Consider the following 57,671-nt stretch of genomic DNA (forward strand, 5'->3'; position numbering starts at 1 on the left):
TACAACACGGTTTCTACCGTAATCAGGGTTTTGGAAGGAAAAGGTTTCGTTGATCATAAGGCCGTAGGCAATACACATATCTATTTCCCTATCGTCAAAGAAACTGATTATAAACGGTTTGCACTAGATAAGGTAATGAATAATTATTTTGAAAACTCGTATGAAAGTCTGGTTTCGTTCCTGGTGAAAGAAAAAAGTATGAGTACAGCAGAACTCAATGAAATTATTCAATTGGCCGAGAAACTTAAAAAAGACAAGTGATGAGCTGGTTATATTATTTACTCGAAGCAAATCTATACCTGATCCTGTTTTATGGATTTTATAGATTATTCCTCCACAGGGAAACTTTTTATGGGTTAAACAGGTATTACCTGATTTTCTCCTCGATCCTGGCTTACACGCTTCCCTTCTTTCAGTTGGGTTTTTTAATGAAGGAAATCGTTTTCCATGATACCGGATATATTCAAATGGAAGAACCTAAAGCCGTTTTCGCATTGGAAAATATCTTTGTAGCATTATATCTGGCGATTTCTGCTGCCTTGTTACTAAAAGTTTTGTGGGGACTAATATATATTATAAGGTTAATGCGAAATACCCGTAAAAAGAAAGAAAATGGTATCACCCTTATTGAAATCCAAAATTCAAAAATGGCATTTTCATTCTTCAATCTTCTTTTTATTGATCCGGAGATGAACCAAAAAGCTACCGTGTTAAAACACGAAATGGTCCATATCAAACAAAAACATAGTCTTGATATTCTTTTATTCGAACTCATACAGATTTCGAGCTGGTTCAATCCGGTTATTCATTTCATCAAGAGGGATATCAGGCTGTTACACGAATACCTTGCCGATGAGGCCACGACAAAAAAAGACATTGCCAAATATGATTATGCATTGTTCCTGATCCAGAGTTCGTATGGGAACCGGGAAATTTCCCTTAGCAATCATTTTTTTAATTCATCATTACTGAAAAATAGAATAAGTATGTTAAACCAAAAAAAATCGGCAAAATGGGCCAGGCTCAAATTGCTATTCATCTTACCCCTAAGCGGGTTTATGCTGTTTTTATCAACAACAGCGTTCACAAAGGACTACCATACGATCCGGTTTGGACAAAAACAGGAGCGCTTAACCATTGTCTTACAGGATACTACGAAGAAAAAATCGGATAAAAAAAGATTACCACCCCCACCTCCAAAAGAACCGGGCCAGGACCAGGGCAAAAAAGTTACGGAAATAAGGATAATTGAGCCGATTGCTGGAAAAGACGATAGAAAATTACCGCCGCCGCCAGCAGAACCAGGTTCATTCAAAGCAAAAAAGATTGATGAACCAAAAGTAAACAAAGTTAGATTTGCTCCACCTATCGTTAAAAAAGACAGTAGAAAATTAGCTCCGCCACCCCCGCCCGTTAAGGCAAGACCAACCAAAAGTGCAAATGACAGCGAAACCACTAAAGGCAATTCGGAAATCAATGATAATAATAGCGTACAGTCTGTTAAAAATACCTCAGCAGCAGGGCAAAAGGATATTAAATTGGCAGGTGTTGTCGGCTATCCAAGTAAAGGTAACAAAAACACAGTACCTGTTAAACAGGTAAAAGGAACAAAGATGGAAGAAATTATCATTGAAGGATACCCGAGCAAAAAACAATAACTATTGCGGCACATAAACCACCAATTTGGTTTCGAAGAAATCTTCATCAAAATAAGCTGAAAGCGGATATAATTCCGCTTTCAGTTTAATTAAATTATCTTTTCCCAAGGCTTCACTTCTATGCCGTTACTTCGGTTTTGAGTAGCTCCACCTGTGTAATAAACTATTGTTTTTAAAGCTTTTTTTTCGTCAGCTATTCTTTTAAAATACAATAGGCCTTTTTGGTAATCAGCATTCATTGTAGCACCAGCCTTAATTTCTATGGCTGTAACTGCTGAGGCTGTATCAAGCAGTACATCCAATTCATTCCCGGTTTTATCACGCCAGTAATATAGGTTATCCTGCAGGCCTTTGTTCAATCGCTGCTTAAGCAAATCTATAATTAACATATTTTCGAATAATGAACCAATACTGGGATGTAATATTAATTGTTCCGTATTTTGCAATCCCAGTAAACTACATGCTACACCGGTATCATAAAAGTAAAGTTTAGGTGCTTTAATAATTCGCTTATTATAATTATTGTAAAATGGTCTCAATAAGTAAATGATATAGCTGGACTGTAAAATAAACAGCCAGGCATGAACTGTTTTAGCATCAATGCCACAATCATTCCCCAGCGATTGCATATTTAAAATCTGTCCTGTACGACCAGCACACAAACGCAAAAACTTCGTAAATAAAGCTAGATCGGTAATGTTTTTGAGCTGACGTACGTCCCTTTCAATATAAGTGTTGATATAATTAGGATACCAATCAGTTGGATCTATCTTTTTATACAAAGGTTCTGGATAAGTTCCATTAAAAATGTGGTTTTCATAGCTTAATAACAGTTTAGCACTTTTTAATTCCTTCAAACTACAAGGCAATAAATGCATATAAGCCACTCTACCCGCTAACGTTTGTGATATACTTTCCTGCATCAAAAAGTTATTGCTACCACTCAGAATAAAAAAACCAGGTTTATTGTTTTCATCAACTATTTGTTGGATATAGGAAAACAAATGGGGGAGTTTCTGAATTTCATCCAAAATTGCACCATTCTTAAACTGTTTTAAAAAACCATTGGGATCAGCCGTAGCAAATTCGGCCACATCTGGGTTTTCTAATGATATATATGGCTTACGTGGAAAAGTCGCTTTACAAAGAGTGGTTTTCCCACTTTGCCTTGGCCCAACAACAGCAACTACCCTAAATTTAGAGGCCAATTCTTTTAACTTATTTTTAGCAACTCGCTGTATCATAAAATAAATATAAAAATAAATTGGACAAATCCGGAATTGAATTCCATATTAGGACAAAATAAATATATAATTAGATGATATACAATGAAATAAAAATATTTTTTTTAATTAAACTGAAACATAAACCACGTACTTTGTGTCAAAAAAATCTTCGTTGAAATAAGCTGAAAGTGGATATAATTCCGCTTTCAGTTTTGATTCCTTAATTTCATCTGCCAAATCGCCACCTTTTAAGTACAAAATACCATTTGGAATAGCATTTATTGAATCTTTTTTAAATTTCCCCTGTATCCATGGGTAAAATTCCCCTAAACGGGTAACCGCCCTCGACACGACAAAATTGAATTTTTCCTTAACCTGCTCAGCCCTTAAATGATCGGCACGCAAATTTTCTAAACCTAGTGCCGAAGCCACTTCTTTAACAACCTTAATCTTTTTTCCAATGGAATCAACCAGATAAAATTGCGTTTCAGGAAATAAAATGGCCAAAGGAATCCCCGGAAAACCGCCTCCTGTACCTACATCCAGCACTGATTCACCAGCTTTAAACTTACATATTTTAGCTATGCCCAGTGAGTGGAGCACATGGCGCTCGTACAGCTCTTCAATATCCTTTCTCGAGATGACATTGATCTGTGCATTCCAGAAGCTATATAACTCAAACAACTGCGAAAACTGCTTCAACTGCTTTTCAGTTAGATCAGGAAAATACTTTAAAATGATATCTGGCTTTACATCAGGCATATTGCAATAACTAAGGATTATGAACTATTTCCATTTTACATTCTTCTTCCCGAACATGGATAAAAATCCGTTTAGGGTTAAAAACAGAAACAAAAGTATATCTAAAATCGGGAACCACCAACGCAAATCGCCATAGTTTAACCGCTTAAGTAATTTTGGATAAATCAAACACCTGATCACAATGCTTAATCCCAGGATTACAAGTGCTGTGTATTGCGCTTCGCGGCTTAAAAACATACATACAGCAAAAAAGGCATAAAATAGCAGTTGGAAAATAATCTGAAGGCTCAAAATAAACTGATGTTTCGGTTTATAAAACTTTCCAGCCCCAAAATGACGTTTTTTTTGCCTCAGATAACCTGCCCATGTTTTATTTGGCTCACTCCATACATGGCTATCCGGATGTATACGAATCTCAGTATTATACTTATTGGCATGTGCATTAATAAATAAATCATCATCTCCGGAAGGGATATGCATATGCGCAGCAAAACCTTTATTTTTAAAAAACAGAGATTTTTTATAGGCCATATTGCGCCCAACGCCCATATAAGGCATGCCTTTAAGGGCAAAAGAAAGATAATTAACCGCAGTAAAAAAGGTTTCGAAACGGATCAGCGCATTTAACAGGCTGCGCCTTTTGATATAAGGTGAATATCCCAATACAATTTCCGTTTGCTCATCGGCAGGCTCCTGCATATCCATCAGCCAGTTGTGAGATGCAGGCATGCAATCGGCATCGGTAAATACCAGCCAATCATATTTGGCAGCTTTTATCCCCATGGTAACGGCAAATTTTTTGCCCGCAATAAACTTATCGTTATCTAAAATTTTAACTACTTTAAGGTTATGGTGTTTCTTTTCAAACGCTTCTAAAAACTCTTCCGTACCATCCCACGAACGATCATTAACCACCACCACTTCAAATTCAGGGTAATTTTGACTGAATAACGAAGGAAGATACCGCTCTAAATTAACAATTTCATTCCGGGCACAAACAATAACACTTATCGGTTTACGCGCCGAAAAAGGCACTTCTTCAATACTTGCCCTGGCCAGCTTCAAATGAACAAAAAGTACGTAATAAAGCTGAACCAAAAGGCAAAAAGCCAATAGCGAAAGCAGAATAATTTCAAGTGGTGTTAATATCACGATGATAAAATAAATAGGCGCAAATTTCTCATTTTTAATCTGTAAATCACTTTTATGTGGATAAAAAATTAAACAAAAATATGCCCTCAATTTTTGCTATTTTTGGCAGATTTTTGACGAGGAAAATATATTATGAAATTTAGTTTACAGGCTAATGATCCCCTATCTAAAGCCAGGGCCGGAACAGTAACCACCGCTCACGGCGAAATACAAACCCCGATTTTTATGCCTGTGGGCACTGCCGGAACGGTGAAAGCTGTACACCAGCGTGAGCTTAAAAATGATATTGACGCAAAAATCATTCTCGGAAATACTTATCACCTTTACTTAAGGCCAGGACTTGAAATTCTTGAAAAAGCAGGTGGCTTACATCAATTTATTGGCTGGGACCGCCCGATTTTAACTGATAGCGGTGGTTATCAGGTTTACTCTTTAAGCCAGGTGCGTAAAATAAAGGAGGAAGGTGTTACTTTCCGTTCTCATATTGATGGATCAAAGCACCTTTTTACACCCGAATATGCTATGGATATTCAGCGCACCATTGGTGCCGATATCATTATGGCCTTTGATGAATGTACCCCCTACCCATGCGATTACACTTATGCCGCTAAGTCGATCAAAATGACCCACCGCTGGCTGGAACGTTGTTGCACCCATTTTGATAATACCCAGCCTAAATATGGCTTCGATCAAACACTTTTCCCTATTGTTCAGGGATCTGTATATAAAGATCTAAGAATCAGATCTGCAGAATTTATTGCCAGTATGAACCGTGAGGGCAATGCCATAGGAGGCTTGTCGGTGGGTGAACCTGCCGAAGAAATGTACGCCATGACCGAAGTGGTATGCAATATATTACCAGCCGAAAAACCACGTTATTTAATGGGAGTTGGTACACCCATCAATATCTTAGAGAATATTGCGTTGGGTATTGATATGTTCGATTGTGTGATGCCAACCCGAAACGCAAGAAATGGTATGTTATTTACCAGAAACGGTATTATAAACATCAGAAATAAGAAATGGGAAAACGATTTTTCTCCATTGGATGCAGAAAGCGACCTGCATGCCGATCAGGTAACGACTAAAGCTTATTTAAGGCACCTGGTACATAGCAATGAAATGCTTGGCGCTCAAATCGCGACCTTGCATAACCTGCATTTCTATCTTTGGCTGGTAAAACAGGCCAGGGAAAAAATCATTGCTGGTGAATTTTACGAGTGGAAAAACAAAATGGTTAAAGTGTTAGGCAATAAACTATAAAATGAATCTGTTAAAAGGGAGAATAAAAATCATCGATCAGTATATTATCGGGAAATACCTGGGTACATTTATCTATACCCTTGCCATTTTTGTGATCATTATCGTTGTATTCGATCTCTCCGAAAAAATGGATGATTTTATGAAAAGCGGTTTGAGTTTCTGGGGGATCCTCTCCAAGTATTACGCCGGATCCATCCCTTTCTATGTGAATATGCTTTCGCCACTGATCAATTTTATTGCAGTGATATTCTTTACGGCTAAAATGGCCGATCAGACTGAAATTGTGCCAATTTTGAGTGGTGGCGTGAGTTTTAACCGGTTTTTATTTCCTTACCTGGTATCGGCCTCTATTATTTTTTCGGCCAATCTACTTTCCAACCTATATCTTCTTCCCTATACTAATACCTTAAAAAATAGCTTCGAGAATACCTACGTAAAACGTAACGATCCTTCCACAAAATCAAAGATCCACATGAAACTGGATGACAAAACCTATATCTATATTGATAATTTCGACAACAAAACAAATTCAGGATATCGGTTTTCTTTGGATAATTTTAGTGGAGATGTACTCACCAAAAAAATCGTTGCGGAAAATATCAAATGGGATTCGCTTAAGCGTAAATGGCAATTGAGCAATTACTCTATCCGTAAGATTGACGGCCTGAAAGAAACCATGATTTATGGTAACGGCAAGCTTAAGGATACCATTCTGGATATGCGCCCGGATGATTTTTCGGCCTATGATAATGTGGTGCAGAATTTAACCACTAAGGAACTTTCAGACAAGATCAGGAAAGAAAAAATCCGCGGAACAGGCGTCATGAACGACCTTCAGTTTGAAAAGTATAAACGCTACCTGCACCCTCTTTCGGCTTTCGTGTTAACACTGATTGGGGTGGCACTTTCTTCGCGTAAAGTTCGCGGAGGAGTCGGTGTATCCTTAGGTATCGGGATCTTCATCAGCTTCGCTTACATCGTGTTCAACCAGTTTACACAAATGTTTTCTACCAAAGGCGGATTACCTCCGTTTGCAGCCGTAATCATGCCTACATTATTCTTTGGCTTACTAGGTTTTTACCTGTTAAGAAAAGCACCAAAATAGCGATGGACCTTACAAAAAAGAATTTACTCATCCTCCATCTTACCGTATTTGTTTGGGGCTTTACGGGCGTGCTTGGCAGGTTAATTTCCATTGATGCAGTACCTATGGTTTGGTACCGGGTATTGATTGCGGCAGCCACACTTTTCGCATGGTTTTTAATCACCAAAAAAAACATTGCGATCAGTAAAAAACAGTTTATCCAATTCTTTTTAACGGGTGGCATTGTAGCCATACACTGGATATTTTTCTTCCATGCCATTAAAGTTTCTACGGTTTCGGTAACCTTGGTCTGCCTCTCTTCCTTTACTTTATTTACGGCCATTTTAGAACCGCTGATCAAAAAACAGCCGATACAACCGGGCGACATCTTAATCGGTTTACTAATCATTCTGGGTATATATATGATCTTTAAATTCGAAGGGCAGTATACCTTAGGCATTATTTTCGGTCTTTTGGCAGCAGTCGCGTCCAGTCTTTTTTCAACGATCAATTCTACGCTGGTACAAAAAAGCGAACCATCCATCATCAGTTTTTACGAGCTTGTTGGTGCATTTTTCTGGATTACCCTATACCGTTTATATGATGGTACACTCTTACATACCGCATTCAATTTAAGCGCTAAAAACTGGTTCTATCTTATTCTTTTAGGTACACTTTGCACATCTGTCGCCTATGTTGCGGGCGTTGCCGTAATGAGAACTTTATCCGCTTTCAGGGTCGCTTTAATTACCAATCTGGAACCGGTATATGGCATATTGCTAGCCTTTATTTTCTTTCAGAGCAAAGAGCAAATGACAGGTGGATTTTACATCGGCGCAACGATTATACTGGCTTCTATTTTTTTCTATCCCATCTATAAAAAGAGAAAGAACCAGCTCTAAATCAAACGGCCGGAATAAGATATTTTGGAAAAAAAAACAACCGTTTTTTCATTGAAATAAATTAAGCTGAATGGCCAACTGCATCCCCATATTTTGGCGGTTTTTATTTATCCAGATTCCTTCACCGCTAAAAGTAAAGTCAAAAAACCTTGAAAAAAAACAGCTCAAAACATAAGCTATAAAAGGATCAAAACAAATCACTGAGATACCAATTCAGTAGCAGCAAAACTTGTCAAAGCCCAGTCCGTAAAACATATGAAGATGCTTTAGTAAAACGATAACAGCTACATCAAAACAAGCGTAAATACAAAAAGAAACTACCGGTTAAAAACGCTACATCCCGACAGATGAAAGAGCTAAAATAACTATATTTTATAAACACTTCTACCATCTCTAAAAAAGAATACGCATGCAAAAAACAACTGATACGATCCGATTTTCCGGTCTGAACAAGGTAATAAAATTCCTGCCGTAAGTTATAATCAAAGCACAACCAAGGTGGATTTTCAGATCCCTAAAATTATACATTTTTAACCGATAAAACCTGGGAAAGATTCAACACCGCCAGGCGAGATAATGTAGAAAAATACGGTACAAATAAGCCATGAACTGAACCTTTAAATCAAGATTAAAACTATAATTTAAACTGATCAAAAAGGGTGTTCTAAATAAAAATTATCTGAATGGCTCTACATTAAAAAATCCTTTAAACAGAAGCTCAATATAAAGCTGATCAAACACCTGTTTCAATATGAAATTGATTAAAAAGAATCAACCCATATAGCGTAAAAAATGGGAATGAAATTTAGTTGATCCAAAGGTCAAAACAATGAATCGTTTGACAGAAAAATACATCTAAAAATAGTGTAAAAAAAACAGATAAAACCTATCCAAAAACAGCTTAAAAAATACTGAAAAAATAAAGAATTTATCCCGATAAAAAGCTCGTTTAAATGTTCAAATAAAAGTGTCATTCCCACCGTAAAACCAACGTCAAAAAAGGCACGAAATCCAAGGATTTTTTTATTTAAGTGATGCAGATGTGTCCCCTGAAATCGGCTAAAAATTTCGAAATGATGATATGCCTGCTTTCAGCATGGCTTTCAATTGCAGCAGAAACATTTACGATACGGCCCAAAAACAGAAGTCATTTTAGCCATTAATCGTCATCAAAAAACCAAAAAATCCGGGTTGTAAACCTAAATTATTGGATCGTTTTTCATGCCTGAAGATGAAAAATCCCTGAATCCAGGTGATAAAGTAAAAAAAGACACCGCGACCAAAAAACTGCGTTTAAATAACAATTAAGGCACTTTTATCTAAAAAACCTAAATTTCTGTAAAACATCTTAAAAATCCCTTTGCCCGTGAATATCGCCAGGAAATGGCATTATCAACTCAAAATATTATCAATTTTAGGATCAAAATCATCAAAAAAACATACAAATTGATAGCACTGATTCCGTTTTTAAGCTAAAATTTCATCACCAAAAACATTGATTTACTGTGAAAATACCGTTCTGGAAGATCCATGATGCCCCTTTTAATTTGTATGCTGACGAGTAAATCCAGTCAATTCAATTAAAGTGGGAATAAAAACATCCGGAAATTATTTAGAAACCCCCATCACAATTACAAGACATTATGTCACTATAAGAAAATTATCGCGGCTAAAACCAAGCATTACGCACAGCTAAATTTTAAACTTTAATCAGTGATGATCACTTAAAACTATTGATCAATCAGGTCAATTCTATGTATTCAAGAAAATCAACCTTGCTATAGGGTTTTGCTTTCACCCAACCAAATTCCACGTGGTTCGTTAATCGTTTTAAATCTTCCATTGAATCGATAAATTTTATACTTCGTGCGTTTAGCCTGCAGGAGGGTAATCACTTTCCTTCAGCCATACAGAAATTATAATTGGTAGAAAAAAATTTCAGGAAAATCGATAATAAGTGTAAATTAATTGAATAATGCAGAAGAAAATAAAAACAAGCTTTTGAACGATTATCAGTTTCAATTCTGCTTAATTTTTCGTCTTAAAACAAACAATTTATCCATTTATATAAAATTCATTATCACTTAATAATCAATGAATTAAATATATTTATATAAATTATAAATTTAAAATTTACAATATCATAAAATCGAAAAAAACTAAATATTTTAGCAATTAGTTTATATGAATTTCAAAAAATCAAATAAAAAATTAATTATCAGGTATTTAACGTTAATTACTTTAAGTTTTATTTCGCCATCAGTTTTTGGACAGATTTTCAGCACTGCACAAAACCCACTTAGTGTAAAATGGAACTACATTTCATCAGGGGGCTTTAAAATCATCTACCCTCAGGAGCTAGAGAAAGAAGCCCAAAGAATGGCCAATACCCTACCCTTTATTTACAGCAAAATCGGTTTGGGTCTGAACCAGAAAAAAACCTCAATTCCACTACTTTTACAGAACCGTGGAACGGTAGCTAACGGCTTTGTTCAGCTGGGACCAAAGAAGTCGGAATTCTATGCTACCCCTCCCCAGTTTTTTGATAGTCAGGACTGGTTGAACAACCTTGCCGTTCACGAACTCAGACACATCGCACAGTTTGACAAATTGACAGGATCACAGAAACACCCCTTTCCAGAGCTGGTTTACTTCGCATACTTTGGAGCAGGTATACCTATCTGGTTTTTTGAAGGTGATGCAGTGGTGAACGAAACGGCCCTGACTTATTCCGGACGTGGCCGGCAGCCCAATTGGATCATGCCTTACCGGGCTTCGCTTTTGGAAGGAAAAAAATTGACTTACAGCAAAGCCTATTTTGGATCGAATAAAGAGGTAACACCGGGTTACTATCAAACAGGCTATTTGATGGTGTCTGACATGAAGGAAAAATACGGTCGGTTCATTTCAGACAGTTTACTTGGCGACATCAGGAAAAGACCATGGAGACTGTATCCATTTTCTAAAAGCTTAAAAAAATATACCGGCAAAAATACGCGTCAATATTTTTTATCTACCCAAAACAAGCTGGTTGAAATATGGAAAAAACAAGGAGAAAAAACCTTTACAGAAAGCTATGAAAGCTTAAATAAAAAAACAAAAACAGCAACGCATTATTTCTTACCGGTAAGATTAAATAAAAACCAGATTTTGGCCCTCAAGGAAAGCAAAACTGATGCCCGATATTTTGTGATAGTAAATGAAGATAAATCAGAGCAAAAACTGTTTGGAATTGGTTATCAGGAACAGCCCTGGTTCAGCTTAAAAAATGATCTTTTGGTGTGGGATGAAATCCGTTACGACCCCAGGTACAAACAGCGGAGTTATAGTGTAATCTGTTCGTATCATTTAAAGACTAAAAAATTCAATAAACTAAGCAGCAAAAGCAGGCTCTTCTCTCCCAGCCTATCTGAAGATGCCAAGAAAATTATCGCAGCCAAAGTAGAACTTAATAATCAGTTTAATTTAGTAGAAATCGATGCCAGCTCCGGAAAGATTTTAAAGACTTATGCAAACCCGGAAAATGAAATCCTGCAAACCCCTTCTTTCGATCAGTCGGGAAATAAGGTTGCCTATATCAGCGTAAGTGAGAAAGGAAAAAGTTTATGGCTGATGGATGGAGAAAAAAAATCTGCGCTCATTTCCAACAGCAGACAACAACTCAGTCGGCCGGTTTTCATTCATGAAAAAATTGCTTTCAATGCACACTTTAATGGGATTGACAATATTTATGAAATAGATCCTGTTTCGAAAAAAATCACCGCACTTAGCGCGTCGAAATATGGAGCTTTCAACCCTACGGAAAGCAGCGATGGAAAAATCATTTTTAATGATTATAAGATTAATGGCTACGAAATTGCCGAAGCCAATATTACCGATAAGCCAGTAGGCGAAAATAATTTTGTCGATTTTTCTGCAGCAGCAGAAAAGCAGGAAAATACAGGTAATGTTTTTCAGAACATTCCGGATAGCATTTACCCAACAGAGCGATACCATACGGCTTTAAATCTTTTCAATGTACACAGTATTGTTCCGGTAATTGATAATGAATATGTTTTTGGTTTAGAACTGCAATCAAACAACCTGCTTAACACGATGGATTTTTATTCTGGTGCAAAATACCACAGGGATTTGAAGCGCTTTGAATACACCGCAGACATAAGCTATAAAGCACTTTACCCCGTATTGAGCATCTTATACCGGAACAGACCTAAACGCACGTTCTACCGCGCTAAAAATGCGATACAGCAAGGCGATTGGCGGGAGAACTATATCAAGCTTAATGCATCCATTCCGCTATCGTTCAACGCACGAAACGACAACTATGCTTTTGCCCTGAATACGGCAACCAGTTATACGCAAAGATACATGCCTGAAAACATGCCTAGCGGTTTTATACAGGAACTTAAATTTCCGATGGAATACAATTTCACTTTTAACCACAGTGTTCGCACTACCGAAAGAGACATTGCCCCAAGGTGGGCGCAGGTGTTCAGGGCAACTTACAATCACCAGCCCTTTGATAAAAATTTGAAAGGAGAAATTTTCGCGCTTGAAAGTTTCCTTTACTTTCCGGGCTTGGCAAAAAACCACTCCTTTCTGGCGAGCTTCAATTATCAAAAAGCAACAGGGGTAAATCAGTATGCGACAGAGATTGCAACTGTTTATGGGTACAACAATATTTTAGCTAAAAGCAAACTACAAAATAGCCTGCTTTTCAATTACCGTTTCCCCTTTGCCTTTCCCGATTGGGAGTTAGGTCCGCTGGCTTACGTGAGGAATTTCAGGGCAGGGTTATTTTGCCACTATGAGAACATTGGCAAAGGTACAACCTTTAACGATCCAAAAACATATGGTGTAGAATTGAACACCAGTGTAAACATTTTACGCTATCAGCCTGTTGTAGATTTAGGGGCAAGATTGGTTTTTGTTAACCAGATTTACAATCAAAATCCGATATTAGAGTTTTCATTCAATTATAGCTTTTAAACCATGAGCGCAAAAACAATTTCCATTATTATTTTGACCGCATTGCTAACCGCCTTTTTATTTTTAAACAGTGATGAAGTACCCTTTAACTTTATAGTTGCAAACGATGTTCAGGTATCTAAGCTGATCGTTATTGGTGTTTGTATTATTGTGGGTTTTATTATTGGCTTTGTGGTAGGCAGACCCAGAAAAACGGTTAGCAGTTATGATGATGAGATTGAGAGAAATCAACCTACGATAGAAAATAAAAATACCTTAAGCGACGAGGATAGAGATTACATTAGCTAAAGCCCAAAAATTCCATGGTCTGTGTCTCACAGCCATCAAGATTTATTTTTCGTGCGTACAACCGGCTTTAATGAGATTAGCTTAAAGTGTTTTGAAAAGCAAGTTCTGCAGCGCTATTGTTTGACAGTCGGGCTTTTCGCTAAATCTTTTAAAATGCAATTGTCATGCTGAGGTACGAAGCATCTGTGTCATCGCTTACAGACGCTTCGTACCTCAGCATCACAGTAAAACGGAAGCAGGTACTAATTTTAAAAGGATATCGCTGCAATCCCGTTTAGGTGGATTGGCAACTGCAGCTCTTTGAGGGAGTAATAGCAAAGTGTAAAAAATATTTCTTACTCAATTTAGTGCCGTCATGATCTCCCCATAAAGAAGCCCGCTTCCACCACCATAATGTTGGATAATCTTCACACCGGGCTTAATTTCTGTTAATTTTTCCCTTAATGCCTTTTCACATCCGGCATCAATTCCGTTTCCGAGCAGAACCAGGTCTATGTGCTGTTCTCTGCAAATGGAAATGGCCTCATCATCCGAGCACACGCAAATTCCTTTCCACTCCGATCTGGCATTTAACAGCCGCGCCATTACGGTAGTAATTTCAGTATCTCTTCCGATATAAAGTATGGTAGTTTGCATATTTTTAATCAATAAACCCCGCAGGTTTTTGAACCTGCGGGGTTTGGTTAAATTTATTTTTAGTTTAATTCCATCGGCACATCCATTAACAAAACCTCTGCATCAGCAGTGTTGGCTTTAAAACTGATGCTATCGGTATCCCAAACACCTAAACCATCTCTTTTGCCCAACACCTGCCCGTTTATGGTTACTTCTCCACTGATCACAAAAGCATAAATACCATTGCCTGCTTTTTTGATTTTATATTCGGTTTCAAAACCTGCATCAAATTTACCTAACGAGAACCAGGCATCCTGATGGATCCATACACCAGCATCATCTGTATTGGGGGACAAAATCTGTTGAAAATTATTGTGCCTTGCTTCAACATCCAGCGTTTGCTGGTCGTAACGTGGCGTAACGTTTTTCTTGTTGGGGAACAACCAGATTTGCAGTAAATTTAATTGCTCATCTGCATTGGCATTAAACTCGCTATGACTTACACCTGTTCCGGCACTCATCACCTGGATTTCCCCATTTTTGATCACGGCCGAATTACCCATACTATCCTTGTGTGCAATGGCACCCGCTAACGGGATGGTAATAATTTCCATATTATCGTGCGGGTGGGTACCAAAGCCCATACCACCGTCAATCAAGTCATCATTTAAAACCCTTAAAACCCCGAAATGCATTCTTTCCGGATTGTAGTAATTCGCAAAACTGAATGAATGGTGTGCATTTAACCAGCCATGATTGGCATGACCGCGGGTGTTTGCTTTGTGCAAAATAAACTGTGACATAAATTTCCTTTCTTATTGATGATACAAATGTACAGCAGTGATATTGAACCGGCATTGATGTAGGGTAAGAAAGCGTAGTCTGGAGTTTTTTTCAGCAGTTTGCAGTTAACAACCGCTACACGCCATGCCTGGCCAATACAGTATCACTATTAAGTTCTCTTAAAGCACCTAAAGCCACCCAATCGGCTTTCTTATTATTCTGAGTCAGGATATTATTCGCCGTTAGGATAGCCTGCTCATGCAGGAAAGCATTTCGTTTGCCAATCTGCCTAAGGGCCCAGTTCATGGCTTTTTTAACGAAATTCCGGTGATCATAAGCCTCCCTTTCAATGATGGGTAGAAAACCCAAAAAAGTCTCATCCGGTTCTTTTTTAAGGTGTACTGCAGCTTCAGCCATCAATACAAAACCAGTACGCTTCACAAATTCTGCATCGGCCTGTGTAAATTCAAAAACCTTGGGCTTAAAATAAGGCGTTTTAACGAAAAGATTGCCACAAGCCTGATCACATATATCCCAGGAGTTAAAATCTCTTGTCCACGCATTTATCTGCGCTTCTCCAACCTTTTTATAATCGCCAATAAAGATAGCTAACAGACGGGCCTCATGAAATCCGGTTTCCCAAAGCAATAAAGAAAGTTCCTGATTTTTACCGACTACTTTGGCCAGCTTGCGGATAGCTGGCACACGGATACCATAGGCTTTGGAAGTATCAATCCCAAAATGGGCCATCTTTTTTAAGTATTCAGGCTCACTGATCGATTCGAGTTCGGAAAGAATAAAAGTAATATCATTCATAACACACTATAAAACGCTCATTTAGAGGTCAGATACTGGAAAAATTTTTACTGAATTCTTTAAAATCTAAACCGTTAAGCCAGGGCCTGCTCAATATCGGCCAAAATATCGTTGATATGCTCTAAACCGATCGATAAACGGATAGATCCCTGTTCAATGCCCACTTCATTGCGTTGCTCTTCAGTGAGTTTGCTGTGCGTACTGGTTGCGGGATGTGTCGCAATAGAACGCGTATCAGCCAGGTTTGCCGAGATCGAAAACAGTTGCAAACCGTCCATAAATTTACGTGCAGCATCTATACCACCATCAACCACAATGGTTACAATGCCTCCACCCTGTTTCATTTGCTTTTTAGCGATGTCATATTGAGGATGCGACGATAAAAACGGATATTTAACCAATTTAATTTTTGGGTGCTTTTCTAAATATTCAGCAACTTTTAAAGCGTTTTCGCAATGCCGGTCCATCCGGATAGCCAAAGTTTCTAAACTTTTAGATAATATCCATGCGTTGAAAGGTGATAACGCCGGACCGCTGTGACGGGCAAAACCAATCACATCTGCAATTAGTTCTTTGGCACCTAAAATAATCCCTCCTAACACACGGCCTTGCCCATCGATATATTTGGTAGCTGAATGGATAGAAATGTGCGCGCCAAATTTAATGGGCTGTTGCAGATATGGTGTGGCAAAGCAATTATCAACCACCAGCAAAATCTGATGTTTTTTAGCCAGATTGCCCAAAAATTCAAGATCGATGATGTCGATACCAGGATTAGACGGAGTTTCAACGAAAATCATTTTGGTATTGGGCTTAATCAAAGCCTCCCAGTCTTGTGGTTTATCTAAATCTGCATAATCGAAAGTTACCCCCCAATTGGAAAAAACATTGGTCAGCAATTGATGGGTCGATCCAAAAACCGATCGGCTTGACACCAAATGATCGCCGTTTTTCAAAAATGCACCAAACGTGGTAAAAATGGCGGCCATACCCGTTGCAGTGGCAAAACCATCTTCTGCACCTTCCAGCAGGCACATTTTTTCAATAAACTCTGAAGTATTTGGATTAGAATAACGGCTATAAACGTTACCCTCCTTTTCATTGGCAAACAGCGCACGCATTTCTTCTGCGTCATCGAACTTATAACTCGATGTCAGGTAAATCGGCGATGAATGCTCTTTATGTAAACTGCGTTCGGTTTGTGTACGTATAGCTATGGTTTCAAAATTTTCAGATTTCATTTTTAGTATCAAGATTTGGGTATCAGGTATCAGGATGCGTACCGAGTATCAAGAACTTATCTTGCTACTCCATACTTGCTACCTGTTACTGTTTATGGTATAAGTAAAATTAATTGTTGCTGAACGGCCTAAAATGTTCGATACGGAACAGTACTTATCGAAAGTCATCGCTAACGCACGCTCCACTTTTTTGATGCTTAAATCGCCGAATAAATCGAAATGGATATCGATTACATCAAAAATCGGAGGCATTTCTTCGTCTTTACGTGTGGCATTTATAGCGATTTTAATATCATCAAGCGGCTCCTTCTGCTTGGTAAGCACGTTTACCATATCAATGCCACTACAGCCCCCTAATCCGATAAGTAACATTTCCATCGGCCTGAAACCTTTTCCCTCGCCACCAATGGCAGCTTTGGCATCCAGCTCTACCGTAAAACCGCTCTCGTTTTCTGCCTCAAAATTAAATTTCCCGCTCTTGCGGACTAGATTTATATTCATATTAATTATATCGAGTATTGAGTATCAGGCCTCCAGACCTTAAGCCTTCTACCTTCCAACCCGCTTCCTTAAATTTATTATTTATACCCTAACATGTGTTTTCTGAACGCTATGCCCCCAGCTTATATACCATAAAATACAGCGTTGTTTTGCTCCAGTTCAGGCAACTTAACCGGATGGTCGAAAATTGCAAAAACCGACGAACCGCTGCCACTCATCAAAGCGAATGTTGCGCCTGCATCGTATAAACTGGTTTTTATTTGACGAATTTGGGGATACTTTGCGAATACCGATGGCTCGAAATCGTTGATAACCTTATTTTTCCATGTTGTTGGACACAAATGTATCATTTCTTTTAAAGATTGCAAAGGTTTCTGTGGTTTTACGTGCGCATAAGCATCCGCTGTACTAACATGTACAGGTGGTTTTACCAAAACCTTAAACCAGGCTGACAAGTCTACTCCGCACTTTTCAAATTCATCACCCTTATTAAATGCATAAACAGGCTTGTTTTCAATAAAAAATGCGCAGTCGGCCCCTAACTGACGTGCATAACCTTCCATTTTACCAACTGACAGCCCCAAACTGAATTTATCATTTAATAGTTTGATCAGAAAAGCACAATCAGCTGATCCTCCACCCAAACCTGCACCAACCGGAATATTTTTCAGCAAATTGATCTGCTGTGCAGGAATATCAAAATCCTTTTTCACTAACTGATAAGCTTTGAAACACAGGTTATCGTTCGGATCGCCTGGAATATCAATACCATGAATTTTGCAGGAAGTTATCGCTGCATCGGTAATTTCAACTGCATCCCTGATATCGACCGGATAAAAAACTGTTTCGAGATTATGATAACCGTCTGCACGTTTTTCGGTAATGTTTAGGCCAAGGTTTATTTTCGCGTTGGGGAAAGATAGCATTTTAGTCCTGAGTCTTAAGTCGTAAGTCTTGAGTCCTAATTGCAAAAACAGCAATTGGCTCATTTTGCAAACATACAAAGTGTTTTTTACTCCATGGGCTTTGGCGGTATTTTTATATTCATGTTTTGGAGCGCAATGACAGAAACTATTACTTCCTTTCTTCCCGTGTTCCGCTTTTACGCTTCGCTTCGTCGTGCCTCCTCACTGCGGGGTATCGCTGCACCCGGGGCTAATGAGCTGATTACTGCAACTATGCCCGGTTCGCACAAACCCTTAATCATAAACTGGTTGAAACACAAAGCCCGGAGCGAAGTATGAGTGAGGACTTGAAGTACAAAGCAGGACGAAAGGCCCCCATTACCGATGCACTTTCATTTCAAAAACAATTATCGGCCAAATGTTAGTAAATGCATAGTGTTTATAAAATTGATTTACAACACCTGATAAATTTTAGATATTTGTAATTAATTATTTATTTTAAATTTAAAACCCTTTAAGGGGTTTGGAGTGTATGAAACAATATTTAGATTTAATGCAGCATGTGCTTGATCATGGCGCACAAAAGCACGATCGTACAGGCACCGGAACCATAAGCGTTTTTGGCTATCAGATGCGTTTTAACCTTCAGGAAGGCTTTCCGATGGTAACCACGAAGAAACTGCATTTAAAATCTATTATCCACGAACTGATCTGGTTTTTAAGTGGTGATACCAACATCAAATACCTCAAAGAGAACGGTGTCCGGATCTGGGATGAATGGGCGGATGAGAATGGCAACCTTGGGCCTGTTTATGGCTCACAATGGAGAAGCTGGCCAACACCAGACGGGCAGCATATCGATCAGATTACCAATATGATCAATACCATTAAAAACAATCCCGATTCGCGCAGGATTATCGTTTCTGCCTGGAATGTAGCCGAAATCGAAAATATGGCTTTACCTCCTTGTCACGCTTTTTTTCAATTTTATGTGGCCGATGGGAAATTAAGCTGCCAGTTATATCAGCGAAGTGCCGATATTTTTCTGGGTGTCCCTTTCAACATTGCTTCATACGCCTTGCTTACCATGATGGTGGCACAGGTTTGCGGTCTTGAAGCCGGAGATTTTATCCACACCCTTGGTGATGCGCATTTGTACAATAACCATATCGAACAGGCCAACCTGCAGTTAAGCCGCGAGCCTAAACCGCTTCCAACGATGAAAATCAATCCTGATGTGAAAAGCATTTTTGATTTTAAGTTTGAAGACTTTACACTGGAAAACTATGAAGCGCATCCGCATATAAAAGGTGTTGTGGCGGTTTAAGGGAATTAGTATATTTGTATATGGAAACTTTTTTAATCAGCGTACCAGAAAAGAAAAGCAGTTTAGTTAAACAGCTTTTACAAGAGCTCGGGGTTGTTATCAATACCGAAACGGAAAAAAAACCGAACAAAATCACTGTGGCTTCGATGAAAAAGACTATTAAAGGTGAAGGATTAACAAAATCTTCCAGTCATTCGGATTTAATGGAAAAATTAAATTCATAACATGTACGCTATATCTTTTTCAAATCAGTTTAAAAAAGATTATAGGCGCTGCATAAAACGTAATTACGACATTTCTCTTTTAGAAACAGTACTTAAAATCCTTAGAGAGAATGGTAAGCTACCTCCAAAATACAAGTCACATATTTTAATTGGAAATTATAATGGCTTCTGGGAATGTCATATAAAAGGAGATTGGTTGATGACCTGGCTTCAGGATGATATTAAAAAAGAAATTTACCTTGATAGATTGGGAACCCACTCTGATCTATTTTAAACCATTAATATTTAATGAACAATATTTCAATAGCCGTAGCCGTTGGCGAAAATTACGCGATAGGTAAAAACAACCAGCTATTGTGGCACATGCCGGCCGATTTGAAGTTTTTTAAACAAACCACTTCCGGACATACCGTGATCATGGGTCGCAAAACGTTCGATTCCGTAGGCAAGCCATTACCGAACCGCAGGAACATTGTGATTACCAGAGATCCTGAATTAAAAATTGACGGTGTCGAGGTGGTTAATAGCTTAGATGAAGCTTTGACAATTACCAAAACAGAGGACAAACCAGTATTTATTGTTGGCGGTGCTGAGATTTATAAACAAGCATTGCCTAAAACGCAGATGCTTTATTTAACCACTATCCACCATAGTTTTGACGCCGATACTTTTTTCCCTGAAATTGACCGGAAAGAATGGAAAACAGTGAGCTGTGAACCACATAAAGCCGACGAAAAGAATAAGTACGACTACACTTTTGAGGTTTTAGAAAGGATTTAATTCAATTTAACCGCAAAGAACGCTGAGAACTTCGCAAAAACGCAAAGCACTTTTCTACAAGTTATCCGATGCTAATAGCACCTCTACCCCTGCCAGTTAAACCCGATGGCAGTGAGCATGGAGCGCAGCGAAATAAAACGGACAGCGGGACTGTGGGAGCCAAAGAAACACAGGTATTGCTTTCCAGCAAAAAGATCTTTAACTCGCTGGAAACTTATGAATGAAAAGATACTTCGTTCCTCAACATAACAACAGTTGAAAAAGTTGACACATCAGCCGGAGGAACCTCATCCCAAAAGCTGCTACAATTGCTTTCCAAATCAATTTCATTCTAAATTTAGCCCGCTAAAATAAATTCTGCCTGATGAATAGCTGAGGATTGATGCCCGATAAAAATTAATCTTAATAAATTATCAATTAAGGGGTTCTATAATTTAAAAATTTAATTAGATTTGCCGACTTGTTAAAAAACAGCGAAAGACAAATTATTTTAAACAAACAATGCAAGGAAAAGGTTTTATTAAGTTTATAGCGATAGTATTGGCTATCGTTTGTGCGTATGCACTTTCTTTTACTTTGGTGGCATCCAAGGTAGAAAAAGACGCAAAAAACTATGCGAAAGGTGACTTAGCCAAAGAAAAGGCTTACTTAGATTCGATGAGTACCGAAAAAGTTTATCCAGTTGTTGGGTTTACTTATCAAGAGGTAAAAGCGAAAGAGATTAATTTGGGTCTGGACTTAAAAGGCGGAATGAACGTAACGATGGAGATATCGTTAGCGGAGTTGGTAAAATCATTGGCAGGTAACCCTACTGATGCGAATTTCAACAAAGCAATTCAAAACGCACAGATCAAATTAAATGCCGGCGGTAAAGATTACATCAAAATTTTTGTTGATGAATTCGAAAAATTAAGCCCTGGAGTAAAACTTGCAGATTATTTTTCTAATCAGGATAACGCATCTCAGTTGAAACCTAACGCAAGCAATAGTGAAGTTGAATCTTTCTTAGAAAAAGAAGCAAACAGTGCTATTGATCGTTCATTTACGGTTCTACGCTCACGTATTGATGGTTTCGGGGTAGTTAGTCCGAACATGCAAAAACAAGAAGGCAGTAACCGTATCCTGATCGAAATGCCGGGTGTGCAGGATAAAGAACGTATTGCAAAACTTTTACAGGGTTCTGCCGAATTACAGTTCTGGCAGGTATACCAGGTACAGGAAGTTGCACCACTGTTAGAAAACATCAATAAAATTTTAGCGGCAACATTAAAAAATGATGCACCTGCTGCTAAAGATACAACTGCTGCTCCGGCTGCCGGTGGTAAATTAGCGGGCCTTGAAAAAGCTGCTGCTAAAGATACATCGGCTAAAGGCGGCAAACTTGCTGGCTTAGGTAAAAAAGATTCGAGCGCAGTCAGAGCCGAATTGATTAAATCTAATCCACTTTATGCTGTTCTTAACCTTCCTATTTACCGAGGCGAAAACGGACAAGAGCAATTAATGCCTGGTGCAGTTGTGGGTATGTCGCTACAAAAAGATACAGCAAAGGTTAATGCTTATTTAAAACTTCCTGAAGTTGCTGCATCGATTCCATCTACGATGAAATTTATGTGGAGTGTTAAACCCAGAGAAGGTTCGAAAGTTTTCGAATTATATGCCATTAAAGTGGTTAGCGCAGATGGTAAACCGGATTTAGGTGGTGAGGCCATCAGCGATTCGCGTGCGGACTTTGATCAGCATGGCAAACCGGAAGTAACGATGTACATGACCAGTGAAGGTGCTGCGAAATGGAAAAAAATTACTGCCGAAGCTGCTGCTGATCCAAACAACAAAAAATCAATCGCAATTGTATTGGATAATCAGGTTTATTCGGCCCCTACCGTACAAAATGAGATTGCCGGTGGCGTTTCATCAATCACCGGTAACTTTACCCAGGCTGATACCAAAGATTTATCCAACATCTTAAAAGCGGGTAAATTACCTGCTCCTGCACGTATCGCCGGTAGCTATATCGTTGGTCCAACCTTAGGTGCGCAGGCTATTCACGATGGTTTAATCTCATTTGTAATTGCCTTTATCGTCATCCTGATCTTCATGGCGTTGTATTACCACCGTGCAGGCTGGGTGGCCAACTTTGCCTTGTTAATCAACTTATTCTTCATCATTGGTGTTTTGGTATCACTTGGTGCAGTATTAACCTTACCTGGTATCGCTGGTATCGTATTAACCATTGGTTTATCGGTAGATGCAAACATCCTGATTTTTGAGCGTGTACGTGAAGAACTTGCACATGGCAGGAACACTGCTGCTGCGATTAAAGAAGGTTTCAAACATGCAATGCCTTCCATTATCGACTCAAACGTAACCTTGTTTATTTTAGGTGCTATTCTTTATGTTTTTGGCAGCGGTCCGGTTCAAGGCTTTGCCACTACATTGTGTATCGGTATCCTTTCTTCATTATTTGCTGCTGTGGCCATTTCGAGAGTAGTTTTCGAATCGTTGTTAAACCGCAAAATCGATGTAAGTTTCGATAACAGCCTTACCCGTAATGCCTTTAAAAACCTGGCCTTCAACTTTGTCGGCCGTCGTAAAATCTATTACATCATCTCTACCATCATTATTATTGCCGGTATTGGGATGTACTTCAAAAATGGCGGTTTAAACTTAGGTGTAGATTTTAAAGGGGGCAGAACTTATTTGGTTCACTTTGATAAAGCCGTTAATACTGAAGATTTAAAAGCCAAGTTAAACCCGGTTTTCGGTAACGAAACACCTGAGGTTAAAACTGCAGGTGAAGATAGTCAGGTAAAAATCACCACTACTTTCCACATCGAAGATCAGGACATTAAAACGGATAAAGTTGTAGAAGATGCTTTAAATAAAGGCCTGACAGGTTCAAAATATGAAATTGTAAGTTCGCAAAAAGTAACGCCTATCATTGCAAGTGATATTGTAAACGGCGCTTTCTACGCAGTGTTGATCTCATGTTTATTCATGTTTATCTACATCGTAGTGCGATTCAAAAAATGGCAGTATGGTTTAGGTGCAGTAATTGCATTATTCCACGACGTTTTAATGGTATTATCTTTCTATACCATCTTAGACGGTGTGATGCCATTCTCATTAGAAATCGGTCAGGATTTTATCGCTGCAATTTTAACCGTAATGGGTTACACCATGACAGAGACGGTTGTTGTATTCGACCGTATCCGTGAGAAATTAAAAGAATCTGGCAAAGAAGATTTACATGGCGAAGCGCGTAATAACTTAATCAATTTCGCACTGAACAGTACCTTAAGCCGTACCATTTTAACTTCATTAACTGTATTCTTCGTATTATTGGTGATCTTCATTTTTGGTGGCGATAGCATCCGCGGATTTATTTTCGCCTTGTTAATCGGTCGTATCATCGGTACGTACTCATCACTATGTATCTCTACGCCTATCGTAATTGATTTGGGTAGCTCAGCTGAGAAAAAATAAGAGATTAAAATATAAAAATGTAAGCGCCTCGATTTATCGGGGCGCTTTTTTTTGTGCCAAACCTGATAGGTTTTAAAAACCTATCAGGTTTAAAAGATAAAAGTCTCAAAGCTTTCTATTTCTTTCGAAAAGCAATGCCTGTGGCGCTTCGGTTCCGATAGCCCTGCTGTTCGTTTTATTCGCTGCGCTCCATGCTCACTACCATCAGGTTTAGTTAACTTAAAATGCTGCTAAGAAATCTTTAAAATCCCACTTCGTCATACCAGCGTTATATCTCCTTTTTTAAGCTGGAATAACCGTGAAAACCACATTCTTTAAACCTTTTGGCTATCTTTTTGTTACTTAAAGAATAGATAAACGGAAATAAAATGGATTTACAACTTCCTAAAAGCGAATACCCTAGAGTAGTTATAGTTGGCGGTGGATTTGGCGGCATTGAATTAGCCAAGCGTTTGAAGAACAAACCTTTTCAGGTAGTCATGCTTGATAAACATAATTACCACACTTTCCAGCCCCTACTTTATCAGGTAGCTACAGGAGGTTTAGAAGCCGATTCAATTGCATTTCCATTAAGAAAGATTTTTAAGGGACAGAAAAACCTGATTTTTCGCGTAACCAAAGTTACAGCAGTTAATGCAGCAGAAAACTGTTTACAAACGGATATTGGCAGAATTAAATACGATTATCTGGTTATCGCTACTGGTTCTACCAGTAATTTTTTTGGTAATAAAGAAATTGAGGCGAATTCCATGCCCATGAAATCTATCCCGGAAGCACTGGATTTGAGAAGTTTGATTTTACAGAATTTCGAAAAATCGCTGATTGAAAAAGATCCCGATAAAAAAAATGCCCTGCTCAACTTTGTTGTAGTTGGTGGTGGCCCAACCGGTGTCGAAACCTCCGGTGCCATTGCAGAACTTAAAAGACATGTTATTCCGAACGATTATCCCGAAATGGATCTAAGCAAGGTTAATATTTACCTGATCGAAAATTCGCCGGAATTACTGGGTGTAATGTCGCCACAGGCACAGAAAAAAGCCAAAGATTTCCTGACCGACATGGGCGTACAGATCATGAACGAAACCCGGGTATTAAGTTATGACGGACATACACTCACTTTACAGGATAAAGCACCAATTTTAAGCTCTACCGTAATCTGGAGTGCAGGTGTAAAAGGAGAATTGTTAGCAGGCTTAGACAAAGCAGAAGTGGTAAGGGGAGGCAGATTGAAAACAGATACCCAAAATTTAGTGGTGGGTTATCAAAATGTATACGCCATTGGCGATGTGGCCGCTATTATTGATGAAGATACGCCTAATGGTCACCCCGGCGTTGCACCGGCCGCTATCCAGCAAGGACACCACCTGGCTAAAAACCTGATCAACATCAAAGAAAATAAACCTTTGGAGAAATTTAAATATTTCGATAAAGGCTCTATGGCTACCGTTGGCAGAAACAAAGCCGTTGTAGATATCGGCAAAATCCGTTTCCAGGGGGTATTTGCCTGGTTTACCTGGATGTTTGTTCACTTAATGACATTGGTGGGCTTCAGAAACAAGATCATTGTTTTTGTTAACTGGGTTTGGAGTTATTTTAGTTATGATAGAGGAACCCGGTTGATTATCAGAACCTTTGCGAAAGACCGGAGTGTGGATTACCGCGAAGAGATACCTGCTGTGAAAGAGGTTAATGTTTCTTAGGGTTTAGGGTAACTTTAGTGTTAAAAATTTGTTTGCAGCTTCTTCTTTTCTTTGCGAAAAACTTTGCGCATTTTGCAGTTAAACCGAAAATATGAGCCAAAACAATTTTAAATTAATAGAATGTCCGCGCGATGCCATGCAGGGATTGCACGGTTTCATTCCGACGGCGCTTAAAGTTGAATATTTAAATCTACTGCTACAGGTTGGTTTCGATACACTTGATTTTGGCAGTTTTGTTTCGCCTAAAGCCATTCCGCAAATGGCAGATACTGCTGAAGTTTTGGCAAAGCTGGATTTAAGCCATACCAACACCAAACTTTTGGCTATTGTAGCTAATTTAAGGGGTGTGGAGGAAGCAGTGAAGCATGAAGCGGTTGATTATCTGGGCTTCCCCTTTTCGATCTCTGAAACCTTCCAACAACGTAATACCAATTCGAGTATCGCTCAATCACTAAATACGATAGAAGAAATGCTTTCGATTTGTGCCAAAAATAGCAAGAAAGGAGTAGTTTATTTGTCTATGGGCTTCGGAAATCCTTATGGTGATGAATGGAATTATGAAATTGTAGAAAAGTGGGCTGATGTACTGGTAAACAAAGGAGTAGAAATTTTGTCGCTGGCCGATACTGTAGGCGTGTCCACACCGGAAAAGATAGAAACAATATTGCCTAAATTAATTGCAAGGTTTGATCAAACAGAAATCGGCATTCATTTGCACTCCACTCCTGCGGAGCGATTTGAAAAGATTGAAGCTGCATATCAATCGGGAGTTAAACGCATTGACGCTGCATTAAAAGGCTTTGGTGGCTGCCCGATGGCCGCCGATGACCTCACCGGAAATATTGCTACAGAAGACGTAATTAGCGTTTTGAATGCCAAAGGTGAAAATTTAGGGTTAAATATGGATAAATGGGAGGAAGCGATGGCTTTTTCGGGGAAGGTATTCGGGTAATTTTTTTTCACTCAGGGGTCGTCATTTCGAGCGAAGTGAAATGCAGTCGAGAAATCTATACTTACAGATTTCTCCATTTCGCTGTGCTTCAGTCGAAATGACGATTTATGATTTATATCCTCACTAGCTACTTAAACCTGCTTCACCATTTTAAAATGTTGTATGCCAGCCTCCTCAAACTGCTCCCCTTCCGCTACAAAACCAAACTTGGCGTACAAACTCATGGCATCCAATTGAGAATTCAAGTAAATATAATGTGCATCCTCTGGCAAATCAGATAAGGCTTCAGCTATTAGTGCACGGCCTACCCCCTGTCCTCTGAACTCTTTAAGAACTGCAAAGCGCTCTAATTTGTAACCCTTGTCTGTTTTTCGCCACCTACAGGCACCGCAAGGCTGTCCGTTTATGGTTGCCAGAAAGTGTGTTGATTCATCTTCGTGTTCCCATTCCAGCTCTGGCGGACAATTCTGTTCATCTACAAAAACAATTTTACGTATCGCAAATACTTTATCTAAATCTTCGGGGTGGTTAACTTTTTGAACGTGCAGGCTCATTATCGTGGTGTTTAAAGTGTTTATTCGATTTTAATTTCGATTCATTTAATGCTTTGGCTACATCTATCGAGTGCGAACAATGAATATCGGCCTCTTTTTTGGCGAGTGTAGCAATCGCGACATAAAATTTATGCAACTGATCCAGTTCTTTTTCGCTCAGGTCTTCAATATCTACCATCCGGTTGCTTGCACCCTGTTGTGCAGCGATCAACTCATTTAATTTCAACTGAATTGCCTTTCCGTCTTTATTTTGTGCTTTCTGAATCAGGAAAACCATTAAAAAAGTAATAATGGTGGTTCCGGTGTTAATGACCAGTTGCCAGGTTTCCGAGTAATTGAAGACTGGCCCGGTTACTGCCCAAAGAATCACAATTGCAGTTGCAGCAATGAACGCAGTAGAACTACCCGTAAACTTGGTTGCCGCATTCGCAAATTTCTCAAAAAAGTTATTTTTATTGCTATCGTTTTTAGATTTTGCCATGACAAATTTGTTTGCTTAAATATAACCATAAAAACAAATAAAAGCGCCATAAGTTTTTAAACCCATGGCGCTTTCGCTACGTTATAATGTTGAAAGTTTGAAAAGCTGCAACGTTACAGCCTTTTAACTTTTTAAACTCTTAAAGCTTATCGTTAACGTTGATACAGTTCAGATCTTCGAAAGCGGTAGTTAAACGCTTTACAAAAGTTTCTTCACCTTTACGTAACCATACACGTGGATCGTAATATTTTTTGTTGGGTTTATCATCGCCATCAGGATTACCGATCTGGCTTTGAAGATAACCTTCATTCTTTTTGTAATAGTCTAAAATACCTTCCCAGAATGCCCACTGCATGTCCGTATCAATATTCATTTTAATTGCACCATAAGAGATGGCTTCCCTGATTTCTTCCTGAGATGAACCAGAACCACCATGAAATACAAAATTGATCGGTTTCTCTGCTGTTAAGCTGAATTTTTCTTTGATAAAATCCTGAGAGTTTTTCAAAATTACCGGTTGTAATTTTACGTTGCCGGGTTTATAAACACCGTGTACATTACCAAAAGCAGCAGCAACGGTAAAACGTGGAGAAACTTTGCTTAATTCTTCGTAAGCATAAGCCACTTCGCTAGGCTGTGTATATAATTTAGAGCTGTCTACATCGCTATTATCCACGCCATCTTCTTCACCTCCGGTTACCCCAAGCTCGATTTCGATAGTCATGTTCATTTTAGCCATACGTGCTAAGTATTTTGCAGAAATTTCCATGTTTTCTTCAATAGACTCTTCTGATAAATCTAACATGTGAGAAGAAAACAAAGGTTTGCCGGTTTCAGCAAAGAATTTTTCACCGTGATCCAATAATCCATCAATCCATGGCAATAATTTTTTAGCGGCATGGTCGGTATGTAAAACCACTGCAACACCATAATGTTCTGCTAATAAGTGTACATGTTTAGCTGCAGATACCGCACCTAAAATACATGCCTGTAATTTCTCATTATCTAATGATTTACCCGCATAAAACTGGGCGCCACCATTAGATAGTTGAATCATAACAGGCGAATTTACTGCCTTTGCAGTTTCCAATACCGCATTTACCGTATTGGTACCGGTAACATTTACTGCTGGTAAAGCAAACTGATGTTTTTTAGCCTGCTCAAATAATTCCTGAACGGCATCTCCGTAAATTACGCCTTTGTAGCCTTTTAAACTCATTTCTTGTTAATTTTATTAAGTCCGAAGTTATAAAAAAAAATAACATTACAAGCTTTTGTAACAACAGAATTATTTGCCTGACAGCAAAATAAGGCCCATTTAGTGTAAAAAATACATTATCCTTAGTGTAAAAAAGACACACTTCAGTTTGCGATTTCCGGTTGGCAACAGATAAAAATCAGTTTTCAATTACCTTCACCATTGGCAATCAACTGTCAACCAATCAACCCATGACTATTTTTACGGCTAATAAGGTTCGAGTTTATTTTATTTTTCGTTTCTTTGCAATCCAATTCTTCAAAAAATTATATGGCTTGGTTTAAGAGAGAAAAAAAAGGTATCATCACTACAACAGAGGAGAAAAAAGAAGCACCAGATGGTTTGTGGAATAAATGTCCGAATTGCAAAAAACCGCTACATCAGGCAGAGCTTCAGGAAAACAAATATGTTTGCCATTATTGCGATTATCACCTGAGAGTAGGCTCAAAAGAATATTTTGAGGTTTTATTTGATAATAACCAGTTTAAAGAACTGTTCCCTAACCTCACATCTGGCGACCCTTTAAATTTTAACGATAATAAACCTTATACCGACAGGATTAAAGAAAGCCAGGCTAAAACCGGCTTAAAAGATGCGATCCGTGCCGGGGTTGGTAAAATTGAAGGACAGGACATTGTAATTGCCTGTATGGATTTTTCTTTTATCGGCGGTTCTATGGGATCGGTTGTAGGTGAAAAGATTGCCAGATCGATTGATTATAGCATTAAACATAAAGTCCCGTTCCTGATGATCTCCAAATCAGGCGGTGCGCGGATGATGGAAGCGGCATTTTCATTGATGCAAATGGCTAAAACCTCAGCAAAACTGGCTTTATTAAGTCAGGCTAAAGTTCCATATATTTCTTTACTGACCGATCCAACTACCGGCGGTGTAACAGCTTCTTATGCCATGCTGGGTGATATCAACATTGCTGAACCAGGTGCTTTAATTGGTTTTGCCGGTCCAAGAGTGATTAAAGAAACCATTAAAAAAGACCTGCCTAAAGGTTTCCAAACCTCAGAATTTGTTCTGGAACATGGTTTCCTCGATTTTATCGTAGATAGAAGAGCCATGAAAGCTAAATTGGGCGCTTTTATTAAAATGATGAATAATTAAAAGCAGTTTAATGGTTCGTTAGCCATTAGATCATTGGTCTGGGTGCCAAAAAAGAAATTCCTGATATTTAGAAAAGCAGGTCTTGAACAACTCCGGTTAATCAGGCCTGCTTTTTATTTTAAGTCGTCACCCCGTGTAAAATTGAGATCCCGGCTTTTCTCGCGGTTCCCGATAGCTGGTTATCAAATCAGGTACCACCGTTTCTTAGTAGGGTTTAGCCATCCGATGGAAATATAAAGATCCCTGCTTCCTCCACCCAACTCCTGCAACATTTCCATTAACTTACCTGAACCGTTCTTCATATTTCATAAATTAGCAACATCAAATCATTAACCCTAACTAATTATGAATAAAAAGCTACTATTTTCTGCATTGTTCCTGTGTGCTTCCACCAGTCTTTTTGCGCAAGACCGGAAAGTAATCGACAATATTGTTAAGGAAGTAAATGAAAACTCTCAATTAGAGAAACTTGCCCACGAATTGCTTGATGTTATAGGTCCGCGTTTAGTTGGTTCGCCACAGATGAAACAGGCTAACGATTGGGCCGTAAAAAAATATAGCGACTGGGGCATTTCAGCCAAAAACGAAAAATGGGGTGAATGGGCTGGCTGGGAAAGAGGAATTACCCATATCGATCTGGTAAGTCCGCGGGTACGCACATTGGAAGGTACACAATTGGCCTGGAGTCCGTCGACCAATGGCAAAACCATAAATGCCGAGGCAATTATTCTTCCGGAAATTACTGATTCGGTATCGTTTCAGAAATGGTTACCCAATGTAAAAGGTAAAATTGTATTGATTTCGATGAACCAGCTTTCTGGCCGGCCAGAGAAAAACTGGGAAGAATTTGCCACAAAAGATTTATTCGAAAAATTTAAGAAAGAAAAAGCTGGAGCTGCAAAAGCATGGGCCGCGAGTATAGCTAAAACGGGTTTAACGGCTAAAACGCTTCCGGTAGCCTTAGAAAATGCAGGCGCTGTGGCGGTAGTGATCAACAACTGGTCGCAGGGTTTTGGTGTAGATAAGATTTTTGGTGCTAATACCACAAAGGTACCAACATTGGATTTATCTGTAGAAGATTATGGCCTTGTTTATCGTTTGGCTTTAAACGGTAACAAGCCCATGCTTAAAATCGAAACAGCATCCAAAAAACTAGGAGCCGTACCCACTTTTAATACCATTGCTGAAATTAAAGGCCAGCAAAAACCAAATGAATATGTGATGCTTTCAGCGCATTTCGATTCGTGGGATGGTGCAAGCGGTGCAACAGATAATGGCTCGGGAACCATTTTAATGATGGAAGCCATGCGTATTTTAAAGAAAATCTATCCTCACCCCAAACGTACCATTCTGGTAGGACACTGGGGCAGCGAAGAACAGGGTTTAAATGGATCGAGGGCCTTTGTAGAAGACCACCCGGAGATTGTGAACAACCTGCAGGCGTTATTTAACCAGGATAACGGTACAGGCCGCGTGGTTAATATCGGCGGACAGGGTTTTGCTAAATCAAAAGATTATATCACCCGTTGGCTGGCAGCCGTACCAGATACCATTAAAAACCAGATCAAGACCAGTTTTCCGGGAACACCCGGCGCAGGCGGTTCTGACTTTGCTTCATTTGTTGCTGCCGGTGCATTGGGTTACTCTTTAAGTTCTACCAGTTGGGATTATGGTACCTATACCTGGCACACCAACCGCGACAGCTACGATAAACTGGTTTTCGACGAAATTAGGAGCAATGTAATTTTAGCAGCCGTTATGGTTTATATGGCATCAGAAGATCCGGAAAAAACATCAACTGAAAAAGCAAAAGATTTACCGGTAAATGAACGTACCGGCAAACCAGCTACCTGGCCTGCACAAACGAAATCGAACAGAAAAGGTGGATTGTAGATAAAGAATCTGAATAGAATTTATAGGAGCATTTGGAAACAGATGCTCCTTTGATTTTCTTTAGAGAAATGCTAGGTGCAACATTATGCCAAAAAGGGTCGTCTTTTAGACAAAAAATAGAATGAAAAATATAAATAAAATACTGCTCTCCTTTTTATTCTTGCTCAGCATCAAGGTGTGCTTTTCGCAATCACTATCGCAGAATGATTTTATTGAAGATCTGGAGTACATTAAAAAAACTTTACCAATCAAACACACCAATCTTTTTGCCAAAATAGATTCTTTGGCATTCATTAAAAAGATTGACATGATTGAAATCAGAACGGGCACTTTAGATTACGAATCATTTAGTGCCGAATTGTTTAAGCTCACCGTTGCAATTGGTGATGAACACACTTTTATAGAACGAAAATTCACTAAAATACTTCCAATTCAGTTCGAGTTGTTCAAAGAAGGTATCTATGTAACGAGGATTGATACTACAAATAAAGCGATGTTATACTCGAAGTTATCTGCCATTAACAACATACCTGTAAACCATATAATAACCTTATTTAAAGAAGTTATTTTGAGTGAAAATCAATCCTACTTTAACGATCACCTTTTGCGATACCTTAATAATCCTGCATTTTTAAAAGGTTTGGGGATTTTAAACTCCGACCAGGAAGCAGAATTTACTTTAATCGATAAAAATAATATGATTAAAAGGATAACGCTTAATGCGATTCCTGGAAATGACATTACGGAACTGCAATTGGACAATGACAGCACTGCTTTGCGCGCCCGAGAGAAAAAAGGTAATTACTGGTTCAACTTTAATCCGGATCTCCACACCATATATGTCAATTATAATGAATGTAAGGAAGATCCTGGCAATCCTTTTTTGCAGTTTAACGGCGAATTATTTAAAACCATTAATCAATATCAACCCGAAAAGCTAGTGCTTGACATACGCGAAAACAGAGGAGGAAATTCGGGTATTTTATGGCCGTTTATAACCGAAATCAAGAAAAGCTACCTCAACAAAAAAGGAAAATTCTTTGTACTTATTGGCAAGAAAACTTTTTCATCAGCTGTAATGAATGCTGTAGAGTTGAAAAAAAATACGAATGCCACATTTATAGGTGAAGCAACCAGTGGGAACATCAACCATTACGGAGAAGTAAGAGGCTTTAAATTACCAAAATCGAAGATAGTTATGGCTTACTCTACCAGATATTGGGAAAACTGGAAAGGTAAAAAAGGTCCACTACAACCCGATGTAAAAATTAAGTATTCAATTAAAAATTATATACAAGGCAAAGATGAAGCGCTGATAGCAGTAAACAAAATCTAAAAAGGGTTTATGTTATAAAAAAGATTTTGGAAAAGCCATTCTAAGCACCTTATCATGACAAAAATCATCCTTAATGAAGGTCCAATGAATGAAGTATCATAAACAAATGGCTTTCAGTTGAGAACTTATTCCTCTTTCTTCTGAAATTTATAGAACAAATACCCCAGAAACGGCAAAATTAAAACACTTCCTAACAATAAAGCTAAACCCAAACTATAAATCGTTTTCGGTGGTCCAATTGTTTCCAATAATGAGATTGCCTCTCCGCTTTTTAAACGGATAAAATTTGGAAAGTGGGCATAACTTATCGCCAGAAGGATCATTGTAACCTGGAAGCCTGCAAGAATGCGTAAGATCTTGGTTTTGCCTTTAATTAACAGGTACCATAGCAACACCAACGATAAACTGGCCAGTATAATTGCTGATAAACCCACATTGCTCTTAAAAACCCAATCAATCAATGGAATTTTATCTCGTTGCGCAGCAATAAATACCATGGCACCAAAAACAACTGCTGCCACATTCATAAACATAGCTTTCTTAATAAACCGACGTTTATCAGGTACTTCTGTTGTCTCGCCGATGAGATAGATGGCCGCCAAAAAACCGCAAAGAGATACAGTAAAGAAACCTACAGCAACCGAAAACCAGTTTAGCCATCCCGAAATATAGGCCGTGTAAAAATCCGTTGCCCGTGCATCGATATGTCCGGAAATCAAACTTCCTGCAATAATGCCCAAAAACAAAGCGGTTATAAAGCTCGAATACCGGAATATCCGATTATATAACCACTGCATATCATCTTTTACGGCATCATAATGACGAAATACAAAGGCGGTACCGCGTGCTATGATCCCGATGAGCATAATGGCCAATGGGATATGCAGATATACAGACATGGTGGTATAAATGAAAGGAAATCCTACAAAGAGTATTACAATCGCAATGATTAACCACATGTGGTTGGCTTCCCACACCGGGCCAATAGCATGATACATGGTTTTGCGTGTTCTGCTCCTATTTTTTGTCGAGGTAAACAGTTCGATAATGCCTGCACCAAAATCAGCTCCACCCAACAAAAAGTAAAGCAGAATGGCCAGGCATAAAAAGGTAATTACAACGTCTTTCATATTTAATATGATTACACCGGTTATTAGATTATATGAACCATCAATTAAGCTGTGGTTAATGATGATCTCCATTATACTTATCATACAGCACAGGCACCATCTTAATCTGCCGGTAAAGCAAAAATGTTACGATTATACTTAATGAAACATAAATTGCGGAGAAGATATAAAAGGAATAAGCGATACCCGGCATTGGCGTAACAGCGTCTTTGGTACGCATAATGCCATAAATAATCCAAGGCTGCCGGCCAACCTCTGTAACTACCCAGCCAGCCTCCAAAGCGAGGTAACCAAGCGGAATGGCCAAAACAAACAATTTTAACAGCCATCGTTTTTCTGTCAAAGGTTTCTTTTTTAAAAGAATGAAGAAATAGATTAGCGATATCAAAAGCAATAAGGTACCAATCCCAACCATTAGCTGGAAAGCATAATGGGTGATGGCTACAGGTGGATGTTCATTTTCGGGGATCTGATCCAGCCCTTTAACCTCAGCCCGGAAATTACCATGTGCCAGAAAACTCAGGGCCGCCGGAATTTCAATGGCGCCTGTTACCGTTTTATCTTTCTCGTTTACCATACCACCGATCAACAGCGGGGCCGGTTTTTCGGTTTTGTACAATGCTTCCATTGCGGCCAGTTTTGCAGGCTGACGTTTGGCCACGTCTTTTGCAGATATATCGCCACTTACGGGCTGCAGCAATGCCGCAATACAGGCAAATACAGCCGCTATTTTAAAGGCTTTCAAATGAAAATAAACATTTCTGTTCCGCAGGATCATCAAAGCGTGTACACCTGCTACGGCAAAGCCCGTTGCTGTAAATGCGGCTAAACACATGTGCAGGGCCTGACTAAACCAGGCTTTATTGAACATGGCTTGTATAGGATCGATGTTAAGGTATTGTCCGTTTACAAAATCGAAACCTGCCGGACTGTTCATCCAGGCATTGGCAGCAACCACCAAAATCCCTGAGGCTAGTCCGCTTACCCCCACTACCATTCCGGTAAACCAATGAAACCATTTGTTTAATTTGTTCCAGCCGTAAAGAAAAAAACCGAGGGCGATAGCTTCAATAAAAAAGGCTGTTCCTTCTAACGAAAAAGGCATCCCGAATATTGGTCCGGCATGATCCATAAATTTCGGCCAGAGCAGGCCAAGTTCGAATGACAGCATGGTACCCGATACTGCTCCTGTGGCAAAAAATATCGCCACACCTTTACTCCAGGCTTTAGTCAGGTTTTTGTATGCCTCATCACTCGTTTTAAGCCATTTATAATGCGATACGGCCATAAAGAAGGGCATCACCATGCCAATGCATGAAAAAATGATGTGAAAGCCTAACGATAAGGCCATTTGGGAACGGGCTGCTATAAAATCATCCATGGGCTGTAGATTTTGAATAGAAACAAATATAGTTGTTAATGATTAAAGCCTATGTTAATTCTATGACGTTGAACGGATTATTTTAAATATAGAACGTTTATAAATTGAAAATAGATTTGGAGGGCTGTCGTAAAGGAACCATATTTTTTTTGCCACAGATGAGTGCAGGCAAATATCGTCATTTCGAGCGGAGTGCAACGCAGTCGAGAACCACATAGTGCTCAGCGAAGCTAAATCTGTCAAGACAGATCTCTCCCCGCCTGTACGGGCAGGCATTTCGCTGCGCTTCAGTCGAGAGGACGACTTTTCTTATGGAATATGAGGTTAGGTTCCCTTTAATTCATCATAAGCAGCGGTTAAGCTTCTTTCAATTCCTTCTCCTTTCCATTCTGGTGCATTCGGGATTGTAGTTGTTTTTAAAATGTCTTCTTTGCTTTTACCTGCTTTAATTTTGCCGCCCACAAAAGTTAACAGGTTTTGAAGGTAATTTTGATAAGCTTTAACATCAGCCTTGGTTCCGGTTACTTTTTCCGGATCAAGACTATGTCCCCAGATAAATAAGGTGTCGTTATCAAACTGGTTCTGGATCTTGTCCAAAGCAGTAATCCAGTTGCCGATGTGGGCACCATTTTCACGATCAATGTATGGAAACTTACGGTTGAATACCAGATCTCCTATATGCACAATATTGGCATTCTCGAAATGATAAACGGCATCACCATTGGTATGACCTGAACCATAGTAATAAGCTTTGATATTGTCGTCACCCACTTTCGCACTCCATTTTGTTCCAAAAGTGCTATCGGGTAAAAGCTGCTTATCTAAGTTATTGGCTTTCTCTGCTGCTCTTTTCTGGTTGACCAGTGAATTTTGGTGAGCAACCACTTTTTCGGCCAATCCTTTAAAAGAAATATTCCCGGAGGTATGGTCGCCATGATGATGTGTATTGATCAGGTATTTAAAAGGTTTTTCGCCCAATTTTTTCAACTCATCAATTACATGAGGTGCAGTAGTTGGAAACTGCGCATCTATTACTACAAAACCGCTGCTTGAATTTAACCAGCCGACAGTTCCACCCTGCTCCGTAAATATGCCTACGTTATTACGGAGCGGCTTAAATTGATAAACACGAAATAGTTCCTGTTGTGCAAAAAGATCGGTTTTATACATTGAAAGCAAGGCCATGGCAAGTGCCGAATTTTTAATAAAATTTCTTCTTTCCATTTTTGGGATTTAAGCTAAAAAACCACAGCAGATGCCGTGGTTTAAATTTAATGATTTAGATGTTGAAATAACAAAAATTATATCCCCGCACCAGGCGTTGTACCAGGCTCATGACCGGGTCCAAAAGAATTATTCTTACGATCTTTATCTTTGTTAAACAGGTTGGTAGTTACTTTGGATGATTTATTTTCATCTAAAGTTCTGTCTTCTTTGATATCTTCCGCAGTTTTATCCAGTAAATCGTTCTCAACAACTTTACCTTGTTCTTTATTCGTTTCCATAGTAATTGTAAATTGATTTACTATAGGAACAAGTGAAAAATAAGATTGTTTTTACTAATCCAATTCTAATGTTTGGTGGCCCATCAGACAAATAGTAAAACTTTATCATGATCTTACTTAAAACTAATCACAACAATTCTGATATTTTAAAAATTAAAACATAGCCCCGGGGAGTTTTCCTAACTCATGGATACATCCGAAGGAATGGAACTTCCTTTTATGGATCTTATTGAAGTGGTTTGATGATTCGAACGAAAAGGGATTAAGGATAAACTTATAAATGTGTTTCCTTTCTTCACCCGGTTTTTCCAATTTGGCGTTTTCCGGATCTTGAGTGTTGAGGTTCTTTTCCATGACAATATAGATTATTGAAAACCTAAGGGGCTTTCAGGGTTAAAAATTTTAATACTTGGTAAAAGCTTTTTTAAAATTTGCTTAACCTTATACCATAGGATATTTGATAAGGTTTCGTTCTGGAACAACAGGTAAAATGGCCCGGATGGCCTAATGCTTGATTAAATATAAGCTTATTTTTTAAGTTTTGCAAGTGTTTTTAGGTTTTTATACGCGACTATGTGAAAAATTAAAAAGTTATTTTTTAGAAAAGCAATGGCAGCAGCATTTAGCTCAATACAGCCCTGCTCTTCACTTTACTCCGCTGCGCTTCGTGTTCGTTCCGATGAGGTTTAGGTGGCACAGCCAGTTAAACTATTCAGGGTTGCCGGGAGCAAAAAGAATTCGTCTGAAAGAACATTTTTTCTGGCACCATGCAACCTTCAATAGCAGCAACAGCTTAACGGACTTAAACCTGATTGAAGCAGATACCGGCCCAGGTGCTTAAGGCCTGGGCGTCCGCCTGAACGAACGGGCAGGTATGAGCGTAAAGCAGGACGAACATTAAAATGAAATGTTGCAACTGCTTTCCAAAAGACAATGATTAAGTATTAGGCTTATTTATATAGGGTTTTGTGTTTTATGATGGACATCGTATGATTGCGAAAAGCAATGGCAGTACTACTTCGCTCAATTCGGCCCTGCTCTTCACTTTACTCCGCTGCGCTTCGTGTTCGTTACGATCAGGTTTAGGTGGCACAGCCAGTTAAACTATTCAGGGTTGCCGGGAGCAAAAAGAATTCGTCTGAAAGAACATTTTTTCTGGCACCATACAACCTTCAATAGCCGCAACAGCTTAACGGACTCAAACCTGATGGAAGCAGATACCGGCCCAGGTGCCTAAGGCCTGGGCGTCCGCCTGAACGAACGGGCAGGTATGAGCGTAAGGCAGGACAAACATTAAAATGAAAAGCTACATCTGTTTTTGTAACATCATCAAAATGTTATCCACAAAAAAAAGTCCCGACTTACACCGGGACTCTCCTATTTGGTTAATGATATTTTAAGCTAAAGCATTCTGCTTCACTACCATTTTAACCTTTTCAATGACGTAATCCAACTCTTCTTTAGTAGTATATTTACTAAATGAAAAACGTACCGATGGACGGTTTGGATCGGCATTGATGCCATTTAGCACGTGCGAGCCAATGTTCGAACCTGATGAACAGGCACTGCCGCCAGAAGCACAGATCCCGTTGATATCTAAATTAAACAATAACATATCGGCCATGTCCATCTCTGGGAAAGAAACGTTCAGCACCGTATAAAGACTTTTATCGGCATCCGTTTCTCCATTAAACGCAATTCCCGGTATTTCGGCAATTAACCTAGTTTTCAAATAGTCTTTTAGTCCCTGGATATACGATTGATGCTGATCCATTTCGGCATAAGCAATTTCCAAGGCCTTTGCCAGGCCTACAATTCCATATACATTCTCGGTACCGCCACGCATATTGCGCTCTTGCGCACCACCATAAATCATAGGCGGAATTTTTATGTTGCTGTTTACATATAAAAAGCCAACGCCTTTAGGTCCGTGAAGCTTATGCGCAGCACAAACAATAAAATGCGCCTTAAGCTCGCGTACATTATGTGGGTAGTGACCCATGGTCTGCACGGTATCGGCATGGTAAATGGCATTGTATTTCTCGCAGATATCGCCCACCTTTACCATATCGGTCAGTGTGCCCAACTCATTATTGGCATGCATCAGCGAAACAAAAGTACGATCGTTATTTTGAAGCAGTTCTTCCAAATGGTTGTAATCGATATTTCCCTTTTCGTCAATATTAACGAAACTTAACTTATCAATCTCACCATTTTTAAGCATCGTATTTAAAGTATGCTCAACGGCATGATGCTCTATTTTTGAAGTGATGGCATGTTTAATGCCATAGGCTGAAATGCCACAGCGGATAGCGGTATTATCGGCCTCGGTGCCACCAGAGGTAAAAAATATTTCAGAGGGAGACGCACTTAACAGACCGGCAACAGTTTTACGGGCTTTCTCTACCAGCGTTCTCACCTCACGGCCAAGTGCATGAATGGCAGATGGATTACCAAAATAGTTTTCCATTACGTTTGTCATTTCTGCGATTACTGCTGCATCTAAAGGCGTGGTGGCCGCATTATCTAAATAGACCCTTTTCATTTCTATGAATGTTTTTAAAGTTAGTGTTGCAAAGCTTCCTATTAATGGAGGCTCCGTTTTAAATGTCCAGGATTTAATTGTTTGATTAAAATCCCGAACCGGTATGCTCAACCCTTGAATCTTTTTACAGATTAAAGGTGTAATATTTCCTTAATATCAGAAATCATTTTGTTCGCCAGATTTTCGGCAATGGTTTCATTTTCTGCCTCACTGTAAATCCTGATGATCGGTTCAGTGTTAGAACGGCGCAAATGTACCCAAGTTTTATCAAATTCTATCTTTAAACCATCAATTGTGCTATAAGGCTGATTTTTATATTTCTCTTCTACCTGTTTTAATAAATGATCGATATCCATTTCTGGTGTAAGAGTAATTTTATTTTTTGAGATATGGTATTGAGGGTAGCTGGCCCTGAGAAGAGAAATAGATTTACCAAATTTGGCTAAATGTGTTAAAAATAAGGCAATACCCACTAAGGCATCTCTACCATAGTGCGATTCAGGATAAATGATCCCGCCGTTTCCTTCCCCACCAATAATGGCTTCGGTAGCTTTCATTTTATTCACCACGTTTACCTCGCCCACTGCCGAAGCATGATAGGCTGCTCCATACTTTTCTGTTACATCGCGCAAAGCACGTGTTGATGATAGGTTCGAAACGGTATTTCCCGGTGTATTTTTCAACACATAATCGGCTACTGCCACCAAGGTATACTCTTCGCCAAACATGCTGCCATCTTCATTTACAAAACATAAACGATCAACATCAGGGTCTACCACAATACCTAAATCAGCATTTTGTTTCTGAACTTCTTTTGATATTTCGGTTAAGTTCTCCGGTAGTGGCTCAGGATTGTGCGGGAAGTGTCCGTCTGGCGTACAATATAATTCTACAACTTTAGTTACACCCAGGGCCTTTAACAAAGCCGGGATAAAAATACCGCCGGTTGAATTTACACAATCAATTACCACTTTAAAATCAGCTTTTTTAATCGCTTCAACATCAACCAATGGCAAGGCTAAAACTTTATCGATGTGTTTTTGCAGGTAAGTATCATTTTTGATTACTTTACCCAATTTATCTACCTCAGCGAAATCGAAATCAGCGCTTTCTGCTAAATCTAAAACTTCTTTTCCGTCGGCATCACTAATAAATTCTCCACTGGCGTTTAATAACTTTAAGGCATTCCATTGCTTAGGGTTATGGCTTGCGGTTAAAATAATTCCGCCTCCTGCGTTTTCATCAGGAACAGCGACTTCTACAGTTGGCGTAGTGGATAAGCCTAAATCGATCACCTCAATGCCCAGCCCCTGCAAGGTACCAATAACGAGGTTATTCACCATCTCACCCGAGATCCGGGCATCGCGCCCCAAAACTACTCTTTTATTACCTGTTTTATTTACCACCCAACTACCGAAGGCAGCTGTAAATTTCACAATATCAAATGGAGTTAAGCCGTTTCCGACACTTCCGCCAATAGTTCCGCGTATTCCTGAAATCGATTTTATTAAAGTCACTTCTTATAATTTATTAGAGGCTTCAAAAATAAGAAAAAAAACAAGATAGCTGTTATTTAAACCTGGCTGTAGACGTTAATTTATATTGTATTTATATCTACCGGTACGATCAATTCCATAGTGCATTTACAGTGCCGGGTTATGCGCTAAAAGGAAATTTGTTTTTAATTAATTCAGCTATATTTTAGGGGTAATTTTTCAGCTTTATATAGGGAGCTGATTTACTTGCCACAAAAAATCAATCCATAATATTCTTGCAACTTTATTGCATAAAAGCATATTCTACCTCTACTACCGATTGTAAAACCTTATATTTGCAACCTTTTAAGATACAAACAGCTTTTATATGCAGCTCAAATGGTTTCAATATTGGTTCAATTCGCCATATTATCATATTCTTTACCAACAAAGAAATGATGCTGAAGCTGAATTTTTTATCGATAAGCTTATCGCTTTTTTGAATCCTAAAGCCGGCGTAAAAATGCTCGATATTGCCTGCGGGAAAGGCCGGCATTCTATTTACCTGAATAAAAAAGGCTTTGATGTTACGGGCATAGATTTATCTGAACAAAGCATAAAATACGCCAAGCAATTTGAAAACAGTAAATTACACTTCCTAATTCACGATATGCGCAGGCTTTTCTATATCAATTATTTTGATGTAGCTTTAAATCTGTTTACCAGTTTTGGTTATTTCGACACTGAAAAAGAACATATCAATGCACTTAAAACTTTTTGCAAATGTTTAACTGCCGAGGGTATTTTGGTACTGGATTATTTTAATACCGGGAAAATTATCCGGAATTTAAATTTGTGTGAAACCAAATCATTGGATGGCATCACTTTTCACATCACCAAAAATGTTATTGACGGGAAAATCATTAAAAAGATCAATTTCGAAGATAAACAAAAGGTTTATCACTTTGAAGAACGGGTTCAGGCCTTTAGTTTTGAAGATTTTGAACGTATGTTGGGCAAAGCTGGTATGGTTATCGAAAAAACCTTTGGCAATTATGACTTAGCTGATTTTGACGAAAATAGTTCAGACCGGTTAATTTTAATCTGTAAAAAAGCATGATAGAAAGCATACAGCAATTTGATGTAGAATTGTTTTTGAAAATCCACCGCGGACTTTCAAACGGCTTTTTTGATTGGCTGATGCCGTTGATGCGCAACCGTTTCTTTTGGTCGCCGCTTTACCTGTTCATTATCATTTTTTGCATCAGGCAGTATAAAAAACAGGGTTATTATATCATCGGCATGGTGCTGCTTACCTTCGCCCTGGGCGATTTAATTGCCTCAAGGATTGTAAAACCCTGGGTTTCGCGTGTGAGGCCTTGCAACGATTTAAGTTTGGCGAATGATATCATTCACCGCGTACCCTGTGGAAGCGGTTTAAGTTTTCCATCGGCACACGCTACCAATCATTTTGCAATAGCTGTTTTTTTAATCTGCATTTTTTACAGCAGATGGAAACCCATTTTACCTATTGGCATCTTCTGGGCTTTTATCATCAGTTTTGCGCAGGTGTACGTTGGCGTTCATTACCCTGTTGATGTTACCGCTGGTGCCTTATTAGGCATAACCATAGGCATAATCTGTTCCGGAATATTTAAAAAACTACAACCTGATTTTTAACCTATGGAAATCTGGAAACTTTGCGTACTCTTTTTCTGTGCCTTTTTTGGCGGAACCGCTATCTTTTTGGTTAAAAGTGATAAATCCAAATTACTTAAACTGATTTTATCTTTCAGCGGAGCCTATTTGTTTGCCATCACGGTATTACATTTAATTCCGGATGCCTACAGCGGACCGGACAAATGGCAGATTGGCATTTTTATCCTTATCGGCTTCTTGTTACAGATTTTTTTGGAACAGTTCTCAGAAGGTGTAGAGCATGGCCATATCCATAAACATCATGATGGGCATGTATTTCCGTTCGGGGTGATGATCAGCCTATGTTTACATGCCTTTTTGGAGGGTATGCCCCTGGCCAAAGAACAGCATAACGAATTGATTTTCGGCATTTCCTTACACCATATTCCAGCTGCCTTTGCCCTGGCAAGTATATTGATGCAGAATCATTTCAAAAAAAGCAGCATTATATTTTATCTGGTCGTATTTGCCATTATGGCGCCGCTTGGCTTTTATGTAAGCGTTGGTTTAAGCAACGGTACTATTGGAGGCATTGATGCTTATTTTAACAAAATTATGGGCATTGTAATTGGTATTTTCCTGCATATTTCTACTACCATATTGTTCGAATCAAGTGCTGACCATAAAATTAATACCCGTAAAATGATAGCTGTTTTATTAGGGATTGGCGTAGCATTGATCGGTTTTTTTGCCGGACACTAGTGCAGTTAAGAGTGGCAGTTTCAGTTGGCAGTCTTTAGTCGACAATTTACAACTGGCGCTTCAGAAGCTGTTTTTCTACAATCATATCACATTAATGATCATAAAAATTGGCTGTTACGAGAATACAAAGAAATTTCTGATCCTTTAACCCTTGTTTCAATGGGAGTTGATATGGCGCTAAGCGATATTTATTATTATGTTCGCTTTTAACAATTGATGACTGCAGGATGAATAGCTATTGCGATCTATAAATTGCCAACTGAAAACCGTGCACTGATTTACTTCTTTTCTTTCTTCTTGCCATAACCCCAAGGGCAGTGTTTGCATTTATTTTTACAGCAATAACCACGTTTTAAATGGTAGGTTTCAGTGAAAACCATTAATCCATCTTCATTGAAATAAAAATCTTCCCCTTCTTTCATGTATGATCAATTAAAGATTCTGAAACACCCGTCCGACTGGCCGGGCGGAAGTTCAGAATGACGAAACCTGATTAATTTAATATTTTCACTTCCAGTTTATCTTTAAAATAATCTCTTAACTGTTTACCATCTCCATGCAAAGTCCATACCTCTTTGGGTTTAACTTTTTGGATAGTTTCCAGAATTGCGTCCCAGTCAGCATGATCAGAAATATAAAGTGAAATCCCGTTTTGCTGCTGCAGGTTCTTCCATCCGGAAGCAAAGGCACGTACTACATTAATGGCTTTGTGGTAGCTATGAAATACCATTGGCGGCACGATATAAACCTGATGTTCGCGGTTATTTTTCATTACCTTTCTATCGTACATTTTGTAATTTCCTACTTTCAGGCCATAATCTTCATATATTTTAACAAATGGCATAATACTGTGGTGAACCATAATGTTTTTAGCAGGGCAATGCTGGTTGAGCAATTGGATGATCCGCTGGCTTTTACCCAATGCATAAGCACCAAGCATGATGTTCGCAGTGGTACCGTTTAGTTTTTTGATTTCTTCTACTGGAGAAGGGTGTTTGGTTTCTGGATTGGCAAAAGTGCTTTCTGTAATCAAAACATCGGCTTCCACAAACTCAAAAGGCACACAAGTATCATCAGGTTCAATCTTATAATCCCCGGTATAAAGATATTTTACCCCCTTATATTCCATTAGTACCTGGGCAGATCCTAAAATATGTCCGGCAGAATAAAAAGTAATGGTAACCTCTTTTATTTTAAAAGGTTCATGACAACTTTTAGTAAAAAAATCAACTGCTGCAAATTTACGGTACCGGTGTTTCATAAAAGTTGCCGTAGCAGCAGTACAGTATACGTTCTGGCTTCCACCAATAGCATGATCGCCATGGGCATGCGAAACAACCGCTTCTTTAACCGGCTGCTGTGGATCAAGATAAAAATCCCCGTAAATACAATATAAACCCGTTGGGGTAACGGTAATAAAATCTGCTAAAATCATATTGGAATGAAAGGATTTAAGCGTGAAATGATTGGAGCAGAGCGTTTATACATTATCAGGCTTAAGGGCTTCCGCTGCGTTTAAAAACTGCTGATGCAAGGTTAAAACCTGCCCGATGATGGATTGTTGTTCATCATTTACGATAAAATGATTGGCCAGTTTAGATTTCTCTTCATCACTAAACTGTTTGTCCATACGCGCTTTAACCTGTTCTGCAGAAACACCGTCGCGTTGCATCACCCTTGCCAGCTTAATTTCATACGGTGCAGTAACCAGAATAGTTGTATCACACATCTTGTAAGAACCACTTTCGAAAAGCAGGGCGGCTTCTTTAAGGGTATAAGGTACATTTTCAGGTATGGTTTTTTCCCAGGCATCGAAGGCCCTAAAAACTGCCGGATGAACCAATGCATTTAATTTTGCAAGGGCCTTTTCATCATTAAAAACAATGCCTGCAATATATTTATTGTTTAGTTTCCCATCATCAGAATAACTTTCTTTGCCGAAAGCAGATTTGATTCCCGCTACCAACAAAATGTCTTTATGCATGATTTCTTTAGCAACCGTATCAGCGTAAAACACCGGAATCCCCAATACCTCAAAAACTTTGCAAACTGTTGTTTTGCCGCTGCCAATACCACCTGTTATGCCTACTTTATACATTATTTTTCTACAATGAAATCTATTTTAGAAGGTTTTACGCTAACCAGTTTACAATAATCCGGAAATTCGGTTATCTTGACCGTAAACTGATGATGCCCTGAATTTTGCCATTCATCCACATCAATGGTTGCGGTAATAAAACTTTCATCCACCTGATCGTAATTACTCAAAGCGACTAAAAAAGTCACCTTAACCTTTTTGGGATAAAGTTTAATGCTGTTGTAATTCCGGTTATTGGTCATTTTTAAAGGTACCTCAACGGTTTTTTCCGTAAATTCATCCACAGGGAGTTTAACTTCAACGGAAGATGGGTAAATGCTTACATTTTTATGAATACTGTGCTGTAAAGCAACCCGGGTAACAATATTGTTCTGTATTTTATCCTGTTTGAGTGTGTCGGTGGGCCAAAATGTTATTTTTGAAAGCTCCTCTAAAGGACCGGCTACCTTTACATATTTAGGGTTGAGGACCACATCGCCTGACCGGCCATATTGTTTTGCAAATCCCAATTTATCGATCAATTTTACGGGAACTTTTTTTACTATACGTTTGGTAAAATCAAAGTAAAGGGTATCAGGTTTAACCGAAATTACCTTTTGCGTGCTTTCCAACTGCCTGTTGATATTGAAAAGCTGATCGGAAAAGACGATAAAATCTTTGGTATTGAGCTGACTCAGACTAACCGAAACAGAAGGAGGATTAATTCTTAAACGGGCAAAAAGCAGCTGCCAGCCTGTACCTTCTACCTGTAAATCTATCGTATCAGACTGTAAAGGATAAAATGCTCTTTTAGTGGGACTATTTTTAAAAACCAATACCGTTTTGGCTACGTAAACATACTTGTTATTTAACGCCATAAAAAGCCATGCCGCTACAGCCAGCAAAAGGCAAGCCAATAAGCTAAAAACACGTCTTTTTTCAATCTTCGTTAACGTAATGAAGGGCATAATAAATTAAATATGAACGGTAAGCCGGAAAAATACTTTTCCAAAATGCATTTAATCAAATGTAATAAAACAAAAACAGTCCCGAAAGTTTTCGGGACTGCACTTAAATTTTATTAATTTATTAAGCTTTCGGTGTGATCACCGCTTTGGTTGCGTCTAAAGAAACTGCCGATTTATCGAAACGGATCTTTACCCCGCCTTCAACCTCAATTAAAAAAGTGGTTTCGTTCATATCTGCAATGCGACCGTGGATACCAGCGGTTGTGACGATTTTATCTCCTTTTTTTAATTCTTCAACCAATCTTTTATGGTCTTTAGCTTTTTTAACTTGTGGACGGATCATGAAAAAGTAGAAAACTACCATGATAAGTACCATTGGTACAACTGTAGATAGCATATTACTACCACCTGCTGCTGCATCTAAAATTAATGTTAATGTCATTTCTTATTGATTTGTTTTTTGTGAATTCTGATCGTTACGGATTATGCTATAAGCACAAAAACCGGTTTATTTTTTTTCCAGCACCTCTCCTACCAAATGAACGGTACTTATTGTTGGATTTGCATTTGATGTTACCGTGATTACCTTATCTTGCATACCCATTTTGCCTTCGCTATTGAAAACAACACTGATTACACCTTCTTTACCCGGCAAAATAGGCTCACCTGGTACCTGCGGAATCGTGCAGCCACAGGTTGCCGTTGCATTAGAAACGATAAGCGGGCTCTTACCTGTATTTTTAAACTTGAAATCGTGCTTAACTTTTTCACCCTGCGTTAATTTTCCGAAATCGAAAATATCGCGTTCGAAAACAATAACAGGTGCATCTGCCGGGGCAACTTTAGCTGTTTTTAAGGTATCATTGCCAACGGAAACAGCTGAGGAAGTTTCGCTGGTTTGATTATTTGCATTACGACATGCTACAAATGAAAGTGCAGCAATAGCCAGGATAAATGTTCTTTTCATTTTAATCTTCGATTAATCCGCGGCCGATCTTTTTAATGGTATTGTTTTTCTTCAGATCGCCTAAAATTTTGTCTAAAATACCGTTAATAAATGAATTACTTTTCGGTGTACTGTAATCTTTTGACAACTCTAAATACTCGTTAATGGTTACTTTAACCGGAATAGATGGAAAGTTTAACAATTCGCAAATGGCCATTTTCATTAAAATAGTATCCATTAAGGCAATACGTTCCGATTCCCAGTTTTTGGTGCGGTCAGCAATCATATCCTGGTATTTTGCATCATTCTGCAGGGTATGAACAAATAAATCCTGAACAAATTTGCTGTCTTCAACCCAATCGGCACTGATTTCGGTCAGTTTATTTTTGAAGGGATCTTCGGATGTAAAGTTTTTTAAGGTTTTGGCCACCATACCTTTCATCACTTCGTGATCTACCTGCCAATTGATGAATTTCTCTTCAAAAACCTGGATAATTCCCTGATTTTTTAAGATAATTTTACGGAAAATGTATTTGATGATATCTTTTGAGGATTCTAAACTTTCGTTCGGATCAGCCAGATAATCGGCATATTCTTTTGATGCTTTTAAAGAGTTGTAAACGGTTTTGCGGATTTCGGGATCGAAACCCCAATCAACCTTGTATTTTTTAATTGCAGATGCATACTCAGGGTTTTGCTGCAACAAAACGCTAAACTTATTGTGTAGCAATTTCATGTTGGGATTAATATCCTCTGCTGTTTTGATAAACTTATTTGCGCGCTCTGCTGCGTCGTTAGCAGTAAATTCGGTAACCTCTACCAGTAAAGATAACATCCAGATGTACATTTCGTACACGCTATCGATGCTTTGCATTAAAGTTTTTAAATCACCTTTAATGTCTTTTTTGTCTGCCATGTGCCAAGCAAAAATATTTTGCAAAGCTTTGATTCTTAAGTGCCTTCTGTTTAACATGAATGTAAGAACGAGTGCGGTTATTTAAAACCTGTTTTAATAATTATGATTAATATGACGATTTAATTTTTTTAATATCTGCAATCCTTTTCTCGGCAATCTGGTTGGCAGCAATGTTTGTTGATATCTTTTCTGCTTTACTTAATTTAATCACACTGCGCGTGGCATCGTAAATATTCTCGGTAAGCTGTACGGTGCGTTTTTTGCCGAAACCCGTCAACTCCGAATAGCAGGAAATTAATCCACCGGCATTGATCAGGTAATCAGGCGCAAATAAAATCCCTTTTTTCAAGAGTAGTTCGCTATCTGAAACCTCATCTTTTAACTGATTATTGGCTGAACCTGCAATAATGGCAAATTTCATTTTTTCGATGGTTTTGTTATTAACGGTAGCACCCATTGCGCACGGGGCATAAACATCGGCATCGGTTGTAAAAATTTTATCGGCCTCAATAGGTTTTGCTTTATATTTCCGGGCAACATAAGTTAATTGTTCCTGGTTGATATCGCTGATCAGCACTTCGGCATTTTCTTTTCTCAACAGGGCTACCAGGTGTTCGCCAACATTGCCTATACCTTGCACAACAATGGTTCTTCCTGCGAGCATATCTGTGCCAAAAACCTCTTTAACACTGGCTTTAATGCCTAAATAAACACCCTGTGCAGTAAAAGGAGCAGGGTTGCCTGCACCACCAATGGATTCGGGAACACCAGTAACATGACTGGTTTCCATGCGGATATATTCCATATCCCGGGTATTGGTACCCATTTCTTCTGCGGTAATAAATTCGCCATTCAGATTTTTGATAAACCTGCCATAGCTACGCATTAAAGTTTCGGTCTTGTCTTTTCTGGAATCGCCGATAATAACACCTTTTCCACCGCCCAGATTTAATCCCGTTATGGCTGCTTTGTAGGTCATTCCCCGCGACAACCGCAATGCATCTTCCAATGCTTCGCCTTCGGTACTATAACTCCACATACGTGTTCCGCCCAAAGCAGGCCCCAATGTGGTATCGTGTATAGCAATAATTGCTTTTAAACCTGTATCTGGATCATTACAGAAAACCAATTTTTTATGCCCATAGGCACTTAACTGATCTAAAATTGATGAATCTGACGGAGAATTTGCTGGCATATGAACGTTCGGCTAACCTGCTGCAAAATTAAAATAAAAAACCATTATTACACGTATTTAAGAAAACTATGACAAAATTTATTCGTTATGGCTGCAATCCGATTCCTATCATCACTTTGTGCGCAAAAGATCTGTAACCGAAGAAAAGATGCATCATTCCTGCTACTGGTAAAATCTATTGGTACATTATCATCCCCAGACAGGCCTTTCGCACAGCTGCATCTTTATTAATTTAGATCGCCAGCACGATGACGATGCTGCCTTCAATAAACTATCTTTAAGTACAAACCGCAGGAAACTACCTGTGTGAGATGGAAACATCCGACACCACGAACACATGGGTTATTAAACCAGGAAACACTGCCTCCGGTAAACACCCCCGCCTGCAACGTGCAGGTGATCGAATGTAAAGCCCGGTCATGCAACCGGCTATAACCGGATAGCAGGACCACACATTCCCAAAAACAAACAGTCTGGCAACGGATGGCATTTGCGCTCATCATGTCATTAATTTTCAAAGCGCAATTCAAATAAACAAATAAGTAGAATGAAATAACAAATTTATCTAAGTTTGTACAATATGAAACATCTGAGCCGATTAAACAAATACTTCCTCAAATACAAATGGTGGATTATACCCGGAAGTATTTTTGTGGTGATTTCTAATATTTTTGGCGTGGTACCCGCACAGGTAATTGGCTATGCTGTTGACTTAATCAGCGAAAACATTCAGCTCTTTAATCTTTTTGCCGGTTTCGATCGTCAGGCCATTATTTACGATATATTTAGCAGCAACCTGCTATTTTTTGGTTTGCTGGTTATTGCACTTTATTTATTGAGGGGACTGTTTCTCTTCTTTATGCGCCAGACCATTATATTAATGTCGCGGCATATAGAGTTCGATATGAAAAATGATATTTACCAACACTACCAGGAGCTGAGCTTAGGTTTTTACCGCCGAAACAACACCGGCGATTTAATGAACCGGGCAACAGAGGATGTGAACCGGGTAAGGATGTATGTTGGCCCGGCGATTATGTATACGATTAACACTTTTGTTTTATCTGTGCTCATTATCTGGTCGATGTTTGATGTAAATTCCAAACTGGCTATTTATTGTTTGTTGCCGCTACCTTTTCTGGTCGTGATTATCTATTATGTAAACACCCTGATTTTTAAAAAAAGTGGGAAGATCCAGGAGCGTCTATCAAATCTTTCCAGCTTTGTACAAGAGCGTTTCTCCGGGATCAGGATTATTAAATCATATGTTCGTGAAGATTATACCCGGAACATGTTCGAAATCCAGAGCAATGATTATAAAAAAGACTCCATGAGCCTGGTTAAAGTATCGGCTTTATTTTACCCTACCATGCTGCTGTTAATTGGATTGAGTACGATTTTAACCATATATATAGGCGGGATCCAGGTGATGAACGGCAGCATTACCGCAGGGAATATTGCCGAATTTATTATTTATATTAACCAATTAACCTTTCCCGTAACCATGCTGGGCTGGGTTACTTCTTTAATCCAGCGGGCTGCAGCATCGCAAAAAAGAATCAATGAGTTTTTAGACATCCCGTCAGACATCCAATCAACCGAAGCTGCAGAGATCGAATTAAGCGGTAATATCAAATTCGATCAGGTGAGTTTTACCTATCCCGATACAGGCATTGAAGCTTTGAAGAATGTAAGTTTTGAAGTTAATAGTGGCGAATTTGTAGCCATTATCGGAAAAACGGGATCGGGAAAATCTACTTTGGCAAATCTGATCATGCGGATGTATGACGTAGAAAATGGTGCAATAAACATCGATGGAAAGAATATAAAAGCATTAAATCTTAAGGATTACCGCAGCCAGGTAGGCTTTGTACCTCAGGAAGTTTTTCTCTTTTCAGATACCATAAAAAACAATATCGCTTTTGGTTTAGACGAGGTTACGGATGAAGCAGTACATGCAGCCGCAAAAAATGCTTCGGTTTATAACAACATTATCGATTTCGAAGAAAAATTTGAGACGATGCTGGGTGAGCGTGGAATAACCCTTTCCGGAGGGCAAAAACAGCGCGTTTCTATTGCAAGAGCGCTGATTAAATCGCCTAAGATTTTAATTTTCGATGACTGCCTTTCGGCTGTTGATACGAAAACAGAGGAAGAAATACTACAAAACCTGGGTAAAATTATGGCGGGAAAAACCAGTATTTTAATCGCCCATAGGATTTCGACCATTAAAAATGCAGACAAGATTCTGGTACTGGATAACGGCAAAATCATTGAACAAGGCACACACAATGAATTACTTAGGCTAAACGGGAGTTATACGGAGCTTTATAACAACCAACTTTTGGAGGAGGAAACGCGTACGATTTAAATTGTATTAAAATTGTATTTTGAACTTTAAATATTTGCTTTATATTTACCGAAACCAAAAACCAACATCAATACCAACCATGGGAGAATTCGACAACAAGGAAAGAGAAGAAGTTTTTTCAAAGAAAGTAAGAGCAGGCAAGAGAACTTATTTCTTCGACGTGAAGGCTACAAGATCGGGTGATTACTATTTAACAGTTACCGAGAGCAAGAAAAGATTAGAAGACGGTGTGTTTGTAAAACATAAAATCTTTTTATATAAAGAAGATTTCGAAAAATTTGCAGAAGGGCTAAATGAAACTGTTGATTACATCAAAACTCATCAGGATGTGGTTGAAAAACGCTATGAATATTCTGAAAATGGAGAACATAGCACCAGAACAAGCGACGATTTTACTTTTTAAGTAATATAATTTCAATAGAAAGCCTCCGGATTTTTAATATCAGGAGGCTTTTTTATATTGCTGATGGCATAGTTTTATTTTATGCCTATACTGTTCACCGCTATAGCAAGAATTAACAGAAAATAGCTTACCAAAAATACAATGGTGAGTATTCCCCAAAATTTAAACAGTGATTTTACACTTGCGATGGCATCGTTAAAATTTTCCTGATCGCCAAATAATACACCTTGTTTCCCTTTCGCTGAAAAACGCATTAACAATAAACTCGGGTAAAAAAAGAGTAAGGCCAACAACAGGTAAAATATGGTAATGCCTGTTGCGCCGATACCAGCTAACGGCCCTAGCTGATTAAGCATTGCGGGATTTGCCGTTATTGCTGCCCCTATGCCAAATGAGCTTAAGGTTAAAAATGCAGAGATCACAAAACCTACAACCGATAAAAATCTTGCCCATTTACTCATATCGTAAAAATAGCTGCGCATTTCTTCGGTAACAACCAATTTTACTTCCTGGGGCACTTCTTTTTCAAAATCTTCCATTTAATCTCTAGTATAAATTTTGGGCTAAACTTAGATAAAATATAGATTTGATACAAGAGCAGGGGTTTAAATAAAGGTTTTAAAAGCTTATCTTTGCGCGGAATTTAAGGCGGAAGGCGGAAGGCGGAAGGCGGAAGGCGGAAGGCGGAAGGCGGAAAAGGTAAAATGGTTGATGCTTTGATCAATCATAGCCCAGGCAACAAAACAAAAGATTACAAAATGAGCAAACGGCTATTGACCATAAAACTATGAGCCAATAGCCAAAACTAGACATAAAGACTAAAAAATAATGGCATTACAATGTGGTATAGTCGGTTTACCGAATGTGGGAAAATCTACTCTTTTTAACTGTTTATCAAATGCAAAAGCACAGGCGGCAAACTTTCCCTTCTGTACTATTGAGCCCAACGTTGGCGTAATAACGGTACCTGATGATCGTTTAACCAAACTGGCCGAGTTGGTTAAACCCAATAAAGTACAACCCAATACAATTGAGATTGTAGATATTGCAGGATTGGTAAAAGGCGCATCAAAAGGTGAAGGTTTGGGAAACCAGTTTTTAGGAAATATCCGGGCAACCAATGCCATTATTCACGTTTTACGTTGTTTTGATGATGGGAACGTAATCCATGTGGATGGTTCTGTTGATCCGATCCGTGATCGTGAAATTATTGATACTGAACTTCAGCTTAAAGATTTGGATACCGTTGACAAACGTATTCAAAAAGTGGAGAAAATGGCTAAAACAGGTGGCGATAAAGATGCCAAACGTACTTATGAAATCTTGACGGTGGTTAAATCTCATTTGGAAAGCGGTAAATCAATCCGTACGGCACCATTGGCGCCAGAAGATTTTGAGTTCATTCAGGATTTAGGCCTGCTCACCCAAAAACCGGTGATGTATGTTTGTAATGTGGACGAAGCATCGGTAGTTACCGGAAATAAATATGTTGACCTGGTTAGAGCAAACGTTGCTGATGAAAATGCGGAAGTTTTAGTGATCTCTGCTAAAATTGAATCGGAAATTGCCGAACTGGACAGTTACGAAGAGCGCCAGGAATTTTTGGCCGATTTGGGGTTAACTGAATCGGGCGTAAATAAACTGATTCGTGCGGCTTATAAATTATTAAACCTGTATACCTATTTCACTGCAGGTGTGCAGGAGGTTAGGGCCTGGACCATTACAAAAGGTTTTACAGCGCCACAGGCTGCCGGCGTAATCCACACCGATTTTGAAAAAGGATTTATCCGCGCAGAGGTGATCAAGTATAACGATTTTGTAACCTTGGGTTCTGAAAATGCCTGTAAAGATGCCGGAAAATTGGGTGTAGAAGGAAAAACCTATGTGGTAGAAGATGGCGATATTATGCACTTCAGATTTAATGTTTAAATCCCTTACCCCAATCCCCTGAAGGGAATTAAAAAACTTAAAAGCCATTCTCTGGAGTGGCTTTTTTATTTGTAATGCATCGCCACGGAAGGTTTTGCCACGGAAGCTCTGAAAACACCGTGGAAGTTTCGCTGTTAGGCGCAGCTGGCGAATTTCATAAATTAACCACAAACGCCTATGGATAAACACAGATCATTGAACAAAGCACTTTCTTTTTACCTTTTAGCAGCCGTTCTGCCACTTAAACCGGTAAGCTAAAATGAACTTATACTTCTTAATGGAAACAAATCAGACAAATAAAGTCGACCCATTACTTTGAGCAACAAAAACACAGGTTAAAACAATATTTTGCGATTTTAATTTCACGATGCTTAAATAGCTATACTTTCCTAAGCAGCAAATAGTTTTACTGCATAGTTGACGAAACGTATCAATCCCTTAAAATCCGGGAAACAGAGCTCTCCCTACCTGTACAGGCGTTTTAGTCAAGATGAGGAGTATATTAAACCTCTAACCCATAAGCGGCCAATTGCGCTTTGGTATCTTCGTAACCGGTGTGATGAATACCTTTTAATCCCAGGCCTTCGGCAACCTGAACAAAAAGCATCCGATCATCGATATATAGGCTCGTTTCTACGTCGCTTTGCGAAATGTCGATCGCTACTTTAAAGATATCAGCATCTGGTTTACGGAAGTGCACGAAACTTGATGATACAAAAAAATCAACAAACTCATTTAGTTTAAAAGTATTGATGCGGTATTGGTTGAGTTCCCTGCCTTCGTTGCTGATTACCGCTACCTTTAAGTTGTACTTCTTTTTTAAATCGCAGATCAATTGAATCATCTCCGGATAAGGAAGTGATTTTTTGAACATAAATTCTTTAAAATCATCGTAAGTAAATTGGCGTTCTTTGAAGAAAACGATACGTTCCAGGTATTCATCAAGCGTTAATTTACCCACTTCGTAGGTATCGAAAGTAAGATGATGGCGTTCTTCGAGATCGACGGAATCAAGGTTAAAAAGTACTGAGGCCTCTCCTCTCGCCTGCCTATCCCAGCCATTGGTTAGCAAAACGCCCCCGATATCGGTAAAGAGTGTGGTAATTTTTTTATGCATGATCTAAATTTAAAGTAAAACGCCTTTTAAAATTAATACGGCCACACTGAAATAGATTACAATTCCGGTTACATCTACCATAGTAGCTACAAATGGTGCTGATGACGTTGCCGGATCGAGTTTCAGTTTTTTTAGAATAATTGGCATCATCGAACCGATTAAACTACCCCATAATACAATCCCTACAAGGGTAAAGAATATGGTAGTTGCAATTAATAACCAATGTGGACCATAGTTATAGAGGTGTAATTCTTGCCAGGTTACAATACGGACAAAACCAATTGTCCCTAAAATGATCCCCAGTAATACTCCCGACACAAGCTCGCGGCGCATTACCCTCCACCATTCAGCAATGGTTACTTCGCCAAGAGCCATAGCCTGAATAATCAACGTTGATGCCTGGGAACCGCTATTACCGCCACTACTCATAATCAAAGGAATAAACAGAGACAATACCACTGCCTTTTCGAGTTCGATTTCGAAGTGCTGCATGGCTGTTGCAGTTAACATTTCGCCCAAAAACAGCACAATAAGCCAACCGGCCCGTTTTTTCACCAGTTTAAGGATCGGGATATCCAGGTAAGGCTCGTCCAAAGCCTCGGTACCCCCTATTTTGTGCATATCTTCCGTATATTCTTCGTTGGCTATCCACAAAATATCATCAACCGTAACGATACCTAAAAGAATATTATTTTCGTCTACCACGGGTAAAGCCACGCGGTTATTCATCCTGAAGATGTTAATGGCATCTTCCTGAGGGTCGTTTGCTTTTAAGGCGATGAAACGTTTATCGGTCAACTCACCGATAATGGCTTCAGGATCGGCGAGTAAAACCTCCCGGATCCTGATATCGTCCAACAGTACCCCTTCCTTATCGATTACGTACACAACATCAATGGTTTCGGAGTTTTTTCCATAACGTCTGATGTGTGCAAGAACCCTCGCGATAGACCATTCAGGTTTTACGGCAATGTAATCGGGTGTCATTAACCGGCCGATACTGTATTCGTTGTAACCTAAAAGGGTAAGCGATTCATTTCGTTCCTGTGGCGGCAACAGGGTAATCATTTTTTTTACCACATCTCCTTTTAGCTCACCAAAAAGTGCCGTACGGTCATCGGGTGGCAGATCTTTGATGATCTGATTGAGTTTATTGCCTGAAAGTTTTTTAATAATACGCTCCTGTGTAGGAAAATCCAGGATCCTGAATACGTTTACGGCCCTGTTAAGGGATAAGGTTTCGATAAATTTGGCTGCATATTGTGGAAGTTCATCGATCAGTTCTTCAACATCCGAAATATTCAGTTGATCCAGATATTGCTTTAACGCTTTATCGTTATCTTTTTCAATTAGTTCCTGAATTTCTTCCACAACCATTTCTTCCATACGCAGCTATTTATTTTATTACATGACTAAACCTCAATTAACGGTTCGCAAAGGTGCATTTTATTTCGCTAAAATGCCAGACTAAGCCTTCTAAAATGAGCAGGCGAGGCAGCCTATTTTAAAAATACAGCAGTATAATGCCAATACAAGGAAGTGTTTGGACAATGATTTAACTATTTGTTAACATCAGATTAGGGAGATTGCCAAAATTTCCTGGCAAAAGATCAGTTGAAAAAGTGTTTTTTTATTAAAAATGCCAAAAAAATAAATTTTCAAATCCTATATTTGCAGCCCTGCTCCCGTAGTTCAATGGATAGAATTATGGTTTCCGGTACCATCGATATGAGTTCGAATCTCGTCGGGAGCACAAAAACGAGACAAATCAGTTTTAGGCTGGTTGTCTCGTTTTTACTTTAGCTCCTACCATAACTTTACTTCCTAAACAGATCGATCATACAGGGACTCAACGTTTTCATATCTGGCTTACCCGTAAAAATCGAGAAATTTTCATCATATTCCCACACCATCCATGGAATAGAAAGCCGGTCAAGTTCGTTTTTAACAGCGGTTAAATAATTGCATATGCTCTGCCTGGATGCATATTTTCGGTATACGCCATACTCACCACATAATATCGG

54 protein-coding genes and 1 tRNA gene (2 of these 55 running past the window's edge) are annotated in these 57,671 nt (G+C 38.9%); 25 read left to right on the forward strand and 30 right to left on the reverse strand.

The genetic code is table 11. The annotated features are described in order from the left end of the window. A protein-coding gene (locus ACK1I8_RS11370; RefSeq protein WP_412465508.1) for a BlaI/MecI/CopY family transcriptional regulator crosses the window boundary here: on the forward strand, window positions 1-261 show its 3' portion. Its footprint begins 111 nt before the window's first position; only the last 261 of its 372 coding nucleotides appear in the window; the start codon falls outside the window, past its left edge; its stop codon occupies window positions 259-261. Beyond that, on the forward strand, window positions 261-1,658 hold the full coding sequence (locus ACK1I8_RS11375) for a M56 family metallopeptidase (RefSeq protein WP_412465509.1): 1,398 nt from the start codon (window positions 261-263) through the stop codon (window positions 1,656-1,658). The genes ACK1I8_RS11370 and ACK1I8_RS11375 overlap by 1 nt, the downstream gene beginning before the upstream one ends. Window positions 1,659-1,747: 89 nt before the next feature. On the opposite strand, the gene ACK1I8_RS11380 is transcribed toward ACK1I8_RS11375, so the two are convergent. The 3 genes from ACK1I8_RS11380 to ACK1I8_RS11390 all read right to left on the reverse strand — a co-directional run bounded on the left by ACK1I8_RS11380 (window position 1,748) and on the right by ACK1I8_RS11390 (window position 4,888). Continuing rightward, a complete protein-coding gene (locus ACK1I8_RS11380; protein WP_412465510.1) occupies window positions 1,748-2,902 on the reverse strand; it encodes an ATP-binding protein in 1,155 nt (384 codons plus the stop codon). A gap of 108 nt (window positions 2,903-3,010) precedes the next feature. Further along, window positions 3,011-3,646 (reverse strand): 16S rRNA (guanine(527)-N(7))-methyltransferase RsmG, encoded by a 636-nt coding sequence (rsmG, locus tag ACK1I8_RS11385; protein WP_412465511.1) that lies wholly within the window; start codon window positions 3,644-3,646, stop codon window positions 3,011-3,013. Window positions 3,647-3,670: 24 nt separating this feature from the next. Then, window positions 3,671-4,888 (reverse strand): glycosyltransferase, encoded by a 1,218-nt coding sequence (locus ACK1I8_RS11390; protein ID WP_412465512.1) that lies wholly within the window; start codon window positions 4,886-4,888, stop codon window positions 3,671-3,673. Between the two features lie 42 nt (window positions 4,889-4,930). Between ACK1I8_RS11390 and tgt the strand changes: the two genes are divergently transcribed. The 5 genes from tgt to ACK1I8_RS11415 all read left to right on the forward strand — a co-directional run bounded on the left by tgt (window position 4,931) and on the right by ACK1I8_RS11415 (window position 13,324). Further along, on the forward strand, window positions 4,931-6,061 hold the full coding sequence (gene tgt, locus ACK1I8_RS11395) for a tRNA guanosine(34) transglycosylase Tgt (RefSeq protein ID WP_412465513.1): 1,131 nt from the start codon (window positions 4,931-4,933) through the stop codon (window positions 6,059-6,061). 1 nt (window position 6,062) lies between these two features. Beyond that, complete coding sequence (locus ACK1I8_RS11400; protein ID WP_293788632.1) at window positions 6,063-7,166, forward strand: LptF/LptG family permease; 1,104 nt, start codon at window positions 6,063-6,065, stop codon at window positions 7,164-7,166. Window positions 7,167-7,168: 2 nt separating this feature from the next. After that, on the forward strand, window positions 7,169-8,047 hold the full coding sequence (locus ACK1I8_RS11405) for a DMT family transporter (protein ID WP_412465514.1): 879 nt from the start codon (window positions 7,169-7,171) through the stop codon (window positions 8,045-8,047). Window positions 8,048-10,231: 2,184 nt separating this feature from the next. Then, window positions 10,232-13,036 (forward strand): hypothetical protein, encoded by a 2,805-nt coding sequence (locus tag ACK1I8_RS11410; RefSeq protein WP_412465515.1) that lies wholly within the window; start codon window positions 10,232-10,234, stop codon window positions 13,034-13,036. Between the two features lie 3 nt (window positions 13,037-13,039). Beyond that, on the forward strand, window positions 13,040-13,324 hold the full coding sequence (locus ACK1I8_RS11415; protein ID WP_412465516.1) for a hypothetical protein: 285 nt from the start codon (window positions 13,040-13,042) through the stop codon (window positions 13,322-13,324). A 339-nt stretch (window positions 13,325-13,663) separates the two neighbouring features. Here ACK1I8_RS11415 and ACK1I8_RS11420 read toward each other — a convergent pair whose 3' ends face one another. The 6 genes from ACK1I8_RS11420 to ispE all read right to left on the reverse strand — a co-directional run bounded on the left by ACK1I8_RS11420 (window position 13,664) and on the right by ispE (window position 18,206). Then, the gene (locus ACK1I8_RS11420) at window positions 13,664-13,960 is read right to left on the reverse strand and encodes a hypothetical protein (protein ID WP_412465517.1); all 297 of its coding nucleotides are present in this window, start codon (window positions 13,958-13,960) and stop codon (window positions 13,664-13,666) included. 59 nt (window positions 13,961-14,019) lie between these two features. Further along, window positions 14,020-14,742: a pirin family protein gene (locus ACK1I8_RS11425; RefSeq protein ID WP_412465518.1), complete on the reverse strand. Its 723-nt coding sequence runs from the start codon at window positions 14,740-14,742 to the stop codon at window positions 14,020-14,022. Between the two features lie 115 nt (window positions 14,743-14,857). Then, a complete protein-coding gene (locus ACK1I8_RS11430) occupies window positions 14,858-15,538 on the reverse strand; it encodes a DNA alkylation repair protein (RefSeq protein WP_412465519.1) in 681 nt (226 codons plus the stop codon). A gap of 74 nt (window positions 15,539-15,612) precedes the next feature. Next, entirely contained in the window at window positions 15,613-16,779 is a 1,167-nt protein-coding gene (locus ACK1I8_RS11435) for a trans-sulfuration enzyme family protein (protein WP_412465520.1), read from the reverse strand. Window positions 16,780-16,857: 78 nt separating this feature from the next. Continuing rightward, window positions 16,858-17,280 (reverse strand): OsmC family protein, encoded by a 423-nt coding sequence (locus ACK1I8_RS11440; RefSeq protein WP_412465521.1) that lies wholly within the window; start codon window positions 17,278-17,280, stop codon window positions 16,858-16,860. Between the two features lie 122 nt (window positions 17,281-17,402). After that, window positions 17,403-18,206 (reverse strand): 4-(cytidine 5'-diphospho)-2-C-methyl-D-erythritol kinase, encoded by an 804-nt coding sequence (gene ispE, locus ACK1I8_RS11445; RefSeq protein WP_412465522.1) that lies wholly within the window; start codon window positions 18,204-18,206, stop codon window positions 17,403-17,405. 511 nt (window positions 18,207-18,717) lie between these two features. Here ispE and ACK1I8_RS11450 point away from each other — a divergent pair. From ACK1I8_RS11450 to ACK1I8_RS11480, 7 genes are all read left to right on the forward strand, one after another. After that, window positions 18,718-19,512, forward strand: a complete 795-nt coding sequence (locus ACK1I8_RS11450; protein WP_412465523.1) for a thymidylate synthase — start codon at window positions 18,718-18,720, stop codon at window positions 19,510-19,512. 20 nt (window positions 19,513-19,532) lie between these two features. Then, window positions 19,533-19,736 carry a hypothetical protein gene (locus tag ACK1I8_RS11455; protein ID WP_412465524.1) on the forward strand — a complete coding sequence of 68 codons (204 nt, stop codon included), beginning with the start codon at window positions 19,533-19,535 and terminating at the stop codon, window positions 19,734-19,736. A gap of 1 nt (window position 19,737) precedes the next feature. Next, window positions 19,738-20,010: a type II toxin-antitoxin system YafQ family toxin gene (locus tag ACK1I8_RS11460; RefSeq protein WP_412465525.1), complete on the forward strand. Its 273-nt coding sequence runs from the start codon at window positions 19,738-19,740 to the stop codon at window positions 20,008-20,010. Between the two features lie 14 nt (window positions 20,011-20,024). Then, a complete protein-coding gene (locus ACK1I8_RS11465) occupies window positions 20,025-20,516 on the forward strand; it encodes a dihydrofolate reductase (protein WP_412465526.1) in 492 nt (163 codons plus the stop codon). A 501-nt stretch (window positions 20,517-21,017) separates the two neighbouring features. Further along, window positions 21,018-23,999, forward strand: a complete 2,982-nt coding sequence (gene secDF / locus ACK1I8_RS11470) for a protein translocase subunit SecDF (RefSeq protein WP_412465527.1) — start codon at window positions 21,018-21,020, stop codon at window positions 23,997-23,999. A gap of 368 nt (window positions 24,000-24,367) precedes the next feature. Beyond that, a complete protein-coding gene (locus ACK1I8_RS11475; protein ID WP_412465528.1) occupies window positions 24,368-25,699 on the forward strand; it encodes an NAD(P)/FAD-dependent oxidoreductase in 1,332 nt (443 codons plus the stop codon). 91 nt (window positions 25,700-25,790) lie between these two features. Continuing rightward, the gene (locus ACK1I8_RS11480) at window positions 25,791-26,651 is read left to right on the forward strand and encodes a hydroxymethylglutaryl-CoA lyase (protein WP_412465529.1); all 861 of its coding nucleotides are present in this window, start codon (window positions 25,791-25,793) and stop codon (window positions 26,649-26,651) included. A gap of 131 nt (window positions 26,652-26,782) precedes the next feature. Here the strand turns inward: ACK1I8_RS11480 and ACK1I8_RS11485 are convergent, their stop codons facing one another. The 3 genes from ACK1I8_RS11485 to fbaA form a co-directional block, all read right to left on the reverse strand. Then, window positions 26,783-27,205 carry a GNAT family N-acetyltransferase gene (locus tag ACK1I8_RS11485; protein WP_412465530.1) on the reverse strand — a complete coding sequence of 141 codons (423 nt, stop codon included), beginning with the start codon at window positions 27,203-27,205 and terminating at the stop codon, window positions 26,783-26,785. Then, window positions 27,180-27,686: a low affinity iron permease family protein gene (locus tag ACK1I8_RS11490; RefSeq protein ID WP_412465531.1), complete on the reverse strand. Its 507-nt coding sequence runs from the start codon at window positions 27,684-27,686 to the stop codon at window positions 27,180-27,182. The genes ACK1I8_RS11485 and ACK1I8_RS11490 overlap by 26 nt, the downstream gene beginning before the upstream one ends. A 139-nt stretch (window positions 27,687-27,825) precedes the next feature. After that, window positions 27,826-28,905, reverse strand: coding sequence for a class II fructose-bisphosphate aldolase (gene fbaA, locus ACK1I8_RS11495; RefSeq protein ID WP_412465532.1), 1,080 nt, complete (start codon window positions 28,903-28,905; stop codon window positions 27,826-27,828). A gap of 309 nt (window positions 28,906-29,214) precedes the next feature. Between fbaA and accD the strand changes: the two genes are divergently transcribed. From accD to ACK1I8_RS11510, 3 genes are all read left to right on the forward strand, one after another. Beyond that, the gene (gene accD / locus ACK1I8_RS11500) at window positions 29,215-30,060 is read left to right on the forward strand and encodes an acetyl-CoA carboxylase, carboxyltransferase subunit beta (RefSeq protein ID WP_412465533.1); all 846 of its coding nucleotides are present in this window, start codon (window positions 29,215-29,217) and stop codon (window positions 30,058-30,060) included. Window positions 30,061-30,405: 345 nt separating this feature from the next. Further along, window positions 30,406-31,953, forward strand: coding sequence for a M20/M25/M40 family metallo-hydrolase (locus ACK1I8_RS11505; RefSeq protein ID WP_412465534.1), 1,548 nt, complete (start codon window positions 30,406-30,408; stop codon window positions 31,951-31,953). Window positions 31,954-32,074: 121 nt separating this feature from the next. Then, window positions 32,075-33,289: a hypothetical protein gene (locus ACK1I8_RS11510; RefSeq protein WP_412465535.1), complete on the forward strand. Its 1,215-nt coding sequence runs from the start codon at window positions 32,075-32,077 to the stop codon at window positions 33,287-33,289. Window positions 33,290-33,414: 125 nt separating this feature from the next. On the opposite strand, the gene ACK1I8_RS11515 is transcribed toward ACK1I8_RS11510, so the two are convergent. From ACK1I8_RS11515 to ACK1I8_RS11530, 4 genes are all read right to left on the reverse strand, one after another. Continuing rightward, window positions 33,415-34,419: a cytochrome d ubiquinol oxidase subunit II gene (locus tag ACK1I8_RS11515; RefSeq protein WP_412465536.1), complete on the reverse strand. Its 1,005-nt coding sequence runs from the start codon at window positions 34,417-34,419 to the stop codon at window positions 33,415-33,417. Window positions 34,420-34,474: 55 nt separating this feature from the next. After that, complete coding sequence (locus tag ACK1I8_RS11520; RefSeq protein WP_412465537.1) at window positions 34,475-35,800, reverse strand: cytochrome ubiquinol oxidase subunit I; 1,326 nt, start codon at window positions 35,798-35,800, stop codon at window positions 34,475-34,477. A gap of 324 nt (window positions 35,801-36,124) precedes the next feature. Continuing rightward, window positions 36,125-37,024, reverse strand: a complete 900-nt coding sequence (locus ACK1I8_RS11525; protein WP_412465538.1) for an MBL fold metallo-hydrolase — start codon at window positions 37,022-37,024, stop codon at window positions 36,125-36,127. A 77-nt stretch (window positions 37,025-37,101) separates the two neighbouring features. Further along, window positions 37,102-37,305, reverse strand: coding sequence for a hypothetical protein (locus tag ACK1I8_RS11530; protein ID WP_412465539.1), 204 nt, complete (start codon window positions 37,303-37,305; stop codon window positions 37,102-37,104). Window positions 37,306-37,846: 541 nt separating this feature from the next. On the opposite strand from ACK1I8_RS11530, the gene ACK1I8_RS11535 reads away from it, so the two are divergent. Beyond that, window positions 37,847-38,146, forward strand: coding sequence for a hypothetical protein (locus ACK1I8_RS11535; RefSeq protein ID WP_412465540.1), 300 nt, complete (start codon window positions 37,847-37,849; stop codon window positions 38,144-38,146). A 555-nt stretch (window positions 38,147-38,701) separates the two neighbouring features. On the opposite strand, the gene ACK1I8_RS11540 is transcribed toward ACK1I8_RS11535, so the two are convergent. Together ACK1I8_RS11540 and glmM are read right to left on the reverse strand one after the other, a co-directional pair. Continuing rightward, the gene (locus ACK1I8_RS11540) at window positions 38,702-39,850 is read right to left on the reverse strand and encodes a cysteine desulfurase family protein (protein ID WP_412465541.1); all 1,149 of its coding nucleotides are present in this window, start codon (window positions 39,848-39,850) and stop codon (window positions 38,702-38,704) included. Between the two features lie 131 nt (window positions 39,851-39,981). Then, complete coding sequence (glmM, locus tag ACK1I8_RS11545) at window positions 39,982-41,367, reverse strand: phosphoglucosamine mutase (RefSeq protein WP_412465542.1); 1,386 nt, start codon at window positions 41,365-41,367, stop codon at window positions 39,982-39,984. A 346-nt stretch (window positions 41,368-41,713) separates the two neighbouring features. On the opposite strand from glmM, the gene ACK1I8_RS11550 reads away from it, so the two are divergent. The 3 genes from ACK1I8_RS11550 to ACK1I8_RS11560 are packed head-to-tail and all read left to right on the forward strand — an operon-like array spanning window position 41,714 to window position 43,725. Then, the gene (locus ACK1I8_RS11550; RefSeq protein WP_412465543.1) at window positions 41,714-42,445 is read left to right on the forward strand and encodes a class I SAM-dependent methyltransferase; all 732 of its coding nucleotides are present in this window, start codon (window positions 41,714-41,716) and stop codon (window positions 42,443-42,445) included. Beyond that, on the forward strand, window positions 42,442-43,005 hold the full coding sequence (locus ACK1I8_RS11555) for a phosphatase PAP2 family protein (RefSeq protein WP_412465544.1): 564 nt from the start codon (window positions 42,442-42,444) through the stop codon (window positions 43,003-43,005). The genes ACK1I8_RS11550 and ACK1I8_RS11555 overlap by 4 nt, the downstream gene beginning before the upstream one ends. Before the next feature lie 3 nt (window positions 43,006-43,008). After that, window positions 43,009-43,725 (forward strand): ZIP family metal transporter, encoded by a 717-nt coding sequence (locus ACK1I8_RS11560; protein ID WP_412465545.1) that lies wholly within the window; start codon window positions 43,009-43,011, stop codon window positions 43,723-43,725. A 278-nt stretch (window positions 43,726-44,003) separates the two neighbouring features. Here ACK1I8_RS11560 and ACK1I8_RS11565 read toward each other — a convergent pair whose 3' ends face one another. The 8 genes from ACK1I8_RS11565 to ACK1I8_RS11600 all read right to left on the reverse strand — a co-directional run bounded on the left by ACK1I8_RS11565 (window position 44,004) and on the right by ACK1I8_RS11600 (window position 49,827). After that, window positions 44,004-44,147 carry a DUF5522 domain-containing protein gene (locus tag ACK1I8_RS11565; protein WP_158554515.1) on the reverse strand — a complete coding sequence of 48 codons (144 nt, stop codon included), beginning with the start codon at window positions 44,145-44,147 and terminating at the stop codon, window positions 44,004-44,006. Between the two features lie 71 nt (window positions 44,148-44,218). Further along, the gene (locus ACK1I8_RS11570; protein WP_412465546.1) at window positions 44,219-45,160 is read right to left on the reverse strand and encodes an exonuclease; all 942 of its coding nucleotides are present in this window, start codon (window positions 45,158-45,160) and stop codon (window positions 44,219-44,221) included. Window positions 45,161-45,205: 45 nt separating this feature from the next. After that, entirely contained in the window at window positions 45,206-45,823 is a 618-nt protein-coding gene (gene coaE / locus ACK1I8_RS11575) for a dephospho-CoA kinase (protein WP_412465547.1), read from the reverse strand. Further along, the gene (locus ACK1I8_RS11580) at window positions 45,823-46,770 is read right to left on the reverse strand and encodes a YbbR-like domain-containing protein (RefSeq protein ID WP_412465548.1); all 948 of its coding nucleotides are present in this window, start codon (window positions 46,768-46,770) and stop codon (window positions 45,823-45,825) included. Before ACK1I8_RS11580 ends, coaE begins: the two co-directional genes overlap by 1 nt. Window positions 46,771-46,891: 121 nt before the next feature. Continuing rightward, window positions 46,892-47,212: a preprotein translocase subunit YajC gene (yajC, locus tag ACK1I8_RS11585; RefSeq protein ID WP_412465549.1), complete on the reverse strand. Its 321-nt coding sequence runs from the start codon at window positions 47,210-47,212 to the stop codon at window positions 46,892-46,894. Window positions 47,213-47,278: 66 nt separating this feature from the next. Beyond that, on the reverse strand, window positions 47,279-47,737 hold the full coding sequence (locus ACK1I8_RS11590) for a DUF1573 domain-containing protein (protein ID WP_412465550.1): 459 nt from the start codon (window positions 47,735-47,737) through the stop codon (window positions 47,279-47,281). A gap of 1 nt (window position 47,738) precedes the next feature. Continuing rightward, window positions 47,739-48,689: a transcription antitermination factor NusB gene (gene nusB / locus ACK1I8_RS11595; protein ID WP_412465551.1), complete on the reverse strand. Its 951-nt coding sequence runs from the start codon at window positions 48,687-48,689 to the stop codon at window positions 47,739-47,741. 49 nt (window positions 48,690-48,738) lie between these two features. After that, on the reverse strand, window positions 48,739-49,827 hold the full coding sequence (locus ACK1I8_RS11600) for a Glu/Leu/Phe/Val family dehydrogenase (RefSeq protein ID WP_412465552.1): 1,089 nt from the start codon (window positions 49,825-49,827) through the stop codon (window positions 48,739-48,741). A gap of 580 nt (window positions 49,828-50,407) precedes the next feature. Between ACK1I8_RS11600 and ACK1I8_RS11605 the strand changes: the two genes are divergently transcribed. Then, window positions 50,408-52,198: an ABC transporter ATP-binding protein gene (locus ACK1I8_RS11605; RefSeq protein WP_412465553.1), complete on the forward strand. Its 1,791-nt coding sequence runs from the start codon at window positions 50,408-50,410 to the stop codon at window positions 52,196-52,198. A 79-nt stretch (window positions 52,199-52,277) separates the two neighbouring features. After that, window positions 52,278-52,601: a DUF3276 family protein gene (locus tag ACK1I8_RS11610; RefSeq protein WP_113947092.1), complete on the forward strand. Its 324-nt coding sequence runs from the start codon at window positions 52,278-52,280 to the stop codon at window positions 52,599-52,601. A gap of 74 nt (window positions 52,602-52,675) precedes the next feature. Here the strand turns inward: ACK1I8_RS11610 and ACK1I8_RS11615 are convergent, their stop codons facing one another. Next, window positions 52,676-53,140 (reverse strand): hypothetical protein, encoded by a 465-nt coding sequence (locus ACK1I8_RS11615; RefSeq protein ID WP_412465554.1) that lies wholly within the window; start codon window positions 53,138-53,140, stop codon window positions 52,676-52,678. 289 nt (window positions 53,141-53,429) lie between these two features. On the opposite strand from ACK1I8_RS11615, the gene ychF reads away from it, so the two are divergent. Next, entirely contained in the window at window positions 53,430-54,530 is a 1,101-nt protein-coding gene (gene ychF, locus ACK1I8_RS11620) for a redox-regulated ATPase YchF (protein ID WP_293788578.1), read from the forward strand. Window positions 54,531-55,032: 502 nt separating this feature from the next. Here the strand turns inward: ychF and ACK1I8_RS11625 are convergent. Both ACK1I8_RS11625 and mgtE read right to left on the reverse strand, forming a co-directional pair. Then, window positions 55,033-55,647: an HAD hydrolase-like protein gene (locus ACK1I8_RS11625; protein ID WP_412465555.1), complete on the reverse strand. Its 615-nt coding sequence runs from the start codon at window positions 55,645-55,647 to the stop codon at window positions 55,033-55,035. Between the two features lie 9 nt (window positions 55,648-55,656). Continuing rightward, window positions 55,657-57,033, reverse strand: coding sequence for a magnesium transporter (gene mgtE, locus ACK1I8_RS11630; protein ID WP_412465556.1), 1,377 nt, complete (start codon window positions 57,031-57,033; stop codon window positions 55,657-55,659). 295 nt (window positions 57,034-57,328) lie between these two features. Here mgtE and ACK1I8_RS11635 point away from each other — a divergent pair. Continuing rightward, window positions 57,329-57,400 (forward strand) — tRNA-Arg (locus ACK1I8_RS11635). 64 nt (window positions 57,401-57,464) lie between these two features. Here ACK1I8_RS11635 and ACK1I8_RS11640 read toward each other — a convergent pair. Further along, on the reverse strand, window positions 57,465-57,671 hold the 3' portion of the coding sequence (locus ACK1I8_RS11640; protein ID WP_412465557.1) for a glycoside hydrolase family 5 protein. Its footprint extends 906 nt past the window's final position; the window shows 207 of its 1,113 coding nt (coding positions 907-1,113); its start codon lies beyond the right edge, outside the window — the gene reads right to left on this strand; the stop codon is at window positions 57,465-57,467.

Source organism: Pedobacter sp. KLB.chiD, from assembly GCF_047040275.1.
Taxonomy (GTDB): domain Bacteria; phylum Bacteroidota; class Bacteroidia; order Sphingobacteriales; family Sphingobacteriaceae; genus Pedobacter.

Excerpts from the sequence above, each read along its gene's own strand:
- ACK1I8_RS11475 (WP_412465528.1), top strand. The coding sequence starts at position 24,368 with ATGGATTTACAACTTCCTAAAAGCGAATACCCTAGAGTAGTTATAGTT.
- fbaA (WP_412465532.1), bottom strand. The coding sequence starts at position 28,905 with ATGAGTTTAAAAGGCTACAAAGGCGTAATTTACGGAGATGCCGTTCAG.
- ACK1I8_RS11565 (WP_158554515.1), bottom strand. The coding sequence starts at position 44,147 with ATGAAAGAAGGGGAAGATTTTTATTTCAATGAAGATGGATTAATGGTT.
- ACK1I8_RS11525 (WP_412465538.1), bottom strand. The coding sequence starts at position 37,024 with ATGGAAAGAAGAAATTTTATTAAAAATTCGGCACTTGCCATGGCCTTG.
- ACK1I8_RS11570 (WP_412465546.1), bottom strand. The coding sequence starts at position 45,160 with ATGATTTTAGCAGATTTTATTACCGTTACCCCAACGGGTTTATATTGT.
- ACK1I8_RS11515 (WP_412465536.1), bottom strand. The coding sequence starts at position 34,419 with ATGAAAGACGTTGTAATTACCTTTTTATGCCTGGCCATTCTGCTTTAC.
- ACK1I8_RS11530 (WP_412465539.1), bottom strand. The coding sequence starts at position 37,305 with ATGGAAACGAATAAAGAACAAGGTAAAGTTGTTGAGAACGATTTACTG.
- ACK1I8_RS11600 (WP_412465552.1), bottom strand. The coding sequence starts at position 49,827 with ATGCCAGCAAATTCTCCGTCAGATTCATCAATTTTAGATCAGTTAAGT.
- ACK1I8_RS11485 (WP_412465530.1), bottom strand. The coding sequence starts at position 27,205 with ATGAGCCTGCACGTTCAAAAAGTTAACCACCCCGAAGATTTAGATAAA.
- ACK1I8_RS11380 (WP_412465510.1), bottom strand. The coding sequence starts at position 2,902 with ATGATACAGCGAGTTGCTAAAAATAAGTTAAAAGAATTGGCCTCTAAA.
- ACK1I8_RS11625 (WP_412465555.1), bottom strand. The coding sequence starts at position 55,647 with ATGCATAAAAAAATTACCACACTCTTTACCGATATCGGGGGCGTTTTG.
- ACK1I8_RS11490 (WP_412465531.1), bottom strand. The coding sequence starts at position 27,686 with ATGGCAAAATCTAAAAACGATAGCAATAAAAATAACTTTTTTGAGAAA.
- yajC (WP_412465549.1), bottom strand. The coding sequence starts at position 47,212 with ATGACATTAACATTAATTTTAGATGCAGCAGCAGGTGGTAGTAATATG.
- mgtE (WP_412465556.1), bottom strand. The coding sequence starts at position 57,033 with ATGGAAGAAATGGTTGTGGAAGAAATTCAGGAACTAATTGAAAAAGAT.
- ACK1I8_RS11450 (WP_412465523.1), top strand. The coding sequence starts at position 18,718 with ATGAAACAATATTTAGATTTAATGCAGCATGTGCTTGATCATGGCGCA.
- ACK1I8_RS11540 (WP_412465541.1), bottom strand. The coding sequence starts at position 39,850 with ATGAAAAGGGTCTATTTAGATAATGCGGCCACCACGCCTTTAGATGCA.
- ACK1I8_RS11555 (WP_412465544.1), top strand. The coding sequence starts at position 42,442 with ATGATAGAAAGCATACAGCAATTTGATGTAGAATTGTTTTTGAAAATC.
- secDF (WP_412465527.1), top strand. The coding sequence starts at position 21,018 with ATGCAAGGAAAAGGTTTTATTAAGTTTATAGCGATAGTATTGGCTATC.
- ACK1I8_RS11605 (WP_412465553.1), top strand. The coding sequence starts at position 50,408 with ATGAAACATCTGAGCCGATTAAACAAATACTTCCTCAAATACAAATGG.
- ACK1I8_RS11420 (WP_412465517.1), bottom strand. The coding sequence starts at position 13,960 with ATGCAAACTACCATACTTTATATCGGAAGAGATACTGAAATTACTACC.
- accD (WP_412465533.1), top strand. The coding sequence starts at position 29,215 with ATGGCTTGGTTTAAGAGAGAAAAAAAAGGTATCATCACTACAACAGAG.
- ACK1I8_RS11520 (WP_412465537.1), bottom strand. The coding sequence starts at position 35,800 with ATGGATGATTTTATAGCAGCCCGTTCCCAAATGGCCTTATCGTTAGGC.
- ACK1I8_RS11410 (WP_412465515.1), top strand. The coding sequence starts at position 10,232 with ATGAATTTCAAAAAATCAAATAAAAAATTAATTATCAGGTATTTAACG.
- ACK1I8_RS11465 (WP_412465526.1), top strand. The coding sequence starts at position 20,025 with ATGAACAATATTTCAATAGCCGTAGCCGTTGGCGAAAATTACGCGATA.
- ACK1I8_RS11415 (WP_412465516.1), top strand. The coding sequence starts at position 13,040 with ATGAGCGCAAAAACAATTTCCATTATTATTTTGACCGCATTGCTAACC.
- ACK1I8_RS11590 (WP_412465550.1), bottom strand. The coding sequence starts at position 47,737 with ATGAAAAGAACATTTATCCTGGCTATTGCTGCACTTTCATTTGTAGCA.
- nusB (WP_412465551.1), bottom strand. The coding sequence starts at position 48,689 with ATGTTAAACAGAAGGCACTTAAGAATCAAAGCTTTGCAAAATATTTTT.
- ACK1I8_RS11560 (WP_412465545.1), top strand. The coding sequence starts at position 43,009 with ATGGAAATCTGGAAACTTTGCGTACTCTTTTTCTGTGCCTTTTTTGGC.
- ACK1I8_RS11405 (WP_412465514.1), top strand. The coding sequence starts at position 7,169 with ATGGACCTTACAAAAAAGAATTTACTCATCCTCCATCTTACCGTATTT.
- ACK1I8_RS11510 (WP_412465535.1), top strand. The coding sequence starts at position 32,075 with ATGAAAAATATAAATAAAATACTGCTCTCCTTTTTATTCTTGCTCAGC.
- ACK1I8_RS11580 (WP_412465548.1), bottom strand. The coding sequence starts at position 46,770 with ATGCCCTTCATTACGTTAACGAAGATTGAAAAAAGACGTGTTTTTAGC.
- ACK1I8_RS11440 (WP_412465521.1), bottom strand. The coding sequence starts at position 17,280 with ATGAATATAAATCTAGTCCGCAAGAGCGGGAAATTTAATTTTGAGGCA.
- rsmG (WP_412465511.1), bottom strand. The coding sequence starts at position 3,646 with ATGCCTGATGTAAAGCCAGATATCATTTTAAAGTATTTTCCTGATCTA.
- ACK1I8_RS11400 (WP_293788632.1), top strand. The coding sequence starts at position 6,063 with ATGAATCTGTTAAAAGGGAGAATAAAAATCATCGATCAGTATATTATC.
- ACK1I8_RS11615 (WP_412465554.1), bottom strand. The coding sequence starts at position 53,140 with ATGGAAGATTTTGAAAAAGAAGTGCCCCAGGAAGTAAAATTGGTTGTT.
- ACK1I8_RS11460 (WP_412465525.1), top strand. The coding sequence starts at position 19,738 with ATGTACGCTATATCTTTTTCAAATCAGTTTAAAAAAGATTATAGGCGC.
- ACK1I8_RS11455 (WP_412465524.1), top strand. The coding sequence starts at position 19,533 with ATGGAAACTTTTTTAATCAGCGTACCAGAAAAGAAAAGCAGTTTAGTT.
- ACK1I8_RS11430 (WP_412465519.1), bottom strand. The coding sequence starts at position 15,538 with ATGAATGATATTACTTTTATTCTTTCCGAACTCGAATCGATCAGTGAG.
- ACK1I8_RS11610 (WP_113947092.1), top strand. The coding sequence starts at position 52,278 with ATGGGAGAATTCGACAACAAGGAAAGAGAAGAAGTTTTTTCAAAGAAA.
- ispE (WP_412465522.1), bottom strand. The coding sequence starts at position 18,206 with ATGCTATCTTTCCCCAACGCGAAAATAAACCTTGGCCTAAACATTACC.
- tgt (WP_412465513.1), top strand. The coding sequence starts at position 4,931 with ATGAAATTTAGTTTACAGGCTAATGATCCCCTATCTAAAGCCAGGGCC.
- ACK1I8_RS11480 (WP_412465529.1), top strand. The coding sequence starts at position 25,791 with ATGAGCCAAAACAATTTTAAATTAATAGAATGTCCGCGCGATGCCATG.
- ACK1I8_RS11435 (WP_412465520.1), bottom strand. The coding sequence starts at position 16,779 with ATGAAATCTGAAAATTTTGAAACCATAGCTATACGTACACAAACCGAA.
- ACK1I8_RS11375 (WP_412465509.1), top strand. The coding sequence starts at position 261 with ATGAGCTGGTTATATTATTTACTCGAAGCAAATCTATACCTGATCCTG.
- ACK1I8_RS11505 (WP_412465534.1), top strand. The coding sequence starts at position 30,406 with ATGAATAAAAAGCTACTATTTTCTGCATTGTTCCTGTGTGCTTCCACC.
- ACK1I8_RS11550 (WP_412465543.1), top strand. The coding sequence starts at position 41,714 with ATGCAGCTCAAATGGTTTCAATATTGGTTCAATTCGCCATATTATCAT.
- ACK1I8_RS11425 (WP_412465518.1), bottom strand. The coding sequence starts at position 14,742 with ATGTCACAGTTTATTTTGCACAAAGCAAACACCCGCGGTCATGCCAAT.
- ychF (WP_293788578.1), top strand. The coding sequence starts at position 53,430 with ATGGCATTACAATGTGGTATAGTCGGTTTACCGAATGTGGGAAAATCT.
- coaE (WP_412465547.1), bottom strand. The coding sequence starts at position 45,823 with ATGTATAAAGTAGGCATAACAGGTGGTATTGGCAGCGGCAAAACAACA.